The organism is Kitasatospora sp. NPDC059599 (assembly GCF_042735125.1).
Lineage (GTDB): Bacteria > Actinomycetota > Actinomycetes > Streptomycetales > Streptomycetaceae > Kitasatospora.
Genome location: NZ_JBHWCL010000047.1, coordinates 1 through 55,477 on the forward strand (window position 1 = coordinate 1; position 55,477 = coordinate 55,477).

The 55,477-nt window shown below is 73.2% G+C and carries 51 protein-coding genes and 2 tRNA genes (1 of these 53 cut by a window edge); 29 read left to right on the forward strand and 24 right to left on the reverse strand.

Features of this window, described 5'->3' with window-relative positions:
• Positions 1 to 60: 60 nt before the first annotated feature.
• On the reverse strand, positions 61 to 1,569 hold the full coding sequence (locus tag ACFV04_RS18310) for a PP2C family protein-serine/threonine phosphatase (RefSeq protein WP_380530076.1): 1,509 nt from the start codon (positions 1,567 to 1,569) through the stop codon (positions 61 to 63).
• Between the two features lie 237 nt (positions 1,570 to 1,806).
• On the opposite strand from ACFV04_RS18310, the gene ACFV04_RS18315 reads away from it, so the two are divergent.
• Positions 1,807 to 2,367: an O-acetyl-ADP-ribose deacetylase gene (locus ACFV04_RS18315; RefSeq protein ID WP_380340906.1), complete on the forward strand. Its 561-nt coding sequence runs from the start codon at positions 1,807 to 1,809 to the stop codon at positions 2,365 to 2,367.
• A 209-nt stretch (positions 2,368 to 2,576) separates the two neighbouring features.
• Here the strand turns inward: ACFV04_RS18315 and ACFV04_RS18320 are convergent, their stop codons facing one another.
• On the reverse strand, positions 2,577 to 3,410 hold the full coding sequence (locus ACFV04_RS18320; protein ID WP_360252693.1) for a class I SAM-dependent methyltransferase: 834 nt from the start codon (positions 3,408 to 3,410) through the stop codon (positions 2,577 to 2,579).
• A 238-nt stretch (positions 3,411 to 3,648) separates the two neighbouring features.
• On the opposite strand from ACFV04_RS18320, the gene mshA reads away from it, so the two are divergent.
• Entirely contained in the window at positions 3,649 to 5,019 is a 1,371-nt protein-coding gene (mshA, locus tag ACFV04_RS18325) for a D-inositol-3-phosphate glycosyltransferase (protein ID WP_380340909.1), read from the forward strand.
• A 129-nt stretch (positions 5,020 to 5,148) separates the two neighbouring features.
• Complete coding sequence (locus ACFV04_RS18330; protein ID WP_380340670.1) at positions 5,149 to 5,679, forward strand: YbjN domain-containing protein; 531 nt, start codon at positions 5,149 to 5,151, stop codon at positions 5,677 to 5,679.
• Positions 5,680 to 5,703: 24 nt separating this feature from the next.
• Here the strand turns inward: ACFV04_RS18330 and ACFV04_RS18335 are convergent, their stop codons facing one another.
• On the reverse strand, positions 5,704 to 7,020 hold the full coding sequence (locus ACFV04_RS18335; protein WP_380530080.1) for an MDR family MFS transporter: 1,317 nt from the start codon (positions 7,018 to 7,020) through the stop codon (positions 5,704 to 5,706).
• 150 nt (positions 7,021 to 7,170) lie between these two features.
• On the opposite strand from ACFV04_RS18335, the gene ACFV04_RS18340 reads away from it, so the two are divergent.
• Both ACFV04_RS18340 and ACFV04_RS18345 read left to right on the forward strand, forming a co-directional pair.
• The gene (locus ACFV04_RS18340) at positions 7,171 to 7,929 is read left to right on the forward strand and encodes a phosphoglyceromutase (protein WP_380340676.1); all 759 of its coding nucleotides are present in this window, start codon (positions 7,171 to 7,173) and stop codon (positions 7,927 to 7,929) included.
• Between the two features lie 274 nt (positions 7,930 to 8,203).
• Positions 8,204 to 8,800 carry a lytic polysaccharide monooxygenase gene (locus ACFV04_RS18345; protein WP_380530084.1) on the forward strand — a complete coding sequence of 199 codons (597 nt, stop codon included), beginning with the start codon at positions 8,204 to 8,206 and terminating at the stop codon, positions 8,798 to 8,800.
• Positions 8,801 to 8,908: 108 nt separating this feature from the next.
• Here ACFV04_RS18345 and ACFV04_RS18350 read toward each other — a convergent pair whose 3' ends face one another.
• On the reverse strand, positions 8,909 to 9,088 hold the full coding sequence (locus ACFV04_RS18350; RefSeq protein ID WP_380340681.1) for a hypothetical protein: 180 nt from the start codon (positions 9,086 to 9,088) through the stop codon (positions 8,909 to 8,911).
• 178 nt (positions 9,089 to 9,266) lie between these two features.
• On the reverse strand, positions 9,267 to 9,965 hold the full coding sequence (gene phoU, locus ACFV04_RS18355; protein ID WP_380340684.1) for a phosphate signaling complex protein PhoU: 699 nt from the start codon (positions 9,963 to 9,965) through the stop codon (positions 9,267 to 9,269).
• A gap of 306 nt (positions 9,966 to 10,271) precedes the next feature.
• Here phoU and ACFV04_RS18360 point away from each other — a divergent pair, with 306 nt between their 5' ends.
• Positions 10,272 to 11,678, forward strand: a complete 1,407-nt coding sequence (locus tag ACFV04_RS18360) for a sensor histidine kinase (RefSeq protein ID WP_380530089.1) — start codon at positions 10,272 to 10,274, stop codon at positions 11,676 to 11,678.
• Between the two features lie 2 nt (positions 11,679 to 11,680).
• A complete protein-coding gene (locus tag ACFV04_RS18365; RefSeq protein ID WP_189915892.1) occupies positions 11,681 to 12,376 on the forward strand; it encodes a response regulator transcription factor in 696 nt (231 codons plus the stop codon).
• A 95-nt stretch (positions 12,377 to 12,471) separates the two neighbouring features.
• Here ACFV04_RS18365 and ACFV04_RS18370 read toward each other — a convergent pair whose 3' ends face one another.
• Positions 12,472 to 13,164: a DUF461 domain-containing protein gene (locus ACFV04_RS18370; protein ID WP_380530092.1), complete on the reverse strand. Its 693-nt coding sequence runs from the start codon at positions 13,162 to 13,164 to the stop codon at positions 12,472 to 12,474.
• A 427-nt stretch (positions 13,165 to 13,591) separates the two neighbouring features.
• Between ACFV04_RS18370 and ACFV04_RS18375 the strand changes: the two genes are divergently transcribed.
• The 7 genes from ACFV04_RS18375 to ACFV04_RS18405 all read left to right on the forward strand — a co-directional run bounded on the left by ACFV04_RS18375 (position 13,592) and on the right by ACFV04_RS18405 (position 20,885).
• Positions 13,592 to 14,074, forward strand: coding sequence for a CarD family transcriptional regulator (locus ACFV04_RS18375; RefSeq protein WP_014136563.1), 483 nt, complete (start codon positions 13,592 to 13,594; stop codon positions 14,072 to 14,074).
• A 346-nt stretch (positions 14,075 to 14,420) separates the two neighbouring features.
• Complete coding sequence (gene ispD / locus ACFV04_RS18380; protein WP_380530095.1) at positions 14,421 to 15,146, forward strand: 2-C-methyl-D-erythritol 4-phosphate cytidylyltransferase; 726 nt, start codon at positions 14,421 to 14,423, stop codon at positions 15,144 to 15,146.
• The gene (ispF, locus tag ACFV04_RS18385; RefSeq protein ID WP_380530098.1) at positions 15,136 to 15,636 is read left to right on the forward strand and encodes a 2-C-methyl-D-erythritol 2,4-cyclodiphosphate synthase; all 501 of its coding nucleotides are present in this window, start codon (positions 15,136 to 15,138) and stop codon (positions 15,634 to 15,636) included. Before ispD ends, ispF begins: the two co-directional genes overlap by 11 nt.
• Before the next feature lie 159 nt (positions 15,637 to 15,795).
• Positions 15,796 to 16,191 carry a PPOX class F420-dependent oxidoreductase gene (locus ACFV04_RS18390; protein ID WP_380530101.1) on the forward strand — a complete coding sequence of 132 codons (396 nt, stop codon included), beginning with the start codon at positions 15,796 to 15,798 and terminating at the stop codon, positions 16,189 to 16,191.
• A gap of 96 nt (positions 16,192 to 16,287) precedes the next feature.
• Complete coding sequence (gene cysS, locus ACFV04_RS18395) at positions 16,288 to 17,697, forward strand: cysteine--tRNA ligase (protein WP_380340697.1); 1,410 nt, start codon at positions 16,288 to 16,290, stop codon at positions 17,695 to 17,697.
• A 137-nt stretch (positions 17,698 to 17,834) separates the two neighbouring features.
• Positions 17,835 to 18,827: a 23S rRNA (guanosine(2251)-2'-O)-methyltransferase RlmB gene (gene rlmB / locus ACFV04_RS18400; protein ID WP_380530104.1), complete on the forward strand. Its 993-nt coding sequence runs from the start codon at positions 17,835 to 17,837 to the stop codon at positions 18,825 to 18,827.
• Positions 18,828 to 19,217: 390 nt separating this feature from the next.
• Complete coding sequence (locus ACFV04_RS18405) at positions 19,218 to 20,885, forward strand: DoxX family protein (RefSeq protein WP_380530107.1); 1,668 nt, start codon at positions 19,218 to 19,220, stop codon at positions 20,883 to 20,885.
• Positions 20,886 to 21,073: 188 nt separating this feature from the next.
• Here ACFV04_RS18405 and ACFV04_RS18410 read toward each other — a convergent pair whose 3' ends face one another.
• From ACFV04_RS18410 to ACFV04_RS18420, 3 genes are all read right to left on the reverse strand, one after another.
• Complete coding sequence (locus ACFV04_RS18410) at positions 21,074 to 21,910, reverse strand: NDP-sugar synthase (protein WP_380530110.1); 837 nt, start codon at positions 21,908 to 21,910, stop codon at positions 21,074 to 21,076.
• A 99-nt stretch (positions 21,911 to 22,009) separates the two neighbouring features.
• Complete coding sequence (locus tag ACFV04_RS18415; RefSeq protein WP_360252734.1) at positions 22,010 to 22,453, reverse strand: hypothetical protein; 444 nt, start codon at positions 22,451 to 22,453, stop codon at positions 22,010 to 22,012.
• A 253-nt stretch (positions 22,454 to 22,706) separates the two neighbouring features.
• Positions 22,707 to 23,804 (reverse strand): ABC transporter ATP-binding protein, encoded by a 1,098-nt coding sequence (locus tag ACFV04_RS18420; RefSeq protein ID WP_380340709.1) that lies wholly within the window; start codon positions 23,802 to 23,804, stop codon positions 22,707 to 22,709.
• A 285-nt stretch (positions 23,805 to 24,089) separates the two neighbouring features.
• Here ACFV04_RS18420 and ACFV04_RS18425 point away from each other — a divergent pair.
• A tRNA-Thr gene (locus ACFV04_RS18425) sits at positions 24,090 to 24,163 on the forward strand.
• Between the two features lie 309 nt (positions 24,164 to 24,472).
• On the opposite strand, the gene ACFV04_RS18430 is transcribed toward ACFV04_RS18425, so the two are convergent.
• The 5 genes from ACFV04_RS18430 to ACFV04_RS18450 form a co-directional block, all read right to left on the reverse strand.
• Positions 24,473 to 25,261, reverse strand: a complete 789-nt coding sequence (locus ACFV04_RS18430; RefSeq protein ID WP_380530114.1) for a hypothetical protein — start codon at positions 25,259 to 25,261, stop codon at positions 24,473 to 24,475.
• A gap of 28 nt (positions 25,262 to 25,289) precedes the next feature.
• Positions 25,290 to 26,186, reverse strand: a complete 897-nt coding sequence (locus ACFV04_RS18435) for an aldo/keto reductase (RefSeq protein ID WP_380530117.1) — start codon at positions 26,184 to 26,186, stop codon at positions 25,290 to 25,292.
• Positions 26,183 to 27,370, reverse strand: a complete 1,188-nt coding sequence (locus ACFV04_RS18440; RefSeq protein WP_380530120.1) for a cupin domain-containing protein — start codon at positions 27,368 to 27,370, stop codon at positions 26,183 to 26,185. Before ACFV04_RS18440 ends, ACFV04_RS18435 begins: the two co-directional genes overlap by 4 nt.
• Before the next feature lie 13 nt (positions 27,371 to 27,383).
• A complete protein-coding gene (locus tag ACFV04_RS18445; protein WP_380530123.1) occupies positions 27,384 to 27,524 on the reverse strand; it encodes a hypothetical protein in 141 nt (46 codons plus the stop codon).
• A 180-nt stretch (positions 27,525 to 27,704) separates the two neighbouring features.
• A complete protein-coding gene (locus ACFV04_RS18450) occupies positions 27,705 to 28,199 on the reverse strand; it encodes an ATP-binding protein (protein ID WP_380530126.1) in 495 nt (164 codons plus the stop codon).
• Between the two features lie 203 nt (positions 28,200 to 28,402).
• On the opposite strand from ACFV04_RS18450, the gene ACFV04_RS18455 reads away from it, so the two are divergent.
• Positions 28,403 to 29,716 carry a helix-turn-helix transcriptional regulator gene (locus tag ACFV04_RS18455; protein ID WP_380530129.1) on the forward strand — a complete coding sequence of 438 codons (1,314 nt, stop codon included), beginning with the start codon at positions 28,403 to 28,405 and terminating at the stop codon, positions 29,714 to 29,716.
• On the forward strand, positions 29,713 to 30,531 hold the full coding sequence (locus ACFV04_RS18460; RefSeq protein ID WP_380530132.1) for a class I SAM-dependent methyltransferase: 819 nt from the start codon (positions 29,713 to 29,715) through the stop codon (positions 30,529 to 30,531). The genes ACFV04_RS18455 and ACFV04_RS18460 overlap by 4 nt, the downstream gene beginning before the upstream one ends.
• A gap of 131 nt (positions 30,532 to 30,662) precedes the next feature.
• Here ACFV04_RS18460 and ACFV04_RS18465 read toward each other — a convergent pair whose 3' ends face one another.
• Positions 30,663 to 31,127 (reverse strand): hypothetical protein, encoded by a 465-nt coding sequence (locus ACFV04_RS18465; protein WP_380530135.1) that lies wholly within the window; start codon positions 31,125 to 31,127, stop codon positions 30,663 to 30,665.
• The gene (locus ACFV04_RS18470; protein WP_380530138.1) at positions 31,124 to 31,831 is read right to left on the reverse strand and encodes a helix-turn-helix transcriptional regulator; all 708 of its coding nucleotides are present in this window, start codon (positions 31,829 to 31,831) and stop codon (positions 31,124 to 31,126) included. The genes ACFV04_RS18465 and ACFV04_RS18470 overlap by 4 nt, the downstream gene beginning before the upstream one ends.
• Positions 31,832 to 32,626: 795 nt before the next feature.
• On the opposite strand from ACFV04_RS18470, the gene ACFV04_RS18475 reads away from it, so the two are divergent.
• Positions 32,627 to 32,716, forward strand: a tRNA-Thr gene (locus ACFV04_RS18475).
• 389 nt (positions 32,717 to 33,105) lie between these two features.
• Here ACFV04_RS18475 and ACFV04_RS18480 read toward each other — a convergent pair.
• From ACFV04_RS18480 to ACFV04_RS18500, 5 genes are all read right to left on the reverse strand, one after another.
• Complete coding sequence (locus ACFV04_RS18480; protein ID WP_380340718.1) at positions 33,106 to 34,311, reverse strand: sensor histidine kinase; 1,206 nt, start codon at positions 34,309 to 34,311, stop codon at positions 33,106 to 33,108.
• Positions 34,308 to 35,180 carry a response regulator gene (locus ACFV04_RS18485; RefSeq protein WP_380530141.1) on the reverse strand — a complete coding sequence of 291 codons (873 nt, stop codon included), beginning with the start codon at positions 35,178 to 35,180 and terminating at the stop codon, positions 34,308 to 34,310. The genes ACFV04_RS18480 and ACFV04_RS18485 overlap by 4 nt, the downstream gene beginning before the upstream one ends.
• Positions 35,177 to 36,007 carry a hypothetical protein gene (locus tag ACFV04_RS18490; RefSeq protein WP_380340724.1) on the reverse strand — a complete coding sequence of 277 codons (831 nt, stop codon included), beginning with the start codon at positions 36,005 to 36,007 and terminating at the stop codon, positions 35,177 to 35,179. The genes ACFV04_RS18485 and ACFV04_RS18490 overlap by 4 nt, the downstream gene beginning before the upstream one ends.
• Positions 36,008 to 36,235: 228 nt before the next feature.
• The gene (locus ACFV04_RS18495) at positions 36,236 to 37,216 is read right to left on the reverse strand and encodes a class F sortase (protein ID WP_380530144.1); all 981 of its coding nucleotides are present in this window, start codon (positions 37,214 to 37,216) and stop codon (positions 36,236 to 36,238) included.
• A complete protein-coding gene (locus tag ACFV04_RS18500) occupies positions 37,203 to 37,652 on the reverse strand; it encodes a sortase-dependent protein (protein WP_380530147.1) in 450 nt (149 codons plus the stop codon). The genes ACFV04_RS18495 and ACFV04_RS18500 overlap by 14 nt, the downstream gene beginning before the upstream one ends.
• Before the next feature lie 529 nt (positions 37,653 to 38,181).
• Between ACFV04_RS18500 and ACFV04_RS18505 the strand changes: the two genes are divergently transcribed.
• The 3 genes from ACFV04_RS18505 to ACFV04_RS18515 all read left to right on the forward strand — a co-directional run bounded on the left by ACFV04_RS18505 (position 38,182) and on the right by ACFV04_RS18515 (position 41,222).
• Positions 38,182 to 38,313, forward strand: coding sequence for a hypothetical protein (locus ACFV04_RS18505; protein WP_360252756.1), 132 nt, complete (start codon positions 38,182 to 38,184; stop codon positions 38,311 to 38,313).
• A gap of 69 nt (positions 38,314 to 38,382) precedes the next feature.
• Entirely contained in the window at positions 38,383 to 40,230 is a 1,848-nt protein-coding gene (locus ACFV04_RS18510) for an ABC transporter ATP-binding protein (protein WP_380530150.1), read from the forward strand.
• Complete coding sequence (locus tag ACFV04_RS18515) at positions 40,227 to 41,222, forward strand: serine/threonine-protein kinase (protein WP_380530153.1); 996 nt, start codon at positions 40,227 to 40,229, stop codon at positions 41,220 to 41,222. Before ACFV04_RS18510 ends, ACFV04_RS18515 begins: the two co-directional genes overlap by 4 nt.
• A gap of 35 nt (positions 41,223 to 41,257) precedes the next feature.
• Here the strand turns inward: ACFV04_RS18515 and ACFV04_RS18520 are convergent, their stop codons facing one another.
• On the reverse strand, positions 41,258 to 42,067 hold the full coding sequence (locus tag ACFV04_RS18520; RefSeq protein WP_380530156.1) for a hypothetical protein: 810 nt from the start codon (positions 42,065 to 42,067) through the stop codon (positions 41,258 to 41,260).
• Between the two features lie 203 nt (positions 42,068 to 42,270).
• On the opposite strand from ACFV04_RS18520, the gene ACFV04_RS18525 reads away from it, so the two are divergent.
• The 5 genes from ACFV04_RS18525 (at position 42,271) to ACFV04_RS18545 (ending at position 47,783) form a co-directional block, all read left to right on the forward strand.
• On the forward strand, positions 42,271 to 43,539 hold the full coding sequence (locus tag ACFV04_RS18525; RefSeq protein ID WP_380530158.1) for an MFS transporter: 1,269 nt from the start codon (positions 42,271 to 42,273) through the stop codon (positions 43,537 to 43,539).
• 183 nt (positions 43,540 to 43,722) lie between these two features.
• A complete protein-coding gene (locus ACFV04_RS18530) occupies positions 43,723 to 43,956 on the forward strand; it encodes a hypothetical protein (protein ID WP_360252771.1) in 234 nt (77 codons plus the stop codon).
• Positions 43,957 to 44,207: 251 nt separating this feature from the next.
• Entirely contained in the window at positions 44,208 to 44,753 is a 546-nt protein-coding gene (locus ACFV04_RS18535) for a methylated-DNA--[protein]-cysteine S-methyltransferase (protein WP_380530161.1), read from the forward strand.
• Positions 44,754 to 45,068: 315 nt separating this feature from the next.
• On the forward strand, positions 45,069 to 46,487 hold the full coding sequence (locus tag ACFV04_RS18540) for a family 2B encapsulin nanocompartment shell protein (protein WP_380530164.1): 1,419 nt from the start codon (positions 45,069 to 45,071) through the stop codon (positions 46,485 to 46,487).
• 246 nt (positions 46,488 to 46,733) lie between these two features.
• On the forward strand, positions 46,734 to 47,783 hold the full coding sequence (locus ACFV04_RS18545; RefSeq protein WP_380530167.1) for a family 2 encapsulin nanocompartment cargo protein polyprenyl transferase: 1,050 nt from the start codon (positions 46,734 to 46,736) through the stop codon (positions 47,781 to 47,783).
• 282 nt (positions 47,784 to 48,065) lie between these two features.
• On the opposite strand, the gene ACFV04_RS18550 is transcribed toward ACFV04_RS18545, so the two are convergent.
• Complete coding sequence (locus tag ACFV04_RS18550) at positions 48,066 to 49,106, reverse strand: NAD-dependent epimerase/dehydratase family protein (RefSeq protein ID WP_380530170.1); 1,041 nt, start codon at positions 49,104 to 49,106, stop codon at positions 48,066 to 48,068.
• A 291-nt stretch (positions 49,107 to 49,397) separates the two neighbouring features.
• Here ACFV04_RS18550 and ACFV04_RS18555 point away from each other — a divergent pair, with 291 nt between their 5' ends.
• Positions 49,398 to 50,732 carry a DUF1254 domain-containing protein gene (locus ACFV04_RS18555; protein ID WP_380530173.1) on the forward strand — a complete coding sequence of 445 codons (1,335 nt, stop codon included), beginning with the start codon at positions 49,398 to 49,400 and terminating at the stop codon, positions 50,730 to 50,732.
• A gap of 165 nt (positions 50,733 to 50,897) precedes the next feature.
• Here the strand turns inward: ACFV04_RS18555 and ACFV04_RS18560 are convergent, their stop codons facing one another.
• Complete coding sequence (locus ACFV04_RS18560; protein WP_380530175.1) at positions 50,898 to 52,796, reverse strand: hypothetical protein; 1,899 nt, start codon at positions 52,794 to 52,796, stop codon at positions 50,898 to 50,900.
• 150 nt (positions 52,797 to 52,946) lie between these two features.
• On the opposite strand from ACFV04_RS18560, the gene radA reads away from it, so the two are divergent.
• On the forward strand, positions 52,947 to 54,458 hold the full coding sequence (gene radA / locus ACFV04_RS18565; RefSeq protein ID WP_380340766.1) for a DNA repair protein RadA: 1,512 nt from the start codon (positions 52,947 to 52,949) through the stop codon (positions 54,456 to 54,458).
• Positions 54,459 to 54,659: 201 nt separating this feature from the next.
• Positions 54,660 to 55,477 carry the 5' portion of a DNA integrity scanning diadenylate cyclase DisA gene (gene disA / locus ACFV04_RS18570; RefSeq protein ID WP_360253112.1) on the forward strand. The gene runs 241 nt beyond the window's last position, so the window shows 818 of its 1,059 coding nt (coding positions 1-818); it begins with the start codon at positions 54,660 to 54,662; its stop codon lies off the right edge, out of view.

Sequence of the window (55,477 nt, forward strand, 5' to 3'; positions counted from 1 at the left end):
GGTGAACTCCCCGCCCGGGCCGTCGCGTTGTTCGCCTTCCGGGCCTCGCCTGCCGGTCCGTCAGCCGAGGATCAGCTGCACCGGGTTGCGCTCTAGCAGCAGCACCGCGACGTCGTCCGTCAGCGCGCCGCCGTTCAGCTCCTCGACCTCGGCGATGGCACTGTCCACCAGTCGCCCCCGGGTCAGTCCGGCGGCCTGGTGGTCGCCGATCAGCCCGGCGAGCCCGTCCTGGCCCAGACGCCGGGAACCGGCCCCGACCCGTCCTTCGATCAGGCCGTCGGTGTAGAGCAACAGCCGCCAGCCGGGACGGAGTTCGACCTCGTGGGCGGGCCAGGCGGCCTCCCCGTCGTGGCAGGGCAGCAGGCCGAGCGCGGGCCCGGCGAGGTCGGCGGGCAGGGTGACCGGCTCGTGGTCGCGGCCGAGCAGCAGCGGGGCCGGGTGCCCGGCGAGGTAGAGCCGGGCCCGTTCGCCGGTGCCCAGCGAGTCGAGGTCGCTGCCGGTGCCACCGGGCCCGATGACGAGCATGCAGAGCGTCGCGAAGATCTCGTCGCTGCGCCGCTCGTGCTCCAGGACGTGCTGGAGGGTGGTGAGCAGCTCCTCGCCGGTGAGGCCCGCGAAGACCAGGGTGCGCCACGCTATCCGCAGCGCGACGCCGAGTGCGGCCTCGTCCGGGCCGTGGCCGCAGACGTCGCCGATCACGACGTGGACGGTGCCGTCATCGGTGCGTACGGCGTCGTAGAAGTCGCCGCCGAGCAGGGCGCGGCGGCGGCCGGGGCGGTAGCGGCGGGTGAAGGAGAGCCCGGCGCCGTCCAGCAGCGGCGTGGGCAGCAGGTGGCGCTGGAGGCGGGCGTTCTCCTGGCCGCGCAGCTCGGCCTCGACCAGGCGGCGCTGGGACTCGTCGGCGCGTTTGCGCTCGACGGCGTAGCGCAGCGCGCGGGCCAGCAGCGGCCCGTCCGTCTCGTGCTTGATCAGGAAGTCCTGGGCGCCGGCGGCGACGGCGGCCGCGCCGAGTTCGGCCCCGGCGGCGTCGGTGAGCACCACCACGGGGATGTGCGGGGCGCGGCGGAGCAGCTCGTGCAGGCCCTCCAGCCCGTCGGAGGAGTCGGAGGGGTGCGGCAGGTCGGCGGGCGCGGCGAGGTCGAGCAGCACGCAGCCGAACTCGGGGCCGCGGGAGCGTCCGCGCCGGGCCGAGAGGGCGCTCTGGGCCAGCAGGGCGGTGGCCTGGTCGAGGCCGCGGGCCCAGTGGATCTCGATCGAGGTGCCGCTGTCGGCCACCGCCGCCTTGATCAGCTGGGCGTCCGAGGCGTCGTCCTCGATGACCAGCAGCCGCAGCGGCGCCCCGCCGTCGGCGGGGTTGTCGGGGCCGGGCCCCGGCGGGACCTCGGAGACGTGCGACGGGTGGACGGCGTGCGCGGCTCGCACCGCCTGCGAACGGGGGTGGGGTATCGGGGGAGCCGCCGTCGCGGGGCCGGTCGTGACCGGGCGGTTGCGGGCATGGCCGACGGGGGCGCCGTGGGCGCCCGACAGGTCCGCGGCGCCAGGTGCCCGCCCGTCTCCCGTTGCGGGCATCGGTGGTTCCTCCCTTTCCCCGACTGCGTAACGGTCGGCGTCCGTCCGCAGTGCCCGCCTGGCACCGTGCGTCGGGGAACTTCTCGCGACCATAACGTGATCTCCGGGGATTTCTCTGGCCGACCGGCGCCGTTGTGGTTATTGCCACGCCGGTGGCGGTGTGGTGATCGGACTCGGATGACGACGGATGCCCGTCGCGGCCGCGGCCGCGCGGGGAGGAGAAGGGGGCAGACGGTGGTGACACGGATCACCCTGGTTGAGGGTGACATCACGGAACAGCAGGTGGACGCGGTGGTGAACGCCGCGAACTCGTCCCTCCTGGGGGGTGGCGGGGTGGACGGCGCGATCCACCGCAAGGGCGGGCCGCAGGTCCTGGAGGAGTGTCGTCGACTGCGCGCCTCGCACTGGGGCAAGGGGCTGCCCACCGGGCACGCGGTGGCGACGACGGCCGGACGGCTGCCGGCCCGGTGGGTGGTGCACACCGTCGGGCCGGTGTACCGGGAGGAGGAGTACGAGGAACGGGCGGAGCTGTTGGCCTCCTGCTATCGCGAGTCGCTGCGCGTCGCGATGGAGCTGGGCGCGCGCACGGTGGCCTTCCCGGCCGTGTCTGCCGGGATCTACGGCTGGCCGCCGGCGGACGCGGCCCGGATCGCGCTGGGCACCGTCGCCCGGGTGCTGGACGGCGGTGGCGCGGAGGCGGGTGCGGCGCCGGTGGAGGTGCGGTTCGTGCTGTTCGGGGCGGAGATGTACGGGGTGTTCGAGCGGGCCCGACAGGAGCTGCTCGGGCCGGATGACTGACAGGCGGGACGGCTGAACGGCGGGGCCGGACAGGGTGCGTACCGGGCGGCGTGTGGTGTCGTCGCCCGGTCGCGTCCATGGTGGCGTGACGAGGCGTCAACACGCCAGAGATATTCGATAACTCGTTCGAGTGAATGCGTCGGGTCGCTCACCAGCTCCCGCCCGCACCGGGCCCGCGGCGGCTCCGGCGGCTCCGGCGAATCCGGAGACTACGGCGCGAGCGCCGACCAGGGCAGCGTGATCTCGCCCTGCCGCCACCGCCCCCGCGCGTCCACCAGCGGCCAACTGCCCGCCAGCGCCGTGCAGGCCGCCACCCAGCGCTGCCGCGCCCCGAACGCCCCGTACGGCGCCGCCGCCGCCCAGGCCCGGTCGAAGTCGGTCAGGAAGGCGTGCACCGGCCGCCCCGGCACGTTGTGGTGGATCAGCGCCTTCGGCAGCCGCTCGGCGAGGTCGGAGGGCTGCTCCAGGCCGCCGAGCCGGGCCGCGAAGGTCACCGTCCGGGGGCCCTCCGGGCCGAGCGCCACCCAGACGTGCCGCCGGCCGATCTCGTCGCAGGTGCCCTCGACCAGCAGCCCGTCCGGGGCGAGCCGGGAGCGCAGCCGCTCCCAGACCCCGGCCACCGCCGCCTCGTCGTACTGCCGCAGCACGTTGGCCGCCCGGATCAGCCGGGCCGGTGCGCCGCCGTCCAGCGGCACCTCGAAGCCGCCGCGCCGGAAGGTGAGCAGCGGCGGCGCGGCGTACGGCAGCGCGGCTGCGACCCGCTCCGGTTCGATCTCGATGCCGACCACCCGGACGTCCGGCCTCACCGCGCGCAGCCGGGCGGCCAGTTCGACGGCCGTCCACGGCGCGGCGCCGTAGCCGAGGTCCACCGCCACCGGCGGGTGCTCGGCGGCGCGCAGGGCCCGGCCGAGGGTGTGGGCGATCCAGCGGTCCATCCGGCGCAGCCGGTTGGTGTTGGTGGTGCCCCGGGTGACGGTCCCCACCGGGCGTCCGGTCCGCCCGCGGGAGGGCGCGGCGGTGGCGGGGTCGAAGGAGGCGGCCATGCCCAGAAGGGTAGCCGGGGAGCCGGTGGCACCGCGCTGACCAGGCAGGACGGCGTCCGGCCCGGATCGGGCGGTGGACCGGTGGGGCTCGTGGGCCGGACCGGGAATGCCGGACGCCGCCCGCGTGGTTGGCACACTGGTGGTGATGTGTGCCCGGACGGGGCAGCGCACACCGGACAACGGGCGGCCCGACGCGGACCGCCTAGACGGGCCGCACAGAGGAGGCTTCAGCCAGGTGATCCAGCACCCCGTCCGTTCGGTACGCCGTGCCCAGCCCGCCGTGCCCGCGCGCGGCCGGCTCCAGTCGCTCGTCCCCGGGCGCCGCCGCCCGCGCCGGATAGCGATGTTGAGCGTCCACACCTCGCCGCTGCACCAGCCCGGCACCGGGGACGCCGGCGGGATGAACGTCTACATCGTCGAGCTGGCCAAACGCCTGGCCGACCTCAACATCGAGGTCGAGGTGTTCACCCGGGCGATCTGCTCGGACGACGCCCCGACCGTCGAACTGGCCCCGGGCGTGCTGGTCCGCCACGTCACCGCCGGGCCGTACGAGGGCCTGGTCAAGGAGGACCTGCCGGCCCAGCTGTGCGCGTTCACCCACGGGGTGCTGCGCACCGAGGCGGGCCACCGCCCCGGCCACTACGACCTGGTGCACTCGCACTACTGGCTCTCCGGGCAGGTCGGCTGGCTGGCCGCACAGCGCTGGGGGGTGCCGCTGGTGCACACCATGCACACCATGGCGAAGGTCAAGAACGCCGCGCTGGCCGAAGGCGACACGCCCGAGCCCGCGGCCCGGGTGATCGGCGAGACCCAGGTGGTGGAGGCGGCCGACCGGCTGATCGCCAACACCACCGAGGAGGCCGCCGAGCTGGCGCTGCACTACGCCGCCCGGCCGGACCAGCTGGCCGTCGTCCACCCCGGCGTCAACCTCGACGTCTTCCGCCCCGACGGTGCCGGGGCGTCCGCCGCCGCCCGGGCCCGGCTGGGCCTGCCGCAGGACGCCGCCGTGCTGCTCTTCGCCGGCCGGATCCAGCCACTGAAGGCCCCCGACGTGCTGCTGCGGGCGGTCGCCGCGCTGCTGGCCCGCCGTCCGGAGCTGCGCGAGCGCCTGGTGGTGCCGGTCGTCGGCGGCCCGTCCGGCACCGGGCTGGCCCGGCCGGAGAGCCTGCACAAGCTCGCCGCCCAGCTCGGGATCTCCGACGTGGTCCGCTTCCACCCGCCGGTCGGCCAGGAACGGCTCGCCGAGTGGTACCGCGCGGCGACGGCCCTGGTGATGCCCTCGTACAGCGAGTCCTTCGGTCTGGTCGCGCTGGAGGCGCAGGCCTGCGGCACCCCGGTGGTGGCGGCCGCGGTCGGCGGCCTGCCGGTCGCGGTCCGGGACGGCGAGACCGGCAGCCTGGTGCGCGGCCACGACCCGCTGGAGTGGTCGCACGCGTTGGAGCCGTACGTCACCGACCCGGCGCTGGTGGCCGGGCGCGGTGCGGCGGCGGCCCGGCACGCGGCCGCCTTCGGCTGGGACACCGCGGCGGCGACCACCGCCGAGGTGTACGCCGGCAGCCTGGCCCGCCCGGCCGGCCGGCTGGCCACCGCCCGCCGCCGGCTCACCTGAGGCCGGGGCCCGCGACGACGGAGGCCGGGGCCGGAGCCCTGGACCGAGCCCCGGGCCCGGGACGACGGAGGCCCCGTGCCGGGCGGGCCGTGCTGCGCCCGACGGGTACCGGCGAGTAACGTCACCTCCATGGCAATCCGCACCAAGGACGAGGCCCTGACCCTCCTGCGCACCGCCCTGGACGACACCGGGGTGGCCTGGGAGCCGGCCGCCACCGACCCGCACACCCTGGTGGCGACCCTCCCGGGCACCCGGAAACTGAGCACCACCTGCGCCCTGCGGGTCGGCGACCACACCCTGTCGGTGAACGCCTTCGTGATCCGCCGCCCGGACGAGAACCACGAGGCCGTCTACCGCTGGCTGCTGGAGCGCAACACCAAGCTGTACGGCGTGGCCTACGCGATCGACGCCCTCGGCGACGTCTACCTGGCCGGCCGGCTTCCGCTGGAGGCACTCACCCCGCTGGTCGTGGACCGGGTGCTCGGGACGGTGCTGGAGAACGCGGACGAGCCGTTCAACACCCTGCTGGAGCTGGGCTTCGCCTCGGCGATCCGGCGCGAGTGGGAGTGGCGGACCAAGCGCGGGGAGTCCACCCGCAACCTGGCCGCCTTCGCCCACCTGGCCGACCGGGACGCCGACGGGCACGGCGCCGCCGGCTGACGGCCGGCGGCCGGCGGCACGGGATCAGGCGCGGGCCGGGGCCTGCCCGACCTCCGCGGCGGGCGCCGCTCCCGGTGCCGCTCCCGGCGCCGGCACCGCGACGGCCTCGACGACCGCGACCGGCCCGGGGCCCGTCGCCGCGCCGGTCCGCTTCCCCAGCAGCAGGTAGCCGGCCGCGGCGACCGTGCCGCAGACCCCGCACGCGCCCCACAGCACCCCGCTGCCCGCCCGCTCCAGCAGCACGCCGCCCGCGGCCGGGCCGAGGAACGAGGCGAGCGACCAGGAGAGCGAGTAGACGCCCTGGTAGCGCCCGCGCGCGCGGGCCGGGGACAGCTCGGCGATCAGGCCCATGAGGGTCGGCGTGTAGAGGATCTCCCCGACCGTCCAGACCGCCACGGTGAGGGCGTAGATCCACGCGGACGACCCGGCCAGTGCCGTCATCCCGAACCCCCAGCCGATGAACAGCGAGGCCGCGGCCAGCATGGCGGACCGGCTGCGGTTCTCGACCCAGCGGGTCAGCGGGATCTGCAGCAGCACGATCAGCAGCCCGTTCAGGCCGATGACCAGGCCGTACTCGGTGGACGTGATCCCCCAGCGGCCCATGTCCACCGCGAGGGTGGTGGAGCCCTGTTGGAGCACCAGGGCGAGCAGCAGGGTGAGCCCGACCACGGCCATGAAGCGGCGGTCGCGGAACACCGTGCCGAGGCCGACCGCCGGCTCGTCGGCCTTCGCTGCCGGGGCGTCGGGCCTGGTCTCCGGGATCCGGACGAAGACCACCACCGCGCAGAGCACGGTGGAGAGCGCGTCCAGCAGGAAGAGCGCGAGGTAGCCGTGGGTGGCGATCAGGCCGGCCACCGCCGAGGAGAGGCCGAAGCCCAGGTTGATCGCCCAGAAGTTCAGCGAGTAGGCACGGACCCGGTCGGCGGCCGGGACGATGTCCGCGATGATCGCCGAGATGGCCGGGCGGGTGGCGTTGTTGCAGAAGCCGACCAGGAAGGCCACCACCGCGATCGCGGCCTGCCCGTCGGTGAAGCCGAGCACGGCGGTGAACAGCGCGGTGCCGAGCTGGGCGGCGAGCAGGGTCGGACGGCGCCCGACCCGGTCGGTCAGCACCCCGGCCACGATCGAGGAGGCCGCCGAGCCGAGGCCGAACAGGGCGGCGACCAGGCCCGCGTAGGACGCCGAGTACCCCCGGCTGCTGGTGAGGTAGAGCGCCAGGAAGGTGACCACGAAGGCGCCGAGCCGGTTGACCAGGGTCGAGACCCAGAGCCACCAGAACTGGCGCGGCAGTCCGCCCGCCGTCTCCTGCACCATTCTTCGGAACCGGGCGGTGACGAGCATGTGGGGGCTCCCGAGGGCAGGTGTCCGCTGAGCGGCGCGGGCAGGCCCGGTCAGCCGACGTATGTAAGTGGCAGGTGCGCGCCGGACACGTTACACAGCGGGACAAGGTCCCCACCAGGGGTTTTCGGGCCCTCCACTAAGCTGGGGCCCATGGCTGACACGACGTACCGACTCATCCTGCTCCGCCACGGCGAGAGCCAGTGGAACCAGAAGAACCTGTTCACCGGTTGGGTCGACGTCGACCTCAACGAGAAGGGTGAGAAGGAGGCCGCCCGCGGTGGCGAGCTCCTGGCCGCCGAGGGCCTGTTCCCCGACGTGGTGCACACCTCGCTGCTGCGCCGCGCCATCCGCACCTCGCAGATCGCCCTGGACAAGGCCGACCGCCACTGGATCCCGGTCAGCCGCAGCTGGCGCCTGAACGAGCGCCACTACGGTGCGCTGCAGGGCAAGGACAAGGCCCAGACCCTGGCCGAGTTCGGTGAGGACCAGTTCCAGCTGTGGCGCCGTTCCTACGACACCCCGCCGCCGGTGCTGGCCGACGACGCCGAGTACTCGCAGGCCGGTGACGCCCGCTACGCCGACATCCCGAGCGAGCTGCGTCCGCGCACCGAGTGCCTGAAGGACGTCGTCGAGCGGATGCTCCCGTACTGGTACGACGCCATCGTCCCGGACCTCGCCTCCGGCAAGACCGTCCTGGTCACCGCCCACGGCAACAGCCTGCGCGCGCTGGTCAAGCACCTCGACGGCGTCTCCGACGAGGCCATCGCCGGCCTGAACATCCCGACCGGCATCCCGCTGGTGTACGAGCTGGACGCCGACTTCAAGCCCGTCACCGCGGGCGGCCGCTACCTCGACCCGGACGCCGCCGCCGCGGCCATCGAGGCGGTCAAGAACCAGGGCAAGAAGTAGGCGCGAGCGGGCGCGCAGTCGGCCCGGAGCGTGTGGAGGCCCCGTCACCCGGTTCGCCGGGGGCGGGGCCTCTTCCGTTCAACCTGCCTGCCGGGATGGCGAGTTGGGCGGTCCTGAAAGTGGTTCAGACCATTGACGGGCGGTGGTGGCGGCTCCTACCGTGAAGGCACCGGGCCGGCGCGGGCATGCCATGGATCTCCCCGTCCGGGCCCGCACCCCCACGTGCGCGTCCGCGCCCCGGTGCACTCTCCATCCACCCCCACGGAGGAGCACCATGCGCACACGTCACGTCGTCGGGGCGGTGGTCGCCGCGCTGGCGGTACCGCTCACGCTCGCCTTCCCGGCCTCGTCCCACGGCTGGATCTCGACCCCGCCCAGCAGGGCCGCTCTCTGCGACGTGCACACGAGCGGCGTCCCCTGGGACTGCGGCGACATCCAGTGGGAGCCGCAGAGCGTCGAGGGCCCCAAGGGCTTCCCGGCCCTGGGCCCCTCCGACGGCACCATCTGCGCCGGCGGCAACGCGCGCTTCGCGGAGCTGGACGACCCGCACGCGGGGGCCTGGCCGACCACTGCGGTGACGGCGGGTCGGCAGCTCACCTTCACCTGGACGTTCACCGCCCGGCACGCGACCACGGACTTCCGCTACTACATGACCAAGCCGGGCTACGACGCCGGCCGGCCGATCACCCGGGCGAACCTGGACCTGACGCCCTTCCTGACCGTCCCGTACGGCGGGAAGCAGGTGCCGAGCACGCTGAGTCACACCGCGACCGTCCCGGGCGGGCGCACCGGCCACCAGGTGGTCGTCGCGGTCTGGACGATCGCCGACACCGGGAACGCCTTCTACTCCTGCACCGACGTGCGGTTCTGACACCGGGCCCCGGCCCCGCGGGCGGGCCGGACGCGAACCCGGACGCGATTTGGACCCGGACGCGAACGAGGTGCACGGCCGCCGGAATGCCGTGCACCTCGGGGGTCCTCAGTGGCCGCCGCAGCAGCCGCCGTGCGCGCCGCCGCACTGGCAGGGCGCGCCGGACTGGCAGCCGCAGCCGCAGCCCGGGCCGCAGCCGCAGCCGGCGGCGAGGACGGGCAGAAACCTCGGGGCGGGCGGCTCGACGGTGTCGCGGGCGGGTGCCGGGCGGGTCGGGTTGGCTTTCATCGAGCTGTTCCCTCCGTGAAGCGGGCACACGCCGGCGCCCGATGCTTCGAGTGAAACCGCCGAACGGAGGGAGCGTCAACGGGCGCGCAGTGGTGGGGCGTACGGAAACGCGTGCGCCCGCACCACCCTCGCCGCAGGTTTACTCACCCCTGGGGATGAGCGGCCGTCGGGACGGAGCTCACTCCGCCGCGCCGGCCTCCAGCGCCTCGGCGGCCTCGGTGGCGGCCACGAACTCGGCCACGTGCTCGCCCGTCACCAGGTACACAACGCGCTTGGCGACCGACACCGCGTGGTCCGCGAAGCGCTCGTAGTAGCGGCCGACCAGGGTGATGTCGACGGCGGTCTCGATGCCGTGGTGCCAGCGCTCGTCGATCAGGTGCGACAGCAGCTCGCGGTGCAGGGTGTCGATGGCGTCGTCGTCCTGCTCCATCTCCAGGGCCTTGTCGACGTCCTTGGTGGCGATCACCAGGCCGGCCTTGGCCACCAGGCGCTGGGCGAGCTGGCCCATCTCCAGGACGGTGGCGTGCAGGTCGCGCGGCACGGCCGTGTCGGGGTAGCGCATCCGCGCGACCTTCGCGACGTGCCGGGCGAGGTCGCCGCAGCGCTCCAGGTCGGCGCTCATCCGCAGTGAGGTGACGACGATGCGCAGGTCGGTGGCGACCGGCTGCTGCCGGGCCAGCAGGTCGATCGCCCGGTCCTCCAGCTCGTGGTGCAGCTCGTTGATCTTCTCGTCGGCGGCGATCACGCTCTCCGCCAGCGCCAGGTCCGCGTCGAGGAGGGCGGTGGTGGCGCGGCCGAGGGCGGAGCCGACCAGCCGGGCCATCTCGATCAGGCTGTCGCCGATCGCATCGAGTTCCTCGTGGTACGCGTCGCGCATGTTCTCTCCTCAGTAGCTGTGTCGGTGGCGGTGCCGACCGGTCAGCCCGTCCGACCGTCGTTCCGGCGTTCGGGTGACCGCTGCTGGTGGCGCGCATCGTACGCGCACACCCGAGCCGGTGCGTCCTGTTCGGCGCGCCGATCTCTCCCACACGGGCTGCCTGGCCAACTTTCCGCCGTCAGGGCGACGGTGCACGGCCGGTACGGTGAATCAGCAGCCACACGAAGGTGAATTCTCGGCAACGCGTGGTCGATGCCTTGATCCAGCCCTTGGGGAGTGACCTGGCCGTGCGCTTACGCTGGCCACATGGACGTGAACGTGGCCGCCGCCGCTGCCTGCGCCATAGCCGGGCTCGGTGTCGGCCTCACCGCCTCCATCGCCTTCCGTTGGAGCGAGCGCGAGCAGGCCAGGGGCAAGCACAGCGGCACCAGCGGCAGGAACCACGGCCGGTACCAGGCACTGGGCACCGGCAACCCCGAGCCGCCCCTGCCGCCGGGGGTCGACACCGTGCTCTCCGTGCTGCGCTCCTGCGCGATCGTGCTGGGCGAGGGCGACGAGGTGGTCAAGGCGAGCTCGGCGGCGTACGCGATGGGCCTGGTGCGGGGCGGTGCGGTCGCCGTGGACCAGATGCTCGCGCTGGCCCGCGCCACCCGCCGGGACGGCGAGATCCGCCAGGTCGAGCTGGAGGTGCCCCGACCGGGCGCGGCCCGCGCGGCCGAGCCGCTCGCGGTCTCCGTCCGGGTCGCCCCGCTGGGCTCCCGGCTGGTGCTGGTGCTGGTCGAGGACCAGACCGAGCGGCGCCGGGTGGAGGCCGTCCGCCGGGACTTCGTGGCCAACGTCAGCCACGAGCTCAAGACCCCGGTCGGTGCCCTGTCGCTGCTCTCCGAGGCGGTCGCCGACGCGTCCGACGACCCGGAGGCGGTGCAGCGCTTCGCCGGCCGGATGCAGGTCGAGGCGACCAGGCTGGCCAGCCTGGTCCAGGAGATCATCGACCTCTCCCGGGTCCAGGACGACCGGTTGATGGTCGACCCGGAGCCGGTCGCGGTGGACGAGCTGATCGCCGAGGCGATCGACCGCTGCCGCCAGCAGGCCGCCGCCAAGCAGATCCTCATCGCGGCGGGCGGCATCGCCGGCCTCTACCTGCACGGCAACCGCGGCCAGCTCGCCGCGGCGCTCGGCAACCTGGTCGAGAACGCCGTCAACTACAGCCCGCCCCGCACCCGGGTGGCGATCGCCACCCGTCGGATCTCCAGCGCCGCGGCGCTCGGGGAGGCGGACGGCGAGCTCATCGAGATCTCGGTCACCGACCAGGGCATCGGCATCTCCGAGAAGGACCGCGAGCGGGTCTTCGAACGCTTCTACCGCGTCGACCCGGCCCGCTCCCGGGCCACCGGCGGCACCGGCCTCGGCCTCTCCATCGTCAAGCACGTCGCCGCCTCGCACGGCGGCACGGTCTCGGTGTGGAGCGTCGAGGGCCAGGGCTCGACCTTCACCATCCGCCTGGCCGCCGGACAGGCGCCCGTCGACGACGGGCCCGACGGGACCGACGACGATCCGGACCGCGGTCCGGACGCCGCCGGGCTCGCCACGGCACCCCGAACCCTCACCACGGACCGCACGGACCACCCGGACCGTACCGACCGTTCGCTCCCTGCCGGGGAGCGGGAACAACACCTGTCAGACACAACCCCCCAGCTTGCCCCGGAGGCCTGATCGTGACCCGAGTACTGGTGGTCGAGGACGAGGAGTCGTTCAGCGACGCCCTCTCGTACATGCTCCGCAAGGAGGGCTTCGAGGTGGCCGTCGCCGCCACCGGCCCCGACGCGCTGGAGCAGTTCGAACGCAACGGTGCCGACCTCGTCCTGCTCGACCTGATGCTGCCGGGCCTGCCCGGCACCGAGGTCTGCCGCCAGCTCCGGGTGCGGTCCAACGTCCCGGTGATCATGGTGACCGCGAAGGACAGCGAGATCGACAAGGTCGTCGGGCTGGAGATAGGCGCTGACGACTACGTCACCAAGCCGTACTCCACCCGGGAGCTGGTCGCCCGGATCCGCGCGGTGCTGCGCCGCCGCGGCGAGGACGGCGGCGCGGGCGAGAACGGCAACGGCCCGGGCGCCCTGGAGGCGGGACCGGTCCGGATGGACGTGGACCGGCACGTGGTGACCGTGGACGGCGCCAAGGTCGACCTCCCGCTCAAGGAGTTCGACCTGCTGGAGATGCTCCTGCGCAACGCGGGCCGGGTGCTCACCCGCATGCAGCTGATCGACCGGGTCTGGGGCGCGGACTACGTCGGTGACACCAAGACCCTGGACGTCCACGTGAAGCGTCTGCGGGCCAAGATCGAGCCGGACCCGGGCGCGCCGCGCTACCTGGTCACCGTCCGCGGCCTGGGCTACAAGTTCGAGCCGTAGACCGAAGACACCCCGTCCCACGCGGAAGGCCCCCGCCGGCAGCAGCCGGAGGGGGCCTTCGCGCGTTCCCGGCGGGCCCGCCGGGGGCGGGGGCGTCAGTGGGTGGCCGGGACCGCCGGGGTGGTGGCGCCGGCCGGGACGGCCGGAGCGGTGGCCGTGGTGCCCGGCGTCGCGGTGGTGCCCGGGGTGGTCGTGGCGCCCGGGGTGGTGGCACCGGCGGTCGGGGAGGCCGAGGCGGGGGCGGTGGTCTTGGCGGGCACGGCGCTCGCCGTGGGGGTCGGGCCGTAGCCCTTGTACAGGCCCTTGCCGTCCGGGCTCACACTGGCCTGGGCGGTGACCTTCTGGCCGTCCTTGAAGGTGAAGGTCGTGTCGGCGAACCCGCCGACGTGGACGGCCGCGGTCGCGACGAGGGCGGACGGGTTGCCCTGACCGCCGATCGCCACGGCGCCACCGGCCGGGATGACGATGCCGGTCAGCGGGGCACCGGCGGCGTCCGCGAAGGCCGCGGAGGCGGTGTCGACGGTGACGGACTGCAGCTCGGCCGGGACCTCGCCGGTGTTCGCGATGTTCACGACCACGTTGGCGGGGCCGGTGTAGTCGCCCGAGGTGCCCACCCCGGTGACGATCACGATGTTGTTCAGTCGGAGGTTCGTCCCGAGGGTTGCCGCCGCGTTGTCCGGCTTGACCTGCAGGGTGTCCGGCGTGTTGCCGGCTGCGCAGGAGGACAGCGATGCGATGGCGATGGCGGCGATGGCGGCGATGCCGCCGCGTCGAAGGCTGCGGCTCACGGCGGCGGCTTCTCCTAAGTCACGTGTCGATAGGTCAGGTCTCAGATTATCGACCTCGTTTATGCGCTCCTCACGGGGTGGTCCCCGTGTCGCACTCCTGGGGGTCCCCGGGGGCCGTCCGGCGGTACGTCCGCCATGTCCTGGTCACATCGCGGACAAGCTTCGACCAAGATCGAATAACGATTGGGTCGCGACCGGAAAAGGGGTGAAAGCTCAAGATCCAATCATGCTTGCGGGGGTGTTGCGCAAGGGTTTCGACGAACCCCGGAACCGCCTCCGACCTGCGGGAAGCCCCTCTCGAACACCGGTCGCAGCACGTGATGGGGGTGCTTGTCAAGCCCCGAGACCTGCCCTGACCTGCGAAAACGCCCTTCGGGTGCGCCGAGAAGCGTGTTATTCTGGAAAGCCACGGAAGGGGTCCTGTCACATGACGTTCAAGGTTGGCGACACGGTGGTCTACCCCCATCACGGGGCCGCACTGATCGAGGCCATCGAAACTCGCCAGATCAAGGGTGTGGACAAGACCTACCTGGTGCTCAAGGTGCAGCAGGGAGACCTGACGCTCCGCGTGCCCGCCGAGAACGCGGAGTTCGTCGGCGTGCGCGATGTGGTCGGCCAGGAGGGTCTGGACCGGGTCTTCGAGGTGCTGCGCGCACCGTACACGGAAGAGCCGACCAACTGGTCCCGTCGCTACAAGGCGAACCTGGAGAAGCTCGCCTCGGGCGACGTTATCAAGGTCGCCGAGGTTGTGCGCGACCTCTGGCGTCGCGAGCGCGAGCGCGGCCTCTCGGCCGGCGAGAAGCGGATGCTCGCGAAGGCGCGCCAGATCCTCGTCAGCGAACTCGCGCTGGCGGAGAACACCAACGAGGACAAGGCGGAAACGCTGCTCGACGAGGTCCTCGCCTCGTAGCGCACGCGTCGCCGCATGCGGTCGGGCTGCCGCCCAACGCTCACAGCGCCCGGTGTCGGCGCGCCGCTCCTCGGACGAACCGTCCGGGAGTGGTGCAGTGGCACTCCGGGCGCTGAGGCGTGTCCGGACAACGCCTCCCACCCGGGCCGGCCCAGGCCGGCGGGACCGTTTCTGCGCGCCCGCCCTCTCGCGGATCCTGCGGAGTGCGAACGCTGCGGAACCGTGCGGCGGGCAGCGGACCGTGGCTCTTCGGAAGGGGTCCGGTGCGCCCGCCGGGCACGCCATGGCCATACCCACTTCGCCGAAGGAGTGAAACCTGAACGCGTCAGCAGCAGTCGCAGCAGCAGTGGTGCCCGCCGCCGGACGTGGTGAGCGGCTGGGCCCCGGGGCCCCGAAGGCCCTGCGGGAGCTGGGCGGTGTCCCGCTCCTGGTGCACGCCGTCCGGGCGCTGGCCCGCAGCCGGGCCGTCGGCCTGGTCGTGGTCGCCGCACCCGCCGACGGGGTGGCCGAGGTGGTCGCCCTGCTGGACAGCCACGGGCTGGACGGCAAGGACGTCCGGGTGGTGGCCGGCGGCGCGACCCGCCAGGAGTCGGTCCGGCTGGGCCTGGCCGCGATCCCGGAGGACGTGGAGATCGTCCTGGTGCACGACGCGGCACGGCCGCTCGTGCCGGTCGAGGTGGTGGACGCCGTCGCGGCCGCCGTCCGGGCCGGGGCGCGGGCCGTGGTGCCCGCCGTGCCACTGGCCGACACCGTGAAGCGGGTCGAGCCGAACCCGGGCCACCCCGAGCCGGTGCTCGACACGCCCGAGCGGTCCGCCCTGCGCGCGGTGCAGACCCCGCAGGGCTTCGACCGCGCCACCCTGGTCCGGGTGCACGCCGAGGCGCTGGCCGAGGAGAACGCGGGCACCGCCGGCGCGCCGCCGGTCACCGACGACGCCGGCCTGGTCGAGCGCTACGGCGGCGGGGTCGTCGTGGTGCCCGGCCACGAGGAGGCGTTCAAGGTCACCCGTCCGCTGGACCTCGTGCTCGCCGAGGCCGTACTCGCCCGCCGGAGGGCTGCCGATGCCTACTGACCCGCAGACCCCCGTGATCCCCCGCACCGGGATCGGCACCGACGTGCACGCCTTCGAGGGCGGCCGCCCGCTCTGGGTGGCCGGGCTGGAGTGGCCGGACGCCGGGGCCGGGCTCTCCGGGCACTCGGACGCCGACGTCGCCGCGCACGCCGCCTGCGACGCGCTGTTCTCGGCCGCCGGGATCGGCGACCTCGGCGCCCACTTCGGCACCGACCGCCCGGAGTGGGCCGGCGCCTCCGGGGCGAAGCTGCTCGCCGAGGCGGCCCGGCTGGTCCGCGAGGCCGGCTTCGAGATCGGCAACGTCGCCGTCCAGGTGATCGGTGTCCGGCCGAAGATCGGCAAGCGCCGGGCCGAGGCGCAGGCCGCGCTCTCGGAGGCGGCCGGCGCCCCGGTCTCCGTCTCCGGCACCACCACCGACGGGCTGGGCCTGACCGGCCGCGCCGAGGGGCTGGCCGCGATCGCCACCGCCCTGGTGTACGAGCGGCGTTGAGGCCGGTGGGGCCGGTGAGGTGAGCGGGCCGGGAAGAAACCGCGCCTGACGGGTGTTCACCGGTTCGCGCGGGGGCCCGGGTCGATACTGTTCGGCTTCGGGCCCGAGCGGGGCATCCCTCCGGGCCGTGACCGCCGCCGACGAGATGAGGTTCGCCAGATGACCACCCAACTCTCCGACCGTGCCAAGGCGTTGATCGACGGCAAGAGCTTCGCCGTGGTCTCCACGATCCAGCCCGACGGCAGCCCCCAGTCCTCGGTGGTCTGGGTCAGGCGGGACGGTGACGACATCCTGTTCTCCACCGTCCAGGGCCGCCGCAAGCACCTCAACCTGGTGCGGGACCCGCGCGTCTCGATCCTGGTCAACCCGGCGGACAGCCCGTACGAGTACCTGGAGGCGCGCGGGGAGGTCACCATGACCACCGAGGGCGGCCGGGAGCTGATCGACGAGCTGGCCGCCAAGTACCGCGGCGTGGACAAGTACACCTGGGACGGCCCGGAGGACGTCCGCGTGGTGGTGCGGCTCACCCCCCGCAAGGTGGTCGGCGGCATCTGATCCGACCGCCCGCGACCTGCCGTTCCCCGGGATCACGCCCCCGTTGTCCCGGGGAATGTGGCGGGGCACCCCCTGCTGCCCACTACGCTTGACGCTGTGAGCATTCGTCTGTACGACACCAGCACCCGCCAGGTACGCGACTTCGTCCCGCTTGTACCGGGTTGTGTCTCGATCTACCTGTGCGGCGCTACCGTCCAGTCGGCGCCTCACATCGGGCACATCCGCTCCGGGCTCAACTTCGACATCATGCAGCGGTGGTTCGCCTACCGCGGCTACCAGGTGACCTTCGCCCGGAACGTCACCGACATCGACGACAAGATCATCGCCAAGGAGCGCGAGCTCGGCGTCCCGTGGTGGCAGATCGCCTACGAGAACGAGCGCGCCTTCAACGACGGCTACACCGCCCTCGGCTGCCTGGCGCCGACCGTCGAACCGCGGGCCACCGGGCACATCCCCGAGATGGTCGAGATGATGCAGGGGCTCATCGAGAAGGGCCACGCCTACGCGGCCGACGGCAACGTCTACTTCGACGTGAAGTCGTACCCCGAGTACCTGGCGCTCTCCAACCAGAAGCTGGCGGACCTGCGCCAGCCGAGCGGGGACGGCGAGACCGGCAAGCGGGACCAGCGTGACTTCGCGATGTGGAAGGCCGCCAAGCCGGGCGAGCCGAGCTGGGAGACCCCGTGGGGCCGCGGCCGCCCGGGCTGGCACCTGGAGTGCTCGGCGATGGTCCACAAGTACCTGGGCCCGGCCTTCGACATCCACGGCGGCGGGCTGGACCTGATCTTCCCGCACCACGAGAACGAGATCGCCCAGTCCAAGGCCTACGGCGACGACTTCGCCGCCTTCTGGGTGCACAACGCCTGGGTCACCATGGCGGGCGAGAAGATGAGCAAGTCGCTGGGCAACTCGGTGCTGGTCTCCGAGATGGTCCGGAACTGGCGTCCGATCGTGCTCCGCTACTACCTGGCGGGCCCGCACTACCGCTCGATGATCGAGTACAGCGAGGAGTCGCTGCGCGAGGCCGAGGTCGGCTTCGGCCGGATCGAGGGCTTCATCCAGCGCGCCGTCGAGCGCTGCGGCACGGTCGACGCGGCGCCCGAGGTGCCGCCGGCCTTCGCCGAGGCGATGGACGACGACTTCGGCGTCCCGCAGGCGCTGGCCGTCGTGCACACCGCCGTCCGCCAGGGCAACAGCGCCCTGAACGCGGACGACAAGGAGAGCGTGGTGGCGCGACTGGCCGAGGTCCGTGCGATGCTCGGAGTGCTGGGCCTCGACCCGCTCGACCCGCACTGGGCCGGGACGGACCGCGGCGAGGCTGGGACACTGGAGAGCATGCACGGCGTGGTCGACTCGCTGGTCCGCCTGGTCCTGGACCAGCGGCAGGCGGCGCGCGAGCGCAAGGACTTCGCCACCGCGGATGCCATCCGCGACCAGCTCGGCCTGGCCGGGCTGGCGATCGAGGACACCCCGTCCGGCCCGCGCTGGACGATCAACAGCCAGTAACCCCATCTGACGATCGGGGTGATGGGTGGGCCGCACCGGACCGGTGCGGCCCTCCCGCATGACGTAGCGCATGCCGTCGGCCGCCGCCGGACAGAACGGGGCGGCCAGGGCATGCCGGACAGACAGGAAGTACAGCCATGGCCGGCAACAGCCAGCGCAGGAACCGCCGCAACCCCGGATCGAAGAAGGGTGCGTCTGTCGGTACCGGCGGGCACAGCCGGAAGTCGCTCCAGGGCAAGGGCCCGACCCCGCCCGGCGCGGAGCGCAAGGGCCACCCCAAGCAGCGGGCCGCCAACGCCGCGATCAAGCGCGAGCGCGACGCCAAGGCCCGGGCCGGCATGCGGCGGGCCGGCGGCGCCGGCCGCGGTGGCCGGGGCGGCGCGGGCAGCGCCGAACTGGTCTTCGGCCGCAACTCGGTGGTCGAGGCGCTGCAGGGCGGCGTGCCGGCCACCGCGCTGTACGTCCAGCAGTTCATCGACACCGACGACCGGGTCCGCGACGCCTTCCAGGCCGCCAACGACCGCGGCATCCCGCTGATGGAGGCCCCGCGCCCGCAGCTGGACCAGATGACCGGCGGGCTCAACCACCAGGGCCTGGTGCTCCAGGTCCCGCCGTACGAGTACGCCCACCCCGAGGACCTGCTGGCCGAGGCCGCCGACGCCGGCCAGGACGCGCTGATCATCGCGCTGGACGGCGTCACCGACTCGCGCAACCTGGGCGCCGTGGTCCGCTCCGCCGCCGCCTTCGGCGCGCACGGCGTGGTCATCCCCGAGCGCCGCGCGGCCGGCATGACCGCCGGTGCCTGGAAGACCTCCTCCGGCGCCGCGGCCCGGCTGCCCGTCGCCCGGGCCACCAACCTCACCCGCACCCTGGAGGCCTACCAGAAGGCCGGCCTGATGGTGGTCGGCCTGGCCGCCGACGGCGAGGGCGAGCTGGGCGACCTGGAGCTGCTGACCGGCCCGGTCGTCATCGTCGCGGGCAGCGAGGGCAAGGGCCTGTCCCGGCTGGTCTCGGAGACCTGCGACATGCGGGTGCGGATCCCGATGTCCGGGCTGACCGAGTCGCTGAACGCCGGTGTCGCGGCGGGCATCGTGCTGTACGAGGCCGCCCGGCTGCGCGCCAAGCGCTGAGGCGGAGGCTGACGTGCTCGGCCGTGGTCGACGTCGAGGCTGACGTGCTCGGCCGGGACCGGGGGCGAGGTTGGCGTGCTCGGCCGGGACCGGGGGCGAGGTTGACGTGCTCGGCCGAGGTCGGCGTCGAGGTTGACGTGCTCGGCCGAGGCTGCCGCTGCGGTGGTGGCGTCCGCCCGGGCCGCCGCGCCGGTGGACGCGGAGATGTGCGCCGAGCACCGAGCACGTTCGATGGGCGGGGCGCAGGCGATCTTCCGGATTGCCTGCAATCCGGGTGAAAGGCGATCGGGTCCGACCGGGCCCGATCGCTTTTTTCATGATCACTTCAAGTATGCGCCGGACATCCACCCGGGAGAGTGTCCTAAGCGGCCGTCACCCGGTTAGACGGGCGTGGACACCAGAACACCTCGGCGCCCCCTGTTCGGCGGCGGCAGCACCGGGATAGACGCGGGCCCCGGCCTCAACACCGTCAAGGTGGAGTCGGACCCCGCGCGGCTCAGCAGCACCCAGGCGAGCTTCCGACTCCGGCTCGGCGTCCCGGTGGCGCCGCTGATCGAGGCCCCGGCCGGACTGCTGTCCACCGGCGCCGCGTTCGGCGACCCCTACGCCAACCAGGGCCTGATCCGTCGTCCGCTGGTCACCCCGCAGGTCGTCGTGCCCGCCTCCGCCGTCCCGGCCCTGGCCGGGGCCGGCGCGCCGCGCCGCAAGGGCCGGGTCACCGCCGTCACCTGGACCGGCCAGGCGCCCCCCGGCGACCTCGCGGCCACCCAACTGCTGGAGGCCGTGCGCCAGGGCGGTGCCCCCGGGCGCGGCCGCGGCGTCGGCCTCGCCGAGGCGGACACCCAGGTGATCCCGTCCCTCGCGGGCGCCCGGACCGTGCCGCGCCAGCCCCGCGAGGGCAACGGCAGCGCCACCGACGCGGGCGTCGGCCCGATCGGTGAGCCGCACGGCTGGACCCCGAGCGGCGAACTGCCCGAGGTCTCCGCCGTCGACGCCGAAGGCAAGCAGCCCTGGTACCCCGGCCGCCGGGTCGACCTCGGCTTGGTGCTCCTGCCGCTGCGCGCCGTCCTCGGCTCGCTCTCGGTCTACGCCGGGTTCAGCAAGCTGTGCGACCCGGTGTACTTCGACGGCGGCGAGCGCGGCTCGATGATGCGCTGGCTCTCCTCGCTGCACCCCTGGAAGGTCGCCGAGCCGCTGCTGGCCTTCGCCATGGCGCACCCGGTGGGCGCCGGCCTGATCGTGTCGTTCACCGAGATCGTGGTCGGCGTGCTGACCGTCCTCGGCCTCTGGCAGCGGCTCGCGGCCGGGGCGGCGATGGTGCTCTCCGCCGCGCTGCTGTTCACCGTCAGCTGGCGGGCCGTCCCCGTCTACGACACTCCCGACCTGATCTTCCTCGCGGCCTGGAGCCCGCTGCTGATCGCCGGGGCACCGTTCGCCTCGCTCGACGGCCGGCTCAACCTGGAGGCCTGGCGGCGGTTCGGCGCGGACGCCCCCGGGGCGCTGCGCCGGCGGGTGCTGCGCCGCGGCACGGTGGTCACCACCGTCGTCGTCGGTCTGACCCTGCTGCTCGGCTCGATGTTCGGCGCCGCCGTCCGCACCGGCGCCCGCGCGCACCAGGCACCGACCCGGCCCGCCAACGACTACGGCACCCCGGTGTGGCCGTCCGGCAGCCCGTCCGGCGGCCCCGGTGGCAAGGGCCCGTCCACCTCGCCCTCGCCCACCGCCCCGCGCCCGGCCACCCCCACCCCGAGCGCCACCACGCCGTCCACCGCCCCGCCCTCCAAGCCCGCCACCCCGCCCCCGAGCGGCAAGGGCCACTCCGGCAAGGCGGAGACCGGGTCGGGCTCCTCCCCGGCGCCCGCCGCACCGTCCGCCGGATCGGGCGGCTCCGCGCCCGCCCAGCGCAGCACCCCGGGCCCCGGCGGCTCGGGCCCGGCGCCCAAGTCCAGCCCCAGCTCCGGCGCCGGGCTGCTCGGCGGGGTGCTGGGCAGCGCGCCGCTGGCCGACCTGTCCGGCGGCGCCCGCTCCTCCCGCCCGGGGGCCCCGACCGCGACCTGAGGGTGAGGGCCTGACACGACGGATCGGCCGGGTGCTCCGTGGGGGAGTACCCGGCCGATCCGTCGTTGTCCGTCGCTGTTGTCCGTCGGCGCTGTCCGTCGCTGCTTGTTGCTGTTGTCCGTCGGCGGGGTGCCACGGGGCTGCGGGAGCCTACGGGGCCGCGGAGGCCGCAGGGGCGGCCGGGGGCGTCACCGCGGCGTGTGGCCGGCTCCGGCGGCGAGTTCCTTGGCGGCCTCGGTGAGGTCCTTGGCGGTGTCGATCGCGCGCCAGTACACGCCCTGCGGCAGCTGGTAGCCCGCCAGCCGCTTGCTGCGGGCGAGTTGGGGGAAGGTGGTGCGCTCGTGGTCGCCCACGTCCGGCAGCAGCTCGGCGAACTCCGGGCTGAAGACGTACAGGCCGGCGTTGATCAGGAAGGGCGAGGGCGGCGCCTCGATGAAGTCCAGCACGTTGCCGAACTGGTCGGTCTCCACCGCGCCCCACGGGATCCGCGGCCGGGCCAGCGCGAGCGTCGCGACGGCGTCCCGCTCGTGGTGGAAGGCGGCCATCTCCCGCAGGCTGAAACGGGTCCAGATGTCGCCGTTGGTGGCGTACCAGGGCTCGTCCGGGCGGGGCAGCGCCTTGGCCGCGTACTTCAGCCCGCCACCGCGCCCGAGCGGCTCCGCCTCGACCACCGTGCGCACCCGCAGCGGCAGGTCCGTCGTGGCCAGCCACTCCTCCAGCACGTCGGCCAGGTGCCCGCAGGACACCACCACGTCGGTGACGCCCTCGGCGGTGAGCCAGGCCAGCTGGTGGCCGAGGATCGGCGTGCCCGTCCCCGGGATCTCGACCAGTGGCTTCGGCCGGTCGTCCGTGTAGGGCCGCAGCCGGGAGCCCTGGCCGCCGGCCAGGATGACCGCCTGGGTCACCGGCGTCGACGTCGGCCGGGGCGGGTGGGATTGCGGGGCGGTCCGGGCCAGGGAAGAGCCCTGGGACTGCGGGGAGTTCGGGGACGCGAGGTCGGCGGTGGGGCCGGAGTCAGCGGTCATGCCTGAACAATAGGGCCGCCACCCCGGGCCAGGACCGGTTCCGGGCCCGCCGTCGAACTCCCGCCCGCGGGGCGGCGAGGACGGGCCCCGGCGTCGGCGTCAGCCCACCACACCCGCCGCGAACGCGCCGTCGCAGACCGGGCGGGCGAAGGACCGGGCCCGCTGGACGTCGCCCTGGTACTTGCGCACCGCCGCCTTGCCCAACTCGGTGGCCAGCGAACTGCAGTACGGCGTCAGCGAGGGCTGCTCGCGCATCGAACGCTCCAGCAGGTCCAGCGCGGCGGACGGGTTCTTCGCACGCAACTCGTCCAGCAGGGCGACCCGCAGGGACTCCTGCGGGGCGAGCCCGTCGGCGGACCTGGTCGAGGTGTCGGAACGCCCGATCCCGGCGCCGTCACCGCTGGACGCCGCCACGACCTGCTGGTCGAGCCCGGTCGGCGGGGCCCACGGGACCCTGGTCACGGCGAGGGTGCCGGTGGTCACCAGGACGACGGGCAGGGTCAGGGCGACGGTCTGGCCGATACGGCGCACAAGCTGCTTCACCCTCAGGAGAGTAGCGGTGGGTACGGGCGAGATTGCCCTCCGTTACACCATCGAGTGACACGCTGTCCTGGTTCGTCCCCACGCCGTGTTGACGCGTTGACGCGTTGACGCGGGACGCACGGCGGGAGCCCGCCGGACCGGGGAGGGTCCGACGGGCTCCGTTGCTTCGATGCCGGTGGCGGCGGCGATGCCGGTGATGGCAGCCGTGCCGGGTGTGCCGGGTGTGGCGGGTGTGGCGGGTGTGGCGCCGGTGTCAGTCGCAGACGCTCAGGCGCTTGCCGGTGCCGGTCGCGAACACGTGGGTCTCGTTGGCGATCGGCACCACGTGGATGGTCTCGCCGCGGGCCGGGATCTGGCGGCCGGGAACGCGGACGACCAGGTCCTTGTCCTCGCCGCCGATCTTGGTGGTGCCGTAGACGAAGCCGTCCGAGCCGAGCTCCTCGACCACGTTCACGGTCACCGCGACGCCCTCGATGCCGCCCGCCGGGACGATCTCGAAGTGCTCGGGGCGGACACCGACGGTCACCGTCTTGTCGGAACCGGCGCCGGCCAGGTTCTCGCGCGAGATGTTGACGACCGAGCCGCCGAACTTCACGCCGCCGTCCACCAGCGGCACCTCGACCAGGTTCATGGCCGGCGAGCCGATGAAGCCGGCCACGAACAGGTTGGCGGGCTTGTCGTACATGTTGCGGGGGGTGTCGACCTGCTGCAGCAGACCGTCCTTGAGCACCGCGACCCGGTCGCCCATGGTGAGCGCCTCGGTCTGGTCGTGGGTGACGTACACCGTGGTGATGCCCAGGCGGCGCTGCAGGCCGGCGATCTGGGTACGGGTCGAGACGCGGAGCTTGGCGTCCAGGTTCGACAGCGGCTCGTCCATCAGGAAGACCTGCGGCTGGCGGACGATCGCGCGGCCCATCGCGACGCGCTGGCGCTGACCGCCGGAAAGCGCCTTCGGCTTGCGGTCCAGGTACTCGGTGAGGTCGAGGATCTTCGCCGCCTCCTCGACCTTGGTCCGGATCTCCGCCTTGTTCACGCCGGCGATCTTGAGCGCGAAGCCCATGTTCTCGGCGACGGTCATGTGCGGGTACAGCGCGTAGTTCTGGAACACCATGGCGATGTCCCGGTCCTTCGGCGGCAGGTGGGTGACGTCCCGGTCGCCGATCCGGATCGCGCCGGAGTTGACGTCCTCCAGACCAGCCAGCATGCGCAGGCTGGTCGACTTGCCGCAGCCCGACGGGCCGACCAGCACGAGGAACTCGCCGTCCGCGATCTCCAGATCCAGCGCGTCCACCGAGGGCTTGTCCGCCCCGGGGTAGATGCGGGTCGCCTGGTCGTACGTGACAGAAGCCATGGTTGTTGCTCTCCTTCACCGGCAGGAACGTGCCGGACGATCCGAGTAAAGGGGTGTGTGGTTCTCGCTCCGTCGCCCCGTCAGTGGTCTGAACCACTACACGAACCGACTCCCGGCGACGCTACCTGCGCTTCCGCGGCTTGTCAGCCCCCCACCGACCCGATTTCGGCATCGGTTCCATCACGCCCACCCGCCCCACCAACCCCCGGATATCCCACCACCCCGCCACCCCGGCCCGGTAGACTGCCCCCGGTGCCGCCGTGATCCGTCGCGGACGGCCACCGTGCCTCCTTAGCTCAGCTGGCCAGAGCACCGCTCTTGTAAAGCGGGGGTCGTCGGTTCGAACCCGACAGGGGGCTCAGCACACCACCCCGGATGAGCTGCAGGTTTGGCCTTCTGGGGGCTTTGCCAACGGCCTCGGACTTCTCGTCCGAGGCCGTTTGCGTGAGCTGGATGGTCTGAACGGTCTGATCGGCTTGGCGTCGACCGGGCACCTGTGCACGGCCCTGTTCGCCCGGGGGGAACGAGTCGGGTCGCTGCCTCCGAGATCGCCGGGTCGGCCTGCGGCAGCGGGCCTGCCCGGCCTGCCCCCTTGAGACGGAGCATGTCGGCAGGGTGGATATCCCAGGGGCCCCCGATGCGCTGGCCTCGACCGGGGGCGGGGCCGGTCATCCGGTGATCGCGGAGAGCCGCCTTCGCAGGGGCTCCTCAAGGTCGAGGTTGTCGCCTCGAGTAGTGGTTTGCAGCAGTTCAGTGATGACGGCCAGTTCAGCGAACTGCCCGGCCGGCGTGTCGAGGATATGGGCGAGCTGCTGACGGAGCTGGGTGGCGGTGTCCGGCACGAGGAGGCTGTACGAGTACAACAGCGCTGCGTCGTACCCGGCAGGCGCGGCGCCCCAGCCTTCCCAGTCGAGGACCGTGAGGGTTGGGCCCGTGAGGTTGGCCCAGTGCAGGTCACCGTGGGCCGTCGTCCAGGTGGTCACCTTGGTGTCGATCGGGATGCCCAGGTACTGGGGCATGGCGCGGTTCAGGTATTCCTGCCGGACCGCCACCCGGTCGCTGGGAACGGTGGCAATGGCGTCGAGGGCGGTGCTGAGCGAGTCCCACCAGGCGTCGTCCAGGTCGGGTGCTTCCCGAAGGATCGGCTCGTGGGTAGCGATGGTCGAGGCAGTGATCTTGTCGTACAGCTCCGCCAGGTAGCCGTGCTCGCCCTCGGTCCAGGTTCGCCGCTCCCGCAGGCGCGGCCTGGGGACCGCAGGAGGCATGAGCCGTTCTGCCTCCTGCGGTCCCTCCCAGAGCTTCCCGCCGGCCTTGTCGGCCGGGGCCGACACCAGGCGGAGCCAGCCCTCGCCGGACGCCGTGGCAACCGGGCGGCTGAGGGTACGACCGCGCCAGCCCCACGCTTCGCAGGAGCCGACTGGCGTCGCGTCGAGCGCCGTTGCTGCTGTGGCGTGCATCCCGCGCATCCGCCTGGCGGCGTCCGGCTCAGGTTCCGAGTACATCAACGACCCTTCGGAGTACGTCCGGAGACAACGGCGGTCGGCCGACGGCTTCGGCGGCTTGCCTCCAGTGTTCCGGGTTCCCCGTCGACAGGAGCACGCGCTTCACCCCTGGGGCTGAGGCCACGACGGCGAGGGCGGTCTGGGCAGGGGTCTTGCCGGGGTTGATCAGCTCGGACAGTTCAGGGGTCACCATGCCGGGGATCTCGCCGCCGTGGAGCGGGGCGGAGGCGAACACCTCCAGTCCCGCAGCCAGGGCATCGGCCAACGGGCCGTGACCGTCGAGAGCCTGGGCAACGGGCGCGAGGTGGACGAGGGAGACCGGGAGCTGGATGGCCCACAGGTGATGATTCGGCCCGCCCGCCATGGTCGCGAGTTCGACCAGCGTGGGTACGTCGAAGAGGCCGCTGCTGAAGCCGTGCCAGGTCGCCACTCCGTAGGCGCCGATGATCTGTTGGCTGCACGCCTCCTCCAGAGCCAGGAAGGCGTTGTAGAGCCGGTCGGTGATCTCGCCGTCCGGACAGGCGTGCTCGGGGTTGTGGACGAACACCAGGTCGGGTACACGGCCGAGCATCAGCCTGCTGCGCGCCAGCTGCCAGGTGACGTAATCCGGGGCGAGGCAGTGCCCGCGTTGGGCGTCCGTTGCGGACAGGGCACCGGCTCGTACCCCGATGTGCCCGGCGCTGGCGGGGATGAAGCCCACTTTGGTGGAGACACACAGATCGGGGTAGGCGGCCAGAACCACGGCGAGCGACATCTCCGCCCGGCCGATTGCGTAGTTGGGCGCTGTGTCCACCCAGCCCGCACCACGGGAGGCGGCCATCAGCGCGGCCTCGGCCACATCGAGGCAACGGTAGGTGCCGAGGCCCAGCCAGGCTGTCATCGCGCGCCTCCGATCGCGGCGGCCTGACCGTCAACCAGCTCCGTCACGACACCGGCCGCCTGCCCGAGGCTGATGCCTGCGGCCTGAGCGAGATCGGCCAGCCGGTGCGGTTCCCCGTCGGCGAGGAGCGCGAGCATCGGCTCGGCCTTGGCGGCAAACGTCCATTCCTCGCCGCCAGCGGTCAGCCGGACGGTGCCGTCGGGCATGGCCGCGAGCGCGGGCCGCGTGGTGATCAGGCGTACCTGCAGGTTGGCATTCGGTGGGGCGGCCGTGATGTGGGGCAGCGACGGCGAGAGCCGCGCTCGCTCAGTGGCGTCGCGAGCGGAGGAGAAGCGGGCGATCAGGTCGTCGCTCGCTAGCTCTCCTGCGATGAGTTTGCCGATCGTGTCGAGGAAGGCGCGATGCTCCTCGGCGGCCCCGAAGCGCGGGATGTCCGCCCGTACGGCCTCGTGGGCGCGCAGCATCTCCGACAGCCAGGTGATCAGATCGGCGCCCGTTGTGCTCTGCAGCCCGCACGTGACGTGCAGCGAGTGCTGGCCCTCGGAGGCGGCGACGGCATGCCACCAGCCCCGAGGCAGATAGAGCACATCGCCGGCGGTGAGCACCAGATCGGCGACGGGTTCCTTGGGCGGCTGCTCCGGCGTCTCGACGTCGCGATGCATCGGCACGGTGCGGGTGGGGCCGTAGATGCGCCAGCGCTTCGCACCATCGAGCTGGACGACGACCACGTCGTGGTCGTCCCAGTGGACGCCGAAGCCCTCGGTGCCGGTCCAGGAGGCGTACAGGTTGACCTGCACGCCGGTTCGCAGCCAGCGCTCCAGCCGGCCGGCCAGAGCGCCGATGCCGGGGTGGAGTTCGTCGATGGTGTCCAGGACCAGCGTGGCGCCCTCGGCGAGACGCTTGTGCAGCTCGGAGGGCTGGAGCTGGTGCCAGACGGTGTTGCGCCGGGTGGTGATCGGCCGGGAGTAGGTGTGCGCGGGCACCTGCTCCCCGTTGGCGGCGAGGCGGAAGCGCGGGGGTTCGAACCGGTGGTGGGTCAGGATGGCGTTGAGGTCATCCCAGCTCATCAGTCCGGCGAGCGACGCGGCTTCACCGCGTGCGACCTTGAAGCTGCGGCCGAGCGTCCGGGCGAGGAAGTCATCCCCGCCCAGACGCTCAACCACCGAGAATTGCTCGGCGGTCATCGTGATGCAGCCGTCAGTCGTTGGTGTCGGTTCGGCCGGTGGAGCCGCCGTCCGACGGCTGCTCGCCGCGCGAACGGGCCGCAGCGACCTTCGTACGGGCGACCAGCAGGCCGTCGGACTCCAGCTCGGTGTCGGTCGTCAGGTTCTCGGGCATGAAGCACTCCTTCGGTTTCATGGGGCGGGCCGACTGCCCAGCCCCGTCGTGGGTGCAGTGATGGGTCCGTTGCCAGGGCAAGCCGCTGGCAAGGAACCTCAGGCGCTTATGCCGCGTGGCTGTTGACCAGCGCGGCTACCCGCATCCCCCAAGCCCGCGTCGGGGCGGGAGGAAGTCTTGTCAGGCACTGGTCGGGACGACGTCCCGTGCCTTCGGGGTCGCGGCCCTCACCAGCGCGGTGAGTCGCTCGTCGCCCGAGACGGCGGCGGTGGTGCCGACCTCGAACCAGATCCGTTTGCCGACGGGGTCCGGCTCGGCGCCCCAGTTCGTCGCGAGCGCGGCCACGAGGAACAGCCCACGCCCGTCGGTGGCGTCGAGATCGATCCCGCCGGCAGCCGGGAGTTCGTGGCCGACGTCCGTCACCTCGACGCGCAGCCGTTCACCGTCCCAGGACACGCACACGACGCACGGAGCGTGGGTGTGGGACACGGCGTTGGTGATCAGCTCGCTGGACAACAACTCGATATCGCGGAGCGCGTCCTTCGTCAGCGGCAGGTCCCAACCGCGCACGGTCCATATCACCCGCCGCCGGGCGTTCGGTACGGCCTTGACACTGGGCAGCACGCGAAAGCCGAACGGGGCGGGGGCAGTGGCCTGCCGGGTGGCGACGGACATGAGCGCGGACCTTTCACCGGGACGAGGTTGGCAGCGGGCCGATTCGCGCCGGGATTCACCCGGCAGGTATCAACAGAACCGCCTCCAACGCCGGTGAACCAGAGCAGAATTGAGGCGACAATGAGGCATCCGTGCTGCAAACCCGGGCATGACCTGGCCTGTTACGGCTGCAGACGAACTGACGTACCTCTGGAGGACGCGGGATGGCATCCAGGAGGTCCCGGCTGATCCAGCGCAGGGAGGCTGTCGGCCACACCCAGGAGTCCCTGGCTGAAGCCCTCGATGTGGACCGTACGACCGTGGGACGATGGGAGAGCGGCAGGGGTGCCCCACAGCCCTGGATGCGGCCGAAGCTCGCCCGCGCTCTGAAACTCTCGGCCGACCAGTTGGCCGACCTGCTGGCAGCACCCTCTGCGGCCGCCGGAGCAGTTCCACCGCCCAGCAGCCTCGGCGAAGCATCTCTTCCTGTGCCTGCCCGGCGCACGGACCACGACAACGACCTCGTATCGGCCGTGGCAGCCGACTCGGCAGAGTCCGCGCTCTTCCTCCGCTTCGCGAGCGCGTCCAACGTGGACGACACGCTGCTCGAACAGATCGACGCGGATATTGCGAGGCTGGCGGGGGACTACGTGAGCAAGCCTGTATCGGAGCTCTTCCACGACATCGGAACCCTCCGGCGAGGAGTGTTCGACTTACTCCGAGGCCGCCAACACCCCTACCAGACAGGCCATCTCTACCTGCAGGCCGGGCGCCTCTGTGGCCTGGCGACTCATGTCGCCCTCGACCTCGGCCAGTACACAGCTGCGGCTACGCATTCGCGAACGGCCTGGCGTTGCGCTGAGTCAGCCGGCCACAACGGTCTCCGGGCCTGGATCCGATCCGTCCAGTCCCTGATCGCCTACTGGCAGCAGGAGCACCGCCAGGCCGCCGAGTTGGCCAGAGCCGGACTGCCGTACGCGGACAGCGGGACGATCGCCGCCCGTTTGCTCAGCCTCGAAGCACGGGCCACCGCCGCGCTCGGCGACAGCGCGAGCGCGCTACGAGCTGTGGAAGCGGCCGCGGCGGCGCGGAGCGCAGCAGCCGCCGTGGACCTTCCCGGCGTATTCACGTTCCCCGAGGCCAAGCAGTGGACCTACGCCGGCACCGCCCTCCTGGCCTTGGGCAGCTGGTCGTATGTGAACCGCGCCATCGAGGCGTCCTCCAGGGCCATCGCCTTGTATGAGTCCGCACCGCGACAGGAGCAGTCCTCCGGCGACCTGCTGGCCGCCCGCCTCGACCTCGCCAACGCCCACCTCGCCCACGGTGACCTCGACGGCGTGCAGGAGAAGCTCTCGGTGGTGTTGGACGCCGCACCGGACCGGCGAACAGCGAGCATCTCCAGCCGCCTTCGGGCGCTGAGCGCCCGTCTTGCCGAGCCCGACTATGCAGGCTCCCCGATCGTCCTGGGTCTCCGTGAGAATGTCAGAGAAGCCTGCTCTCGACCCGCACTCACGAACCCTCCGGAGCTGCCACAGTGACGAGCAACACCGCACAGCAGGACGCCGCAGTCGCCGACAAGTCCATCCTCGCGAACAACGCCTACGCCGACGGACGCCACCTGGCCGCCCGCCAGTCGATCTACCGGTGGCAGCAGCCGCAGTACGACCTGCCCGGGATCGTCGTCGAAGAGCTGGCCGGCACAAGCGGGATCGTTCTCGACATCGGCTGCGGCAACGGCAAGTTCGTCAGCCGCTTGCACACGGACCGCCCGGACCTTCAGGTCGTCGGGATGGACATCTCGGCGGGCATCCTCGCCGATGTTCTGAAGCCGGTCCTGGTGGCCGACGCCCAGGCTCTGCCCTTCGCCAACGACAGCGCGGACGCCGTACTGGCCCTGCACATGCTGTACCACGTGGGCGACATCGAAGCCACGATCGAAGAACTGGTCCGCGTCCTCCGACCCGACGGTCTGTTCATTGCCTCGACGAATAGCGACACCGACAAGCACGAACTGGACCAGCTTTGGGCCAGAGCGGCAGGCGACGTTCTGGGCATTCCCGAGGGTCCGGCTCGGGTCTCGCTCAGCTCGCGCTTCTCCCTGGAGAAGGCCTCCGGCTACCTCGGTGCGGCGTTCAAGGAGATCCGAGTCCGGGAGCTACCGGGCATTATTGCGGTCTCCGACCCGTCGCCGATCGTCGCTCACCTGGCCTCCTACGAGGCATGGGCCGAGCAGTGCGGTGTTCCCTTCCGAGAGACCGTCAGTCGGGCGGCTGAGATTGTCGCTGCCACGATCGCGGCCGAGGGATCATTCAAGATCACGTGCCTCGGCGGCATCCTGACCTGCCTGCCCTAGGAGAGGCAGCCCGGGCGTCGCGAGTGGGTGCTGCGCATCGCAAAATAGCTCAGCAAACGGTGGTGCTCACGATCGCGCAACGCAGCCTGGCCGGACCCAAACTGGGCGGCCAGTCGGCCAGTGGTGTTTCGCTAGGCCAGAGTTGGGGAGTTGAGGGACACCGTGATCTGGTGTTCCGGGTCAGGCTTGAGGAGCCCGAGTGTGAACCCCGGAAGTCCAATCCTGGCTGCCATGTCTTGGAGGTACTGGCGCAGGTATGGGTACACCGCTGGCGTGGTAAGTACGTTGCCAAAGGCGTTCAACACTGCCTCGGAGATCGGAGGGCCCTCCGCCAAGCTGTAGTGGGCCACAACAGCGACGTGGAGGTCAGCGACCAGCGATTCGTCGTCCCCGGTTAGGACGCACTTGGCGTCGAACTTGTAATCGATCACTCCGTCGCCAGGGGCCATGCCAGATTCCATGGTCCAGTTGGCCTTGGTCGGGTGTTCGCCGCTGCTTCGGGTGGCGTGCAACTCCAGGGCGTAGACCGAAGTCAGCTCCGCGCGCTGAAGCACGGGAACCAGATCTGCTGGTCCGATGGTGGCTTGGTCGGTCATTTCCTCACCAAGGGACGCAGGGGCTTGAACTCGGAGGGCACTGGCCGGGCAGTCGGCTTCGACACCACGTGGGCGGAGCCTTCGAACCGAAGTGACCTGGTTGGATCGCTGGTGGCCTGGATCCTCATCTCCAAGAGCATAAGGTCGGATCCCATATCCACCGTATGGAGCGACTCGGTGCATACCGGGACAGCGTGGCCAACTTCTTCGGGCCAGCGCGGGGTGAGGGGCGCCAGATTCGTTAGGGCGAAGTCGATCTCGGTCATCTCCGCGCGGGTCGGGTGCTGCGCCTCATCGGCAAGGTCGTACTGCCGTAGCCACTCGTTCACCTCGGTCCAGAGCCAGACATTGGATCGACCGGCGGTGCCTTCAGCGGCAGGGAATGGCGTGCCGTTCGACTTGCGCTCGCCACTGATCCACTGGGCTACGTTCTGGCGCGATCTCTCCGTGCGGTCGGCGATCTCACTAATCCCCACTAGGTCTCGATCGAGACGCAAGACGCGCAGCTGGGGCACTGTTGCCTTGGCGGTAGAGACGCAGTCGAGAGCCGCCTGAACCGCGTTCTCACCTTCGGCGAGAACGGTCATGAGATCCAAGCCGCCTGCGCGCAAAAGCATTGCGTTTACATGATCGCGAAGAGCTTCTGTCGCTGATTCATCGTCGACGTCAACGCCGGCGACAATGAAGGTGAACTCGTACTCCATGAGGTTCCCCTTCTCCACTTACACGCCACCATGGCAGATCTGTTGTCAATCGTCAACGGGCAATCGGGTCAAATCGGACATGCGTGTGGGGCTAGTCACGTGGTCGGCCGGTCAAGCTGCGCTGCGGCGAGTCCTCCGGCAGCGGGCATCGGGCTGCCTTGCGGTCGATCTGCTTCGCCTCCCATGCTGGGTTCTTGGGAGTGCTGCTGATGGGGATCGTGGTGCAGCCGCCGTTCGCGCAAGGGCAGTACAGCTTGCCCCAGTGTCCGTCGTCGTGGATGGCCCATCCGGCCTTCACCCACTTTTCGAGAACCTTTCGGATCTCCTTCTTCGGATGGTCCCCAGGGCGGAGTGGCGCTCCTACCATTGGCATGTCCCTTTCGGGGCGAAGCGGCGTGTCGGGACCTCGATCTGCAGGCGCCATACCGCCGAAAGGCCAGCTGTCGCCGGGTTGCCAGGGCTGGGCGAGAACCTGTTGAGCTCAGACAATGGCTGCCCTTCCAAGAGCTCGCGGCCCAAATGGGCCGGCAATCTCGCCGACGCGCAACTGCGCCCTAATCACTAGGCCGTTCGAGTGGTGTCACGAGCGTAGCTGTTGTGGCGGACATTCGGGGCGCTGCAAAAGCCAATGCCGCGTGTCGCAGCTGCGCGATCATGCAGAGTAGCGATTCCAGGGCCGGAGAAAGCTCACCGCAAGGACGCCTGCGTGAGCGTTGCGTGAGCGGACGGGCTGGCACGAACCGCTCGGAGTTGGATCACGAAACCCACCGCGTGGCGCTGACCTGCAGGTTCAGCGCCACGCGGCATCAGGTGTCACGCCCCGTCATGATCCGGGTTCGTCTTGTAAAGCGGGGGTCGTCGGTTCGAACCCGACAGGGGGCTCCACGTCCGGCCCGGGTCAGAGGGTCGGAGAACGCCCCGGGCCGGGATCGGACCGGGGCGTTCTGACATCTCCGGATGACATCGGTCGGACTTGCGGCGACGCTTCAGCGCTTCGGCCGGCGGTCCGGGTCCTGCAAGTCCGGCCGAGCCACCGAATCGCCGCGGGCACCGGCCTTGTTGACGTACAGCCGCTCCTTGCCGGGCACCCGTCACAGCTTGGCCACCGGCTCCGTCACGTGTCCCCTCCTGCGTGGCCTCCCGGCCGGGATGAGCATGCCCACGCACCGAGCGGTGGGAACGGAAGCCCCGGCCGGCCGGGCCGGTTGGCGCGGCGGCAGCGGTGATGTGGTGAGGGAGGAGAGGAGGGGGCGTGGGTGCGGGCGGGGCGGGTGTCAGTCCGGGGGGAGGCTGAGGGTGGCGAGGGCGCCGCCGGTGGGGTGGTTGGTGAAGGTGAGGGTGGCGCCGATGACGCGGGTGTGGCCGGTGGCGATGGTGAGGCCGAGGCCGTGGCCGCGGCCGCGTTCGGGGATGTTGGTGCGGAAGCGCTGGGGGCCGTGCCGGAGCAGGTCGTCGGGGTAGCCGGGGCCGTGGTCGCGGACGGTGATGCGGTGGCCGTCGACGTGGACGTGGACCGGGGCGGCGCCGTGGCGGTGGGCGTTGAGGATCAGGTTGCCGAGGATGCGGTCGAGCCGGCGCAGGTCGGTGCGGACCCGGAGGTCGGCGGCGACCTCGACGGTGACGTCCAGCCCGGTGAGGGTGACGGTGCGCCGCACCGCGCGTTCCAGGGGGACGGCGGAGAGGTCGGGGGACTCGGCGTCGGCGTCGAGGCGGGAGACCTCCAGGAGGTCCTCGACCAGGCCGCGCAGGGCCTGGACCCGGTTCTGGACGAGCTGGGTGGGGCGGCCGGGCGGCAGGAGTTCGGCGGCGGTGACCAGGCCGGTGAGCGGGGTGCGTAGTTCGTGGGCGACGTCCGCGGTGAAGCGCTGCTCGTCGGCCAGTCGGCGGTGCAGGGTGCGGGACATCAGGTCGACGGCGGCGGCGAGGTCGGCGACCTCGTCCTTGCCGTCGACGAGTTCGCCGATCCGGGTGTCGGTCCCGCCGGCGGCGATTCCCCGGGCGGCGGTGGCGGCGGTGCGCAGGCGGCGGCTGATGCGGTCGGCGACGAGGACGCCGACCAGCACGGTGGTGAAGACCGCGGCGATGACGGTGAGCAGGATGATCCGGTCGAGGTCGGCGATGGCCTGCCGGTCCTGGGTGAAGTCCAGCCGGACGGAGAGCACACCGCTCAGGACCGGGCCGGCCGCCCACATCGACTCGCCCTTGCCGTCGGTCGCGAGCATCGAGCCCTGCCGGCCGCCGGCGGCGAGGGCGCGCAGCCGCTCGGGCAGCGCCGGGTCGTTGACGGCTGCGCCGCGGCCGGCCGGTTCGGGGCTGAGCTTGTAGCCGTCCTGGGCCGAGGCGAGGGCGGTGAGGGCGGCGGAGCGGGCCTGTTCGACGTGCTGACGGATCATCGCCTGGTGGACCAGCAGGCCGACGGCCACCGCGACCAGGACGGAGACGGCGGCGACGGCGGTGGCGATCTGGCGGCGCAGGGTCATGCGGGGCGCCGCAGCTTGTAGCCGAACCCGCGGACGGTTTCGATCCGGCCGGAGCCGATCTTGGCGCGCAGCCGTTGTACGTGGACGTCCACGACCCGGGTGTCGGCGCCCCACTCGTAGTCCCAGACCCGTTCGAGCAGGGTGGAGCGCTCCATGACGATGCCGGGGGCGGCGGTGAACTCCAGCAGCAGCCGCAGCTCGGTGGGGGTCAGCGGGACGAGGTGGCCGTCGACCCGCACCTCCATGCTGTCGGTGTCCACCTGGAGGCCGTCGAAGCTGCGGACCGCCGGGGAGGGCCGGGGGGAGGGGGATGACGGGGATGACGGGGACGCCACGGTGGGAGCGGCGGGAGCGGCGGGAGGGGACTGCAGGAAGGGCTGGGACGGCGAGGGGGACGGGGACGGTGCGGCCGGGGCGGACGCGTCGGCCGGGACCTCGGACGGCGGCGCCCCGGCGGTGGCCGCCGGGGCGACCGGGACGCGCCGCAGCACGGTACGGATCCGGGCGACCAGCACGGCGCTCTCGAAAGGCTTGACGACGTAGTCGTCCGCACCGGCCTCCAGCCCGGACACGACGTCCACCGGGTCGGTGCGCGCCGACATCATCAGGATCGGCAGCTGGCTCTCCTCGCGGATCCGGCGGCAGAGGCCGACCCCGTCGAGCAGCGGCAGCATGACGTCCAGCAGGAGCAGGTCGGGCCGGACGGCGCGGAAGGCCTCCAGCCCCTCCAGGCCGTCGGCGGCCGTGCTGACCGGGAAGCCGTATCGCTCCAGGGCCATCCGGGTGGCCTCGCGGATCACCTCGTCGTCCTCGACCAGGAGGATGTGCGGCTGGGCGGGGGCGGCGGCGGGGTACGTCGCGGGGGTCATCGCTTCGGCTCCGGGGACACGGCGGGGGCGGAGGGCTGGGAGGTCGGTCGGGGCGCGCGGGGGGTCGGGACGGCCCCGGCGGCGGTCGCGGTCGGAGGGGAAGCCGGTGCGGCGGACTTGACGGCGGCGTTGGGCGGGGCGGGGTCCGGGCCGGTGGGCGGCAGCACGCCGAGGCCCTCGTCCTTCCGCTCCAGCAGGACCAGTCTGGCGCCGTCCCATTGGTAGTGGCTGCTGGTCCGGACGTAGAGGCCGTTCGACTCGTACAGCCACAGGTCGGAGCCGATGGTCTCGGCGCTGAAGGTCCGTTGGACCTGGACCCGCAGGACGGGCAGGAGACGGTCCTTGTCGGGGGTGTAGACGTGCAGCACCACCGAGCCGGGGGTGATGACGGCGGTGATCAGCGAGAGCCTGCCGTCCCGGGTGAGGTCGCGGAACTCGGGAGTGCGGACCTCGCAGCCGCTGCAGGGGTCGAGGGCGGACCGCTCCTCCGCGGTCACCGCCGGGTCCTTGGCGAGGACGGTCCGGGGGTCGACCGCCGTGATGTCCTGTCCGGTGACGGTCACGCCGGGCACGGGCTGCGGCGGCGGCTGGGTGGCGCCACCGCCGGTGGCGGGCTGGACCGGGGCCGGTGAGGCGTTCAGGTTCGGCCAGAGCGCCTGGGGGACGGGCGGTGGCGTGACTGTCGGGACCGGGCCCTGGTCCTGCAGACCACCGGGGGTGGACCGGCCGAAGGCCAGCGCGGCGAGGGCGAGGAGGACGAGCAGGCCGACCAGGGCCGCCACGGGGACGGCGCCGGGTCGGCGGCGGGGTGCGGGTGGTGCTGCCACGGTCGCTGCTCGTCCTCCTGATCTGTGGTGGTGCGGCGGGCCGGCGGCTCCGGCGGGGGCCCGTGCGCGACTCCTCCGCCGCCGCCCGACCGACCGGGCCCTGCTGGTAGGTCGTGCGGACGGCGGTCGGGGGTTCCCCGGCGGACCGATCAGGGCGGCTCGGGAGGCGTCGGGCCGGCTCGGGAGCCGCCGGCCCGGTCAGGAGCAGCCGGTCCGGGGCGGGAGGACTCAGGCCGGGTCGGCCAGCACGATGATGTTGTCCGTCCAGTGGCCGTCCGAGCCGATCTGCCCGCCGCAGGTGATCAGCCGCAGCGCGGGTGCGGGCGTGTTGCCGTAGACCTGTTCGGTGGGGAAGCCGTCCTTGGCGGCCTGGAGCAGTGTACGGACCTTGAAGTCCACGGTGCTGCCGTCCGCCCGCAGGACCCGGACGAGCTCGCCGGGCCGCAGTTTCGGCAGCTGCCGGAAGACCGCGGGGCCGTGCACGGTGTCGTAGTGCCCGATCAGGACGGCCGGCCCGGTCTCGCCCGGGGTCGGGCCGTTGCGGTACCAGCCGACCTCGTCGCCCCGGTCGGCCGGCGGCACCTGCACGGTGCCGTCGGCGTTCAGCCCGAGGTCGGTCACCGGCGCGTCCACTCCGACGGAGGGGATGAGCAGGCGCGTCGGCGGGGACGGCGGGACGGGCTTCTCGGCGGTGGTCGCCGGGCCGCCGGTCGGTCCGGTGGTCCCGCCGGCCGGTGCGGCCGGCGGGGTGTCGGCGGTGCTGCTGCCGTGTCCCGAGGCCTCGATCCGCACCACGGGGGTCTCCCGGCCGGACAGCGCCAGTGAGACGCCGAGCACCAGGCAGAGCAGACCCGCCGTGCCGAAGGCGGTCCGGCGCAGGCGGCTCGGGCCGGGGTCGGCGGCGCGGCGCCGTCCGCGTCGTCCGCGCCGGTGTCCCGGGCCGCGGGCGGGTCGGCCGTCGTGTGTGCGGCTGCCCTGCGTGTGGCCGTCGTGCGTGCGGCCGTCGTACGCGCCGCCGTCGTGCGTGCGGCCGTCGTGCGTGCGGCCGTCGTACGTGGGGCCGTCGTACGTGGGGTCGATGTGCGTGCGGCCGTGGCCGATGGTCCCCGCCGTCGGGGCGGCCCCGGCGCCGTTCCCCCCACTGGCCAGGTGCGGGGGAGCGGCGCCGAGGTGCCCGGCGGACTCGGGACCGGTGTCAGCCGCGCGCACCGGAGCGGCGGCGCAGGACGGCGAAGCCCAGCGCGCCGGCGCCGACGGCCGCGACGGCGCCGCCGCCCGCGAGCATCAGGCCGGAGCTGTCGGAGGCACCGGAGCCGTCGCCGGCCTGCGCGGCGCCCTTCGGCACCTCACGGACCTGCGGCTGGCTGCCGTTGGGGGCCTGCGGCGCGGCCGGGGCGGCGGCCTTCGGGTCGGCCGGGGTCGCGGTGGCGGTCTTCACGGCCGGGCCGGCGGCCTTCGGGTCGGCCGGGGTCGGCGTGGCGGGCGACGTGGCGGCGGCGCCCGCAGCCGGCGAGGCGACGGGCTTCGGCGCGCCGTCGGCCCAGGCCTGTCCGCCGGTCATGGCGGTCAGCAGCGCGGCCCCGGTGAGGGCGCAGACCGCCAGGACGCGGCGGGCGGGCGAGCGATCGGTACGGCTCCTGCTCATGCTGTGGTCTCCATCTGCATCGGTGGTACGTCGGTACGTCGGTACGTCGGTCTTCGGTTCGGTCGATCGCGTTACGCGCGGCTTCGCGGATCGCGTCGCCCGGGGACGGCGCGGATCGCGTGATGCGGCGTGGCGCGATGCGGTGCGGTCGCGGACGTTCGTCGTCGGCGCCGGACTCGTACGTCCTCGTCGCGGACGCCCCGGGCCGGTGGGGCCGGTCCGGTAGGTCCAGCCGGTCCGGCCGGGGCGTGGTGATGACGGTAGGAGGGCGGTGTCGCGGTCCTCGGCCGGTCGTGTCACGGCCGTCCATCGGCTGCGTAACAGCCGCTCTGCGGCACTGCCGCACTGCCGCACTGCCTCACCGCCGCTCCCCGACCCGCCGCACCGCCCGACCGCCGCACCGCACCGCACGCTCGCACCGCCCCGTCGTCGTGATCGGAGAACCGCCGCGGCTGCCGGTGAGCACCCCCGCCCCCCGGCGCGTACTTCCGGGTGGGGAATCGAGCAGATCTACGGAGAGGTGGTAGCGATGAGCATGCTGGCCAACCTGGTGCCGGCGCTGCGCCATCCGCGCAAGCGGACCGGGACCGGCAAGGAGACCAAGGACTCCAAGACGAACGACCGTCGTCGCCGCCGTCATGGAAGCAACTCGCGGCACTGACGGCTTCGCCGTCCTGTCAGGGCCGGGCCGTCCTCGGCCCGGCCACATCCCGTGGGCCGGAGCCGTACCGTGTGGTCGCTGAAGCGGTTGACGGCCGTCGACACGGGTGACGGCGACGGCCGGGTGGACCCGGTCGTCGCCCAGGCGCCGGCCGTCCCGCTGCTGCGGACGTTCGGGCGCTTCTGGCCGTACACCCGCGGTGGCCGGCGGTGGCTGGTCCTGTTGTTGGGGTTCGTCCTGCTCGGGCCGGTGGTCGACGCGGCCGCGATCTGGCTGTTCAAGGTCGTCGTCGACGACGTACTGGTGCCGCACAGGCTCGGGCTGTTCCTGCCGGTGGCGCTCGGCTACGCCGTGCTGGCGCTGGTGGCAGGGGGTCTGCACTTCGCCGACGAGACGACCTCGACCTGGGTCAGCGAGCGCTTCCTGCTCGCCCTGCGCACGGACGTGTTCCGCCACCTCCAGGGCCTTTCCCTGGGGTTCTTCGAGCGGCGGCGGCTCGGTGACGTCCTGTCGCGGCTGACGTCGGACGTCGAGGCGGTCGAGACCTTCCTCCTCTCGGGCGTCCTCGACGTGGTCGCGTACGTCGCCGAGCTCGCCGTCTTCCTCGCGGTGCTGTTCTACCTGCGCTGGGACCTCGCCGCCGTGGCCCTCGTGGTCGCGCCGGTGTTCTGGTTCACGGCGCGACGCTTCTCGGTGCGGGTGAAGGCCGCGTCCCGGGAGCGGCGGCGGCGCAGCGGTTCGGTGAGCGCGCTCGCCGAGGAGACCCTGGACAACCTCGCGCTGGTGCAGGCGTACAACCGGCAGGACTGGGAGCAGGAACGGTTCCTCCGCGAGAGCCTGGCACGGTTCCGGGCGACCATGGCCGCGACCCGGCTACGGGCGCTGTTCGCGCCGATCGTGGAACTGCTGGAGCTGGCCGGTGCGCTGATCGTGCTCAGGCTGGGCGCCTGGGAGCTCGCCCACGGCCGGCTGACGCTCGGCGAACTCCTCGTCTTCGTCACCCTGCTGAGCCGGCTGTACAGCCCGATCCGGGGGATCTCGCGGCTCAGCAACGGCTTCTACTCCGCCTCGGCCGCCGCCGAGCGGATCATCGAACTGCTCGACCAGCAGCCGCAGGTGGCCGACCCGCCGGCCCCGCTGCGTCCCGCCGGGATCCGCGGCGCGGTCGCCTTCGACAGGGTGTGGTTCCGCTACCCGGGCACGACCCGGGTGGCGCTGTTCGACGTGTCCTTCCGCGCCGAGCCGGGCGAGACGGTCGCCCTCGTGGGAGCGAGCGGGGCGGGCAAGTCGACGATCGCCAAGCTGCTGCTGCGCTTCTACGACCCGGAGCGCGGCGCCGTCCGCCTCGACGGCCTCGACCTGCGCGAACTCGCCCTCGCCGACCTGCGGGAACACATCGCGGTCCTGCTGCAGGAGACCCTGGTGATCCACGGCACCGTCCGGGAGAACATCGCCTACGGGCGGCCCGGCGCGACCGACGCCCGGATCGTCGCGGCCGCGAAGGCCGCCGACGCGCACGAGTTCGTCAGCCGGCTGCCGGACGGGTACGACACGCTCGTCGGTCGGCAGGGCGGCATGCTCTCCGGCGGGCAGCGGCAGCGGATCGCGATCGCCCGGGCGATGGTCCGGGACGCGCCCGTCCTGCTGCTGGACGAGCCGACCGCCGGGCTGGACGCGGAGTCCGGACGGCGGATCCTGGAGCCGCTCCGGCGGCTGATGAGCGGTCGGACGACGATCATCATCTCGCACGACCTGCTGACCGTGCGGGACGCGGACCGGATCGTGCTGCTCCGCGGCGGATGCGTCGCCGCCTGCGGCACCCACGAGGAACTGCTGGCCCGCGACGACGGCTACGCCCGGCTCGACCGGCTGCACCGGCCGCCGGTCCGGGAGGCGGCCAGGGAGGTGGCCCGATGAGCCCCCGCCGGCCCTCCACCGCCCGTCGGCCGCCGCCCGACCGCGAGCCGTTGCCCGACCGCGAGCCGCCGCCCGACCGCGAGCCGTTCTCGGACCGGCAGCCCTCCCCGGCCAGGCCTTCCCCCGCCCGACCGCCGTCCCCTCCCCGACCGCCGTTCCCGGCAGGGGAGTTCATCGCCCCCGGCTACCAGGTCCTGGCCCACCTGTGCCGCACCGGCTGGCTCGACGTGTACGACTGCTGGAGCGAGGAACGGGACTGCCGCTGCGTGGTCAAGGTGCTCCGGCCCGACCGCCGTCGCGAACGGAGGCTGCGCGAGCGCCTGCTCCGCGAGGGCCGCTGGCTGACCGAGTTCACCCACCCGCACCTGGTGCGCGGCTACGGCACCGGCGAACGCCCGCAGCCGTACGCGGTGCTGGAGACCCTCACCGGCGAGACCCTCGCCCACCTGCTGGACACCCGACCGCGCCGTCCGGCCGCCGCCGACCTGGCCCTGCTCGGGCTCCACATCTGCTCGGCGACCCGCTACCTGCACGGGCAGGGCCTGCTGCACCTCGACCTCAAGCCCTCCAACATCGTGATCGACTGCCGCCGCGCCAAGGTGCTCGACCTCAGCATCGCCCGCCCCCCGGGCCCGGGCACCCCCGGCATCGGCACGGACGGCTACCTCGCCCCCGAACAGGTCACCGGCGGCCCGCTCACGGCGGCCACCGACGTCTGGGGCATCGGCATCACCCTCTACGAGGCCGCGACCGGCGAACTCCCCTTCGACGAAGGGCCGTCGGGCCCCGCACCCCCGGTGTCCGCACGCCGCCGCCTGCCCCGCCCCTTCGCCGAGGCGATCGACGCCTGTCTGCGCCTCGACCCGGCCGCCCGGCCCGGCCTTCCCCGATTGGCGGCGCTGCTGGACGGTGTGCTCCCGTTCGGCCGCCGCGCGGTCCTGCCGGGGTCCGAGGATCCCGCTCACCCGGGAAGCGGCTCCACCGGGTGGTGACGGTCGTCGGTGATCGTCCGGGTGCCGCCGTGTGGTCACCGCCCGGCCCGCAGCTGCCGGAGGGTCCAGCCCGGGCCGATTGTGCCGCTGTGGGTGGTGAAGAGTTCGGCGGCTCGGCGGTAGGAGAGGCGGGCGCGGCCGGTGTAGGGGCAGCGGTCGGGGGCGGCGGTGCCGGTGGGGGCGCGGCGGTCGGTGAGGAAGAGCGGGCCTTCGGTGCGGCCGGCGATGAGGAGGGGGAGGAGCCGGGCGGTGCCGGTCCGCCAGTGGAGGGGGGTGTGCCCGGGTCGGGTGCGGCGGCGGGGGAGGTCGAGGTGGTCGGTGTCCAGGGCCAGGACGGTCTCGATCGCGGCGCCGGACTCGTGCAGCAGGTGCCAGAGCGTCTGCTCGCGTAGCGGTGCGCGGAGGGCGAACAGCGCGTGCAGTTGGTCGGGGGTCAACGGGCCTGCCGCCGCGGCGGGTCGGGGTGTCGGGCGGGGGTGCAGGTCGGCGGTCGGGTCGTCGTCGATCCAGCCGCGGGCCCGCCACCAGGCCGCCGCGGCGCGCAGGGTGGAGAGTTCCCGGTTGAGGGTGCGCGGGTCGGTGTCGGCGGCGCGGTGGGCGACGGCGGCGCGGAGCCGGCCGACGGCGTCGGGGTGGTCGAGCAGGGCGAGCGGCAGGACGGGCGGTCGGGCGCGCCGCCGTGCGGGGCCGGTGGGGGCGGGCCGGTCGGCGAGCGCCCAGGCCCAGGTGTGCAGCGCGATCCGGTAGATCCGCCGGGAGCCCTCGGCGAGCCCGGAGGCGGCGAGGTAGCGCTCGACGGCGACGGCGTACTCGACCGGGGGGAGTCCTGTCGCGTTCTCTGTCACATTCGCCTTCTTCCGCAGTAAATCAATCGCCCGGAGTTCCCGTGGAAATATCCGCATTGCGCAGTAAACAGCAGGTGGAGGGCCATGGGAACCCCTGTTTACTGCGGTCGCCGGGCCAATTCGGAACATTGATGCCGGTGGACTCAGGTTTTTCCTCGGAAACCCTTGAATTCGACCTCCCCGGAACCCCAGACTTTCTGCTCATGGCAGTGGACATCGAACGGATCCCGGCCCGCCGACGGCGCCCGGGAGACCGGCTCGCCGTGCTGGGCGAGCGTGACTTCCGGTGGTTCTTCCTCGGGTACACGACCTCCCTCGTCGGCTCGTCGATGGCGCCGGTGGCGGTGGCCTTCGCGGTGCTCGACGGTGGTGGCGGCGGCACCGACCTGGGGTGGGTGATGGCGGCCCGGATCCTCCCCGTGGTGCTGGTGCTGCTGGCCGGCGGGGTGATCGCCGACCGGCTGGGCAGCCGGGGGGTGATGCTGGGGTCGGACGTCCTGCGCGGCCTGGTGCAGGCGCTGTTCGCCGGGCTGCTGGCGGCCGGGCACGCGCCGGTCTGGGCGATGGTGGGGCTGGTGGCGGTGTGGGGGCTCGGCGAGGGGCTGTTCATGCCGGCCTTCGGTGCGATCGTGCCCCGGCTGGTGCGCCGCGAGGAGTCGATCGCGGACGCCAACACCCTGCTGGGGCTGTCCCGTTCGGTGTCGACGGTGGTCGGCCCGGCCGTGGCGGGCCTGGTGACCGCGACGCAGGGCCCGGCCGTGGTGCTGCTGGTCGACGCGGTGACGTACGGGGCCGGCGCCCTCGCGCTGGCCGGGCTGCGGCTGCCCGGGCGGGTGGTGGCCGACGGCGGCGAGTCGGTGCTCCGGGAGCTGCGGGCCGGTTGGTCGGAGTTCGCGGCCCGGCCGTGGCTGTGGATCACCACCGCGCAGATGGGCCTGTTCAACCTGCTGGTCTGGGCGCCGTTCCTGGTGCTCGGTCCGCTCACCGCGCAACGGGGTCTCGGCGGCGCCGGCGGCTGGGGCCTGGTGATGGGCGTGTACGGGGTCGGCGCGGTCCTGGGCGGACTGCTGATGCTCGGCCGCGTGCCCGCCCGTCCGCTCGCGGTGGCGTCCGTGGCCGCGCTGGGCTGGGCGCTGCCTTCCGGGGCGCTCGCGGCGGGGGCGTCGCTGCCCTGGGTGGCCGCCGGCGCGCTGGTGGCGGGGTTCGGCTCGGCGGTCTGCGGGACGCTCTACAGCTCGACGACGCAGAGGTGGGTGCCGGTGGAACTGCTCGGCCGGCTGACCTCGTTCGGCGTGCTCGGCTCCTTCGCCCTCGGCCCGCTCGGCCTGGCGGTGGCCGGCCCGCTGGCCGGCCGGTTCGGCACGGACACCGTGCTGCTGCTCGGGGCGGTCTGGCAACTGGCTTCCGGAGCCGTAGTGTTGGGCATACCGGCCGTACGGAACCGCCGCTGGGACGATGACCCGGAGGACTGACCGACCCCTCGGACGGCTCCGGGGCGCACCCCCGGCCCCCGGTGCGGCCCACCGCGCACCGCGCCCGGCCGGCCCCGGAGCGCAACCGGCTGCCCCACCCGCGCACGTACGCCTCCGCGGCGGGCGGGGCGGCCGACCCGGTCGTACGGTGGAGGGAGTGGGGGTGACGGAGGAGGTCGTCCAATGCCCGGTTCGCTCACCATCAGCCACCACGAATCCGCCGTATCCCTGGACCACACGGACGCCGAGCGGCTCGCCACCGTGCTCGCCGAAGTGGCCTACCTGCTGGAGATCCCGGGCCCGAACCGGATCAACGACGCGCAGCTCGCGCTCCTCTGCGAGGGCCGGAGGCCGGACCGCGCCGAACTGGCGCACTGGGCCCAGGCGCTCGCCACCCAGCTGAAGGGGCAGCTCTGACCGAAGCCGAAGCCGATGCCGCCGGGCCCGGGGCCGAAGCCGTCCGAACCGTGGTCGGCGCCGCCCGGACCGGGGCCGATCGTGCCCGGGCCGGGCCTGTCGGTGCCCGGATCCGGGCCGGCCGCGTCCGGGCCGGTTCGGACCACGGCCGGCTCCGCGGCGGCCCGCCGTACGATGGCGCGCGGGGCGGGGACGCCCCCCGGGTGCCGGGGTGGCCGGCGGCCGGTCCGGCGGAGGGTGGGGGCCCGAACGTGCCGCAGTCCTGGTCGATGTCCTGGCTGACCGTGCCGACGCCGCTGCCCAGCGGCCCGATGCACATCGCGGTGACCCCGCTCGGCGTGGCGGCGGCCGGTTACGGCGGGCGTGACGGCGAGGAGCCGCCGTGCACCGACGAGGCGAAGATCACCGCCGTCACCGAGCGGATCGGCGCCTACCTGGCGGGCCGCAGTCACGACTTGGGCCTGCCGATCGACTGGAGCCTGAGTTCCGGGCCGCACCGCACCGTGCTGCAGACGCTCTGGCGCGAGGTGCCGTACGGCCGGACCGTCACGTACGGCGAACTGGCCGCCCGCAGCGGGGTGTTCGGGGACGTCGCGGAGCCCGGCCTGGCCGCCCGGACGGTCGGGCAGATGATGGCCGCCAACCCCGTCGCCCTGCTGGTGCCCTGCCACCGGGTGGTGGCGGCGGACGGGGTCGGCGGCTTCGGCGGCGGCCGGGTCGGGATCGACGTGAAGCGCTGGCTGCTCACCCTGGAAGGGGTGTTGGAGCCGACGCTCGACTGGGACGGGCCCCTGTAGCCCACCGCCGGTGCGGCCGGGGTGGCCCGGTCGTCCGGTCGTCCGGTCGTCCGGTCCGGACGGTGGGCGGTTCTGTCAAGGGGCGGCGCGGCCGACGGGGTCGATGGGGGAAGATGGGTGCGGGAAGTCGATAAGTTCGAATAAATAGTCGAATGAATATCGATCAGGTGATCTACTCGTACTATTTGTTCGGTTATTCCAAATCACTCGTACGAGTGATTGCGGGCTGCCCGCGAATGGGCCCACCATGAAGCTGCAACACGAATGTGCAAGGCGACACTTCATCGGGTATCGGGTATGCGAAGGGCTCCCCTCATGTCGACCGAAACCAATGCCGGTATTCCTGCGCCCGGCGCGCAGACGGAGATCCGGCAGCAGCAGAGTCTGAGCACGGCGGGCGCGCGGAACCTCGCCACCACCACCAAGTCCGCGCCCCAGATGCAGGGCATCAGCCCGCGCTGGCTGCTCAGGAAGCTGCCGTGGGTGCAGGTGTCCGGCGGCACGTACCGGGTCAACCGCCGTCTGCGCTACTCCGTCGGTCGCGGCCGGGTGAGCTTCGTCAAGACCGGCGCCGAGGTGCGGATCGTCCCGCCGACGCTCGCCGAGGTGCCGGTGCTGCGCGGTTTCCAGGACGAGGCCGTCCTGGAGGAACTGGCCTCGCGCTTCGTGCAGCGGGAGTTCGGCCCCGGGGACGTCTTGGTCGAGGCCGGCACGCCGATCAGCGAGGTCTTCCTGATCGCGCACGGCAAGCTGGAGCGGATGGGCACCGGCAAGTACGGCGAGGAGACGGTCGTCGGCACCCTCGCCGACGGCGACCACCTCGGCGACGAGGCGCTCCAGCAGGAGGACGGCGCCTGGCCGTACACGGTCCGCGCCACGACCTCCGGCACCGTGATGGCGCTGTCCTGGCCGTCCTTCCAGGAACTGCACGACCGCTCCGAGGCGCTGCAGCTGCAGGTCATCGAGTACCTGAACGGCTTCCAGCAGGCGCAGAACAAGCACGGCGAGGCCGCGATCGACCTCTCCTCCGGTCACGAGGGCGAGTACGAGCTGCCCGGCGCCTTCGTGGACTACGAGTTGAAGCCGCGCGAGTACGAGCTGAGCGTCGCGCAGACCATCCTCAAGGTCCACTCCCGCGTCGCCGACCTCTACAACCAGCCGATGAACCAGACCGAGCACCAGCTGCGGCTGACCATCGAGGCCCTGCGCGAGCGCCAGGAGCACGAGCTGGTCAACAACCCCGAGTTCGGCCTGCTGGAGAACGCCGCGTACGACCAGCGGATCCAGACCCACTCCGGCCCGCCCACCCCGGACGACATGGACGAGCTGCTCAGCCGCCGCCGCAGCACCAAGATGTTCCTGGCCCACCCCAAGGCCATCGCCGCATTCGGCCGGGAGCTCAACAAGCGTGGCATCAACCCGGGCACGGTCGAGGTCGAGGGCCGGCACATCCTGTCCTGGCGCGGGGTACCGGTCTTCCCGTGCAACAAGATCCCGATCGTCGGGCAGACCAGCTCGATCATCGCGATGCGGGTCGGCGAGGACAATCAGGGTGTCATCGGGCTGCACCAGACCGGAATTCCGGACGAGTACCAGCCGAGCCTTTCGGTGCGGTTCATGGGAATCGACGAAAAGGCCATCATTTCCTACCTGGTGAGCGCCTACTACTCCGCCGCGATCCTGGTCCCGGACGCGGTCGGCGTCCTGGAGAACGTGGACATCGCCCAGCGCTGACACCGCGGCAGGGCCGCTCGGAGATCCGCGCCGTCCGGCCGGAGGTGCACCGCACCCCGGCCGGCGGTGCGTGCCGGCCCGAGCCGGTGACGTGCCCCGCCCGTCCCGGCCGTGCCCCGTGCGAGCGGTCCCGACCCGGCGCCCGCCGACCCCGCGCCGGGACACCGCCCGACACCCACAGCGCGACCCCGGCCCCGCCCGTGCCGGGCCATCCACACGACAGGCGCCAAGAAGGGGGAGACACCCATGACGAGTCCCACGCTGGAACGGGACCACCGCGAGGGGAACGAGGCGGCCGACATCCTCGCCCGGGCCCGCGCGCTGGTCGACCCGGTCATGCGGGCCGCCGTCGATTCGCTGCCCGGCACGATGCGCAAGGTCGCCGGCTACCACTTCGGCTGGTGGGAGGCGGACGGTACGCCCGCCGCGGCCTCCTCCGGCAAGGCGATCCGGCCCGCCATGGTCCTCGCCGCCACCCAGGCCCTGGGCGGTACGCCCGCCGAGGCAGCCGCCGCGGCCGCGGCGGTGGAGCTGGTGCACAACTTCACCCTGCTCCACGACGACGTCATCGACCGGGACGACACCCGGCGCCACCGGCCCACTGCCTGGCGGGTGTTCGGCACCACCGAGGCCATCCTGGCCGGGGACGCCATGCACTCCCTCGCCCTGCGCCTGCTCGCCGAGGACACCCACCCGGCCGCCCACGGTTCGATCCGCCGGCTCGCCGACTGCGTGGTCGAGCTCTGCGAGGGCCAGCAGATCGACTGCGCCTTCGAGCAGCGCAACGACGTCTCGCTGCCCGAGTGCCTGGCGATGGCGGAGGCCAAGACCGGTGCCCTGCTCGGCGCCGCCTGCGCGATGGGCGCCCTGTACGGGGGCGCGTCCGAGGAGACGGCGCAGGCCATGGACTGCTTCGGCCGGGAGATCGGCCTGGCGTTCCAGCTGATCGACGACCTGATCGGCATCTGGGGGGACCCGGCAGTGACCGGCAAGCCCGTCGGCGCGGACCTGGTGGCCCGGAAGAAGTCGCTGCCGGTGGTCGCGGCGCTGGGCTCCGGCACCGTCGAGGGCAAGCGGCTGGCCGAGCTGTACGCGATCGAACGCCAGCTGAGCCCCGAGGAGTTGGCGCAGTGCGCGGCGGCGGTCGAGGGTGCCGGTGGGCGCGGCTGGGCGCAGGGGCAGTCCTGCGAGCGGATGGCGGCGGCGATGGCGCAGCTGGCCACCGCCGTACCCGAGCCGTCCGCGGCCGACGAACTGCTGGCGCTCGCCGAACTGGTCACCCGCCGGACGCACTGAGCCCGGACGCCCCCAAGCCCGGACACGCCCGACGCACCAGCCCGGACACGCCCGACGCACCGGACACGTCGGTCGCGGCGGGCTCGGGCGCCCGGGGCCGGCCACCCGAGGAACGCCGTCAAGGAGTGGGAAGTCGGACCGGCCGACTTCCCACTCCGCCGTCATGCTCGCCCCGGTAGCCGGTTCACGGCGAGCCGGTTCATCCGAATCGGCACACACACCCGGCGCCCGCTCACCCGGGCCGGCACACCCGGCGCCCGCTCACCCGAGCCCCGTACCGGCTCACCCGAAGGCGGCCAACAGCCGCCGTTCCTTGGCGGGTTCGATGCCCTGCCGCACCGCCGCGCCCACCCGCCCCTTACGCCCGTCGGCGTCGGTGTCCTCGGCCGGCCGGCGCGTCCGCAGCCACTGCCAGGTGTCCCGCGCGGTCTCGGCGAACGGCCGGCAACGCAGCCCGGCCGCCTGCGCCCGGCCGGTGTCGGCGAGCCAGGCACCCGCCAGCTCCGGCAGATCCGGTGCCCAGAGCGGGAGTTCGCTCCACGGCTCGACCCGGTCCGGCCCCGCGGCGAGCAGCGGTCCGTCCGGGACCCAGACCAACTCGGTGTCCGCAGCGCCCGCGACCGCCCGGCAGGTCTCCAGCCACTCGCCGAAGCGCAGCCGTCCGGGCGGCGCCGTGGTGAGGAAGCGCCCGCTGGTCCGGGCCGTCAGCAGGTCCAGCCCGAAGGCGGCGAAGTCGCGGACGTCGATCACCTGCATGGTCCGCTGCGGATCGCCCGGGGCGAGCACCCGCCCGCCGCGCGCCATCCGCTCCAGCCACCAGGGCAGCCGGCCGCCGATCTCGTGCGGCCCGATGAGCAGTCCGCTGTTGAGGACCAGCGACCGCTCGGCGCCGAACCCCGCCAGCACCGCGCGCTCGCAGCCGGCCTTGAGGGCGGGGCTGAACGGCTGGTCGGGCGGGGTGTCGGCGGGGCATTCGTGCCGCGGGGAGTCCTCGCCGATCACTCGGGCGGGCCAGTCGGCGAAGGCGTGCACGGAGGAGACGAGGGTGTAGTGCCCGGCCCGCTCGCGCAGCAGCCGCGCGGTGCGGGCGGCTTGGGCGGGCTGTTGGGCGGAGGTGTCGACGACGGCGTCCCAGTCGCGGCCGTCCAGCAGCCCGGCGAGGTCCTCGGCACTGTCGCGGTCGCCGCGGACGGCCTCGACGCCGGGCAGGTCGGCGGCGCTGCGGCCGCGGTTGAAGGTGGTCACGTGGTGGCCCCGGGCGAGGGCCTCGGCGGCGTAGGCCCGTCCGAGGAAGGACGAGCCTCCGAGCAGGAGGATCTTCATACCGGCCACCCTCTCCTGGCCGCTCCGTCCGTACGCCCGGATTCGCGCTCAGCAGATCCCGCGCGGCCCCCGGTCCGGCGTTACGGCTCCGACGTACCGGCTCCGACGTGCCGGCCTCTCCGGGCGGACTTAGCATCCGATCCATGCAGGTCTGTAGAGGTCTGTACGGATGTGTACCGATCGTGGAGCGGCGGCGCACCGGCCCCCGCCTCCCGACCGGCCCCTGCGTCCCGACCGACCCGCGCGTCCCGACCGACTCCTCGTCCTGACCGACCGTACGAAGGACCCCCGATGAACCAGCCCGAGCTGGAGGCACTGGCCGCCGACGCGTACGTCTACGGCTACCCGCTGGTCGCCGGTCTCACCATGGCCGAGCGCTTCACCAGGGGCGGCCTGGGCACCCTGCTGGCGGCGCCGCTCAACAGGTTCAGCCACGCCACCCGGTTGGCCGGCCCGGCCGACGACTTCGTCTCGGTCAACAACGACACGGTCTACTCGATCGCCCAGCTCGACCTCTCCGAGGGCCCGCAGGTGCTGCAGGTCCCGGACACCGCGGGTTCCTACTACGTGCTGCAGGTCATCGACGCCTGGACGGACAACGTCGCCTACCTGGGCCGCCGCGCCACCGGTACGGGCGCGCAGACCTGGCTGATCGTCCCGCCGGGCTGGCACGGCACGGCGGCGGACCCGGAGCGGGTGATCGAGCTGCCGACCACCGTCGGCACCGTGGTCGGCCGCTTCGCCTGCACCGGCCCGGACGACCTGCCCCGGGTCCGGGACCTGCAGTCCCGCCTCGGCCTGGACCCGCTGGAGCCCGGCGGCCTGATCGCGGGGCTGCCCGAGCCCGACCCGGACGTCCCCGAACGGCTGGCCTTCTTCGAGCGCCTGCGGGTGTGGATGCAGGCCTTCCCCCCGGCCACCGCCGACATCGAGTACCAGCGCCGCTTCGCCCCGCTCGGCCTGCTGGACGACGGCGCGTCGCCGTACCGCGCGGCCGTCCCCGAGTGGACGCTCGCCCTGGCCAAGGGTCTGGCGGCCGGGCGGGAACGGGTCGAGGACGCCACCCGTCCGCCCGAAGACCACCCGCTCGGCGAATGGCGCTCCGCGCTCCACCTCTTCGACTACAACACCGACCACCTCGGCCCCGGCACCCTGGACGACCCCGAGTGGCGCATCCCCGACCGCCGCGCCGCCTACCTCAGCCGGGCCGCCGCCGCCCGGGCCGGCCTCTGGGGCAACCACGCCTACGAGGCCTCGTACGCGATGACCTACGACGACGCGGACGGCCGGCCCCTCACCGGTGCCAACAGCTACACCCTGCGCTTCGACCAGCTGCCCCCGGCCGAGGCCTTCTGGTCCGTCACGATGTACTCGGTCCCGGACTACTACCTGGTGGAGAACCCGATCGACCGCTACTCGATCGGTGACCGCACCCCCGGTCTGGTCTACGGCGACGACGGCTCCCTCACGGTGACCCTCCAGCACGACCACCCCGAGGACCCGGCCGCCGCCGCCAACTGGCTCCCCACCCCGCCCGGCGAGTTCCGCCCGATCATCCGCCTCTACCAGCCGAAGCCCCGGGTCCTGGACGGGACCTACCAGGTCCCCCCGATCCACCGGACCTGACGCCCGCCCGGGTTTCCACCGGCCCCGGAGGAGGAGGGCGTCGGCCCGCCTCCTGCCTCCCGCCTCCCGCCTCCCGTCGGCCGCCGGGAACCGGGAACCGGCCGAGGTCGGAGCGTCCCCGGGCACCCCGAGCTCCCGGGCACCGTCCCGGAGCGGGTTCGCCGCCTATCGCGCGGTCGGCGACGCCGAGGGCGCCCCCGTCCCCGTCGGACGCGGCGGGGCGCTGCTCGTCGGGGCCGCCGTGGGCGTGCCCGGGCGGGAGGGTGTGCCGGACGGCGGCGCCGAGGACGGCGCGCCCGTCGGCGAGCCCGACGGCGAGGGCGAACCCGAGGGCGAACCCGAGGGTGAGGGCGCGCCGGTGGCGGTCGGCGAAGGGCCGGCCGTCGGCGGCGCGGAGTCCGTCGGGGACGGGTCGGCCGGTGCCGAGGTCGAGCCGCCGCGGTTGTGCGGGCCGCCCTCCAGGGTGACCACCGCCTGGGAGGGCGGGAGCGCGATCCGGGCGGTCCAGTGCGTGGTCGGCGCGAGGTCCTCGTCCACGGTGACGGTCACGGTGATCCGCTGGCCGGGGGCGAGGGTGCCGGAGTCGCGGCTGAGCCGGAGCCAGCCGGCGTCCGTCACCGCGCGCCAGTGGATCTCGGTGGTGCCGGAGTCGGTGAGGGTGAGGATCGTCCGGCTGCCGTACTCGGCGGCCTCGACGGTGAGCAGTCCGGCGGGGGCCGGTTCGGGCGCGCCCGGTGCGGAGACGGGTTCGACCACGGGGACGGGGGCGGCGACCAGGGTCGGGCTGCCGAGCGGGGTGGCGCCGTGTGCCGGGACGGGGACCACCGCACCTTGGAAGGTCAGCCGCGGAAAACCCGGAAGCAACGTTTCTGCACCGCCCGTCCCGCCGACACCACCCGTCCCCGCCAGCTCCAGGCCGGGCACCCCGGGGACCCCCTGGCCGGTCGGGCCCCCGGCCCCCGGTGGCCGCTGCCCGGTCTCCCGAGCGGCCTCGTCCACCCGCACCGCCGACATCGAGGCCGCCGACCCCGCCCCGCCGCCGCCCCGGTGTCCGGCCCAGAGTGCGATCACCGGCGCCGCCAGGACGGCCGCGAGCACCCCGGTGGTCACCACCCGCCGACGGACCGCCAGCCCGCGCCCCGCGTCCGGTGCCCGGTGCCGGGGGAAGCCGCCCTGGTCGAACCGCAGCCCCGGGTCGGCCGCCATGCCGGGGCGGACGCCCGCGAGGCCGACGACACCCGTGCCACCGGCCGCGCCCACGGCACCCGAGGCGCCCACGGCACCGACGCCGCCCGCCGGAGCCCCCAGCAGCGGCAGCCCGGACAGCCCCGCCCCCCCTTCGGCCGCCTCGCCGGCGACCCGCTCCGCCGTTCCCCGGCAGGTCGGGCAGTCGACCACGTGCTGCACCAGCTCCCGCCGCAGTGCCGGGCCGAGCACCCAGTCCCGCCAGGACTCCGCCCCGGCCCCGCCGAGCCGGTCCAGCTCCGGGCAGCTGCCCACGCCGAGCACCAGCAGCGCCGCCCTGGTCCGGGCCACCTCGGTCTCGGCGCCGACCAGCAGCTCGCGGGTCCGTTCGAACGGCAGGCCCAGCACCGCCGCCACTTCCAGCGGGGTCAGCCGGTGCCGGACGGACAGCTCCAGCGCCTCGCGCTGCTCGGGGTCGGTGCCGGCCGCCTCGGGCCAGGCGAGCGAGGCCAGCTCGCGCCGCCGACGGGCCGCCTCGGCCTCGCTCGGCTCCGTCCCGGCCGCCCGCCCGGCCCCGGTCCCGGTCCCGGTCCCGCTCCCACCGCCGGGTCCGGTCGCAGCCGTGCCCCCGTCCGCGAGTCGCCGCAGGCAGCAGTACCGGGCCAGCGAGAACAGCCAGGCCCGCACCAGGCCGGCCTCGGCCAGCCGGGCGCCGTGCCGCTGCGCCAGGTCGCGGACCTCGCGCAGGGCGTCGGCGGCGGCGTCGTGTTCGCACAGCACCGAGAGGCAGTAGGTGAACAGGCCGTCCACCTGCCGGTCGTACGCCGCGAGCACGGCGGCGGCCTGCGGCCCGGCCGGCCCAACAGTTCGCGTTGTCACCCGTCCGACGGTAGAGACCCGGGACGGCTCTTCCCCGCCATTCGCCGCGTATGTACTTCTTTCGGGTAACAACATCGCCCATCTGTGTGGACGCGCGGCGAGCCCGGTGGCGGACCGCCGCTGTCGTACCCAGGCGCTACCGTGGGCCGCATGCCTCCGCGTTCCAAGACCACCGCCAAGCCGCGCCCGGCGTACCGCTGCACCGAGTGCGGCAACCAGCTGCCCAAGTGGGTCGGGCGCTGCCCGGAGTGCAACGCCTGGGGGACGGTCGAGGAGTACGGCGCCGTGCCGATCCGGACCACGGCGGCCGGCCCGGTCAGCGCGCCCGCCCGCCCGATCGCCCAGGTGGACGGCCAGGTCGCGACGGCCCGATCGACGGGCGTCCCGGAGCTGGACCGGGTGCTCGGCGGCGGGCTGGTCCCCGGCGCGGTGGTCCTGCTGGCCGGCGAGCCCGGCGTCGGCAAGTCCACCCTGCTGCTGGACGTCGCCGCCAAGGCGGCCACCGACCGGCACCGCACGCTCTACGTCACCGGCGAGGAGTCGGCCGGCCAGGTCCGGCTGCGCGCGGACCGCATCAACGCCCTCTCCGAGCACCTCTACCTCGCCGCCGAGTCCGACCTGGGCGCGGTGCTGGGGCACATCGAGGCGGTCAACCCCGGCCTGCTGATCCTGGACTCGGTGCAGACCATCGCCTCCGCCGAGCTGGACGGCGCCCCCGGCGGCCCGGCCCAGGTCCGCGAGGTGGCGGCCGCGCTGATCCGGGCGTCCAAGGAGCGCGGCATGGCCACGCTGCTGGTCGGCCACGTCACCAAGGACGGCCAGATCGCCGGCCCCCGCCTGCTGGAGCACCTGGTGGACGTGGTGCTCAGCTTCGAGGGCGACCGGCACGCCCGGCTGCGCCTCATCCGCGGGGTCAAGAACCGCTACGGCGCCACCGACGAGGTGGGCTGCTTCGAGCTGCACGACGAGGGGATCGTCGGCCTGGCCGACCCGTCCGGCCTCTTCCTGACCAGGCGTGACAAGCCCGTCCCCGGCACCTGCCTCACCGTCACGCTGGAGGGCAAGCGCCCGCTGGTCGCCGAGGTGCAGGCGCTGATGGTGGATTCGCAGATCCCCTCGCCGCGCCGCACCACCTCGGGCCTGGAGTCGCCCCGGATCGCGATGATCCTGGCCGTGGTCGAGCGGCACGGCGGCGTGAAGCTCGGCAAGCAGGACATCTACACCGCGACGGTGGGCGGGGTGAAGCTGAGCGAGCCGTCCGCCGACCTCGCGGTCGCGCTCGCCGTGGCCAGCTCCTCCACCGACACCCCGCTGCCCAGCAACCTGGTGGCGATCGGCGAGGTCGGCCTGGCGGGCGAGGTGCGCCGGGTGACGGGTGTGCAGCGGCGGCTCGCCGAGGCGCACCGGCTGGGCTTCACCCACGCCCTGGTCCCGCCGGACCCGGGCAAGGTGCCGCCGGGCATGAAGGTGGTCGAGGTGGCCGACATCGGCGAGGCGCTGCGGGCCATCCCGGGTCGGCGCCGGGCGGCCGCCAAGCCGCGCGGCGAGGCCCGTGCTGAGGCACCGTCGGCGCCGCCGGCCCCGCGCTCCGCCCGGGTCGCGGTCGGTCCGGAGGAGCTGATGGACGGCTGGGAGCCGCTCGACTCCGACGAACTGCGCTGACCCAAGCCCTGCCGCAGCCGCACGCAGTTAGACTTTCCCCAGTCTCATTGGCCAGAAGGCAGTACCGAGCGGTACTGAGCGACAGAGCAACAGACCGCGGACCGGCGCACGGCGCGAGGCGCGCGGCACGGGGTCGACCGGAGGAGTCACGTGGCAGCCAGCGACCGGGGGGCGGACAAGGCCTCCCGTGAGGAGGCCCTGCTGCGGGCCTCCCTCACCGCCATCGCGCCCGGCACGGCGTTGCGTGACGGCCTGGAGCGGGTCCTGCGGGCCAACACCGGTGGCCTGATCGTGCTGGGCTTCGACAAGACGGTCGAGCCCATCTGCACCGGCGGCTTCGTCCTGGACGTCGAGTTCACCGCGACCCGGCTGCGCGAGCTGTGCAAGCTCGACGGCGCGGTGGTGCTCGACAAGGACATCACCAAGATCGTCCGGGCCGGCGTGCACCTGATGCCGGATTCGACCATCCCGACCGACGAGACCGGCACCCGCCACCGCACCGCCGAGCGGGTCAACCGGCAGACCGGCTTCCCGGTGGTCGCGGTCTCGCACTCGATGCGGCTGATCGCGATGTACGTCAACGGCACCCGCCGGGTGCTGGAGGACTCCACCACGGTGCTGTCCCGCGCCAACCAGGCGCTGGCCACCCTGGAGCGCTACAAGCTGCGCCTGGACGAGGTGGCCGGCACGCTCTCCGCGCTGGAGATCGAGGACCTGGTCACGGTCCGGGACGTCACGGCCGTGGCCCAGCGCCTGGAGATGGTCCGGCTGATCGCCACCGAGATCGCCGGCTACGTGCTGGAACTCGGTATCGACGGTCGCCTGCTCTCGCTGCAGCTGGACGAGCTGATCGCGGGCGTGGAGCCGGAGCGCGAACTGGTCGCCCGGGACTACTTCCCGGAGCGGGCCGCCAAGAAGGGCCGGACGGTCAACGAGGTGCTGGCCGACCTGGAGGCGCTCACCCACGCCGAGCTGCTGGACCTGCAGACCGTCGCCAAGGCGCTCGGCTACTCGGGCTC

Bases quoted from the DNA above. Each gene is read 5' to 3' on its own strand.
- ACFV04_RS18310 (WP_380530076.1), bottom strand. From the start codon at position 1,569: ATGCCCGCAACGGGAGACGGGCGGGCACCTGGCGCCGCGGACCTGTCG.
- ACFV04_RS18320 (WP_360252693.1), bottom strand. From the start codon at position 3,410: ATGGCCGCCTCCTTCGACCCCGCCACCGCCGCGCCCTCCCGCGGGCGG.
- ACFV04_RS18330 (WP_380340670.1), top strand. From the start codon at position 5,149: ATGGCAATCCGCACCAAGGACGAGGCCCTGACCCTCCTGCGCACCGCC.
- ACFV04_RS18335 (WP_380530080.1), bottom strand. From the start codon at position 7,020: ATGCTCGTCACCGCCCGGTTCCGAAGAATGGTGCAGGAGACGGCGGGC.
- ACFV04_RS18340 (WP_380340676.1), top strand. From the start codon at position 7,171: ATGGCTGACACGACGTACCGACTCATCCTGCTCCGCCACGGCGAGAGC.
- ACFV04_RS18345 (WP_380530084.1), top strand. From the start codon at position 8,204: ATGCGCACACGTCACGTCGTCGGGGCGGTGGTCGCCGCGCTGGCGGTA.
- ACFV04_RS18350 (WP_380340681.1), bottom strand. From the start codon at position 9,088: ATGAAAGCCAACCCGACCCGCCCGGCACCCGCCCGCGACACCGTCGAG.
- phoU (WP_380340684.1), bottom strand. From the start codon at position 9,965: ATGCGCGACGCGTACCACGAGGAACTCGATGCGATCGGCGACAGCCTG.
- ACFV04_RS18360 (WP_380530089.1), top strand. From the start codon at position 10,272: ATGGACGTGAACGTGGCCGCCGCCGCTGCCTGCGCCATAGCCGGGCTC.
- ACFV04_RS18375 (WP_014136563.1), top strand. From the start codon at position 13,592: ATGACGTTCAAGGTTGGCGACACGGTGGTCTACCCCCATCACGGGGCC.
- ispF (WP_380530098.1), top strand. From the start codon at position 15,136: ATGCCTACTGACCCGCAGACCCCCGTGATCCCCCGCACCGGGATCGGC.
- ACFV04_RS18390 (WP_380530101.1), top strand. From the start codon at position 15,796: ATGACCACCCAACTCTCCGACCGTGCCAAGGCGTTGATCGACGGCAAG.
- rlmB (WP_380530104.1), top strand. From the start codon at position 17,835: ATGGCCGGCAACAGCCAGCGCAGGAACCGCCGCAACCCCGGATCGAAG.
- ACFV04_RS18410 (WP_380530110.1), bottom strand. From the start codon at position 21,910: ATGACCGCTGACTCCGGCCCCACCGCCGACCTCGCGTCCCCGAACTCC.
- ACFV04_RS18420 (WP_380340709.1), bottom strand. From the start codon at position 23,804: ATGGCTTCTGTCACGTACGACCAGGCGACCCGCATCTACCCCGGGGCG.
- ACFV04_RS18430 (WP_380530114.1), bottom strand. From the start codon at position 25,261: ATGCACGCCACAGCAGCAACGGCGCTCGACGCGACGCCAGTCGGCTCC.
- ACFV04_RS18435 (WP_380530117.1), bottom strand. From the start codon at position 26,186: ATGACAGCCTGGCTGGGCCTCGGCACCTACCGTTGCCTCGATGTGGCC.
- ACFV04_RS18440 (WP_380530120.1), bottom strand. From the start codon at position 27,370: ATGACCGCCGAGCAATTCTCGGTGGTTGAGCGTCTGGGCGGGGATGAC.
- ACFV04_RS18445 (WP_380530123.1), bottom strand. From the start codon at position 27,524: ATGCCCGAGAACCTGACGACCGACACCGAGCTGGAGTCCGACGGCCTG.
- ACFV04_RS18450 (WP_380530126.1), bottom strand. From the start codon at position 28,199: ATGTCCGTCGCCACCCGGCAGGCCACTGCCCCCGCCCCGTTCGGCTTT.
- ACFV04_RS18455 (WP_380530129.1), top strand. From the start codon at position 28,403: ATGGCATCCAGGAGGTCCCGGCTGATCCAGCGCAGGGAGGCTGTCGGC.
- ACFV04_RS18465 (WP_380530135.1), bottom strand. From the start codon at position 31,127: ATGACCGACCAAGCCACCATCGGACCAGCAGATCTGGTTCCCGTGCTT.
- ACFV04_RS18470 (WP_380530138.1), bottom strand. From the start codon at position 31,831: ATGGAGTACGAGTTCACCTTCATTGTCGCCGGCGTTGACGTCGACGAT.
- ACFV04_RS18480 (WP_380340718.1), bottom strand. From the start codon at position 34,311: ATGACCCTGCGCCGCCAGATCGCCACCGCCGTCGCCGCCGTCTCCGTC.
- ACFV04_RS18485 (WP_380530141.1), bottom strand. From the start codon at position 35,180: ATGACCCCCGCGACGTACCCCGCCGCCGCCCCCGCCCAGCCGCACATC.
- ACFV04_RS18500 (WP_380530147.1), bottom strand. From the start codon at position 37,652: ATGAGCAGGAGCCGTACCGATCGCTCGCCCGCCCGCCGCGTCCTGGCG.
- ACFV04_RS18505 (WP_360252756.1), top strand. From the start codon at position 38,182: ATGAGCATGCTGGCCAACCTGGTGCCGGCGCTGCGCCATCCGCGCAAG.
- ACFV04_RS18515 (WP_380530153.1), top strand. From the start codon at position 40,227: ATGAGCCCCCGCCGGCCCTCCACCGCCCGTCGGCCGCCGCCCGACCGC.
- ACFV04_RS18525 (WP_380530158.1), top strand. From the start codon at position 42,271: ATGGCAGTGGACATCGAACGGATCCCGGCCCGCCGACGGCGCCCGGGA.
- ACFV04_RS18530 (WP_360252771.1), top strand. From the start codon at position 43,723: ATGCCCGGTTCGCTCACCATCAGCCACCACGAATCCGCCGTATCCCTG.
- ACFV04_RS18540 (WP_380530164.1), top strand. From the start codon at position 45,069: ATGTCGACCGAAACCAATGCCGGTATTCCTGCGCCCGGCGCGCAGACG.
- ACFV04_RS18545 (WP_380530167.1), top strand. From the start codon at position 46,734: ATGACGAGTCCCACGCTGGAACGGGACCACCGCGAGGGGAACGAGGCG.
- ACFV04_RS18550 (WP_380530170.1), bottom strand. From the start codon at position 49,106: ATGAAGATCCTCCTGCTCGGAGGCTCGTCCTTCCTCGGACGGGCCTAC.
- ACFV04_RS18555 (WP_380530173.1), top strand. From the start codon at position 49,398: ATGAACCAGCCCGAGCTGGAGGCACTGGCCGCCGACGCGTACGTCTAC.
- radA (WP_380340766.1), top strand. From the start codon at position 52,947: ATGCCTCCGCGTTCCAAGACCACCGCCAAGCCGCGCCCGGCGTACCGC.